This window comes from Microcystis aeruginosa LEGE 91341 (genome assembly GCF_015206885.1).
Lineage (GTDB): Bacteria > Cyanobacteriota > Cyanobacteriia > Cyanobacteriales > Microcystaceae > Microcystis > Microcystis aeruginosa_H.
This window is the reverse complement of sequence record NZ_JADEXY010000001.1, coordinates 1-57671: the sequence shown is the minus strand read 5'-3', so window position 1 is coordinate 57671 and position 57671 is coordinate 1. Positions and strand designations below refer to the sequence as shown.

General features: G+C 42.6%; 46 protein-coding genes and 4 pseudogenes (1 of these 50 running past the window's edge). 24 read left to right on the top strand and 26 right to left on the bottom strand.

What is annotated here, in order from left to right; all coding sequences use genetic code 11:
• A protein-coding gene (locus IQ234_RS00235) for a hypothetical protein (RefSeq protein ID WP_193955583.1) crosses the window boundary here: on the bottom strand, positions 1-335 show its 5' portion. 277 nt of this gene lie to the left of the window's left edge; only the first 335 of its 612 coding nucleotides appear in the window; it begins with the start codon at positions 333-335; the stop codon falls past the left edge of the window.
• A gap of 134 nt (positions 336-469) precedes the next feature.
• Here IQ234_RS00235 and IQ234_RS00230 point away from each other — a divergent pair, with 134 nt between their 5' ends.
• From IQ234_RS00230 to IQ234_RS20865, 6 genes and pseudogenes are all read left to right on the top strand, one after another.
• On the top strand, positions 470-1135 hold the full coding sequence (locus IQ234_RS00230; protein ID WP_193955582.1) for an urease accessory protein UreF: 666 nt from the start codon (positions 470-472) through the stop codon (positions 1133-1135).
• A gap of 149 nt (positions 1136-1284) precedes the next feature.
• The gene (locus IQ234_RS00225; protein WP_193955581.1) at positions 1285-2235 is read left to right on the top strand and encodes a glycosyltransferase family 2 protein; all 951 of its coding nucleotides are present in this window, start codon (positions 1285-1287) and stop codon (positions 2233-2235) included.
• Between the two features lie 5 nt (positions 2236-2240).
• Positions 2241-2831: a hormogonium polysaccharide biosynthesis acetyltransferase HpsU gene (gene hpsU / locus IQ234_RS00220; RefSeq protein WP_046661380.1), complete on the top strand. Its 591-nt coding sequence runs from the start codon at positions 2241-2243 to the stop codon at positions 2829-2831.
• A gap of 383 nt (positions 2832-3214) precedes the next feature.
• A pseudogene (locus IQ234_RS21865) lies at positions 3215-3472 on the top strand (ISNCY family transposase); the annotation flags it as partial.
• 141 nt (positions 3473-3613) lie between these two features.
• A pseudogene (locus IQ234_RS21860) lies at positions 3614-3966 on the top strand (IS1 family transposase); the annotation flags it as partial.
• 121 nt (positions 3967-4087) lie between these two features.
• Positions 4088-4200, top strand: a pseudogene (locus IQ234_RS20865) (IS1 family transposase); the annotation flags it as partial.
• Between the two features lie 32 nt (positions 4201-4232).
• Here the strand turns inward: IQ234_RS20865 and IQ234_RS00210 are convergent.
• Both IQ234_RS00210 and IQ234_RS00205 read right to left on the bottom strand, forming a co-directional pair.
• Entirely contained in the window at positions 4233-5468 is a 1236-nt protein-coding gene (locus IQ234_RS00210) for a glycoside hydrolase family 10 protein (RefSeq protein ID WP_193955580.1), read from the bottom strand.
• Between the two features lie 148 nt (positions 5469-5616).
• Positions 5617-6744: an ABC transporter permease gene (locus tag IQ234_RS00205; RefSeq protein ID WP_193955579.1), complete on the bottom strand. Its 1128-nt coding sequence runs from the start codon at positions 6742-6744 to the stop codon at positions 5617-5619.
• An 84-nt stretch (positions 6745-6828) separates the two neighbouring features.
• Between IQ234_RS00205 and IQ234_RS00200 the strand changes: the two genes are divergently transcribed.
• Entirely contained in the window at positions 6829-7764 is a 936-nt protein-coding gene (locus tag IQ234_RS00200; RefSeq protein WP_193955578.1) for a 2OG-Fe(II) oxygenase, read from the top strand.
• Positions 7765-7831: 67 nt separating this feature from the next.
• Here the strand turns inward: IQ234_RS00200 and IQ234_RS00195 are convergent, their stop codons facing one another.
• Positions 7832-10030, bottom strand: a complete 2199-nt coding sequence (locus tag IQ234_RS00195; RefSeq protein ID WP_193955577.1) for a phosphoketolase — start codon at positions 10028-10030, stop codon at positions 7832-7834.
• 136 nt (positions 10031-10166) lie between these two features.
• On the opposite strand from IQ234_RS00195, the gene IQ234_RS00190 reads away from it, so the two are divergent.
• The 4 genes from IQ234_RS00190 to IQ234_RS00175 all read left to right on the top strand — a co-directional run bounded on the left by IQ234_RS00190 (position 10167) and on the right by IQ234_RS00175 (position 13664).
• A complete protein-coding gene (locus IQ234_RS00190) occupies positions 10167-11660 on the top strand; it encodes a polysaccharide biosynthesis/export family protein (RefSeq protein WP_193955576.1) in 1494 nt (497 codons plus the stop codon).
• 120 nt (positions 11661-11780) lie between these two features.
• Positions 11781-11972, top strand: coding sequence for a hypothetical protein (locus IQ234_RS00185; protein WP_193955575.1), 192 nt, complete (start codon positions 11781-11783; stop codon positions 11970-11972).
• Positions 11973-12018: 46 nt separating this feature from the next.
• On the top strand, positions 12019-12978 hold the full coding sequence (locus IQ234_RS00180) for an aldo/keto reductase (protein ID WP_193955574.1): 960 nt from the start codon (positions 12019-12021) through the stop codon (positions 12976-12978).
• 110 nt (positions 12979-13088) lie between these two features.
• Positions 13089-13664: a hypothetical protein gene (locus IQ234_RS00175; protein ID WP_193955573.1), complete on the top strand. Its 576-nt coding sequence runs from the start codon at positions 13089-13091 to the stop codon at positions 13662-13664.
• Here IQ234_RS00175 and IQ234_RS00170 read toward each other — a convergent pair.
• Entirely contained in the window at positions 13647-15290 is a 1644-nt protein-coding gene (locus IQ234_RS00170) for a CocE/NonD family hydrolase (RefSeq protein WP_193955572.1), read from the bottom strand. The two genes, IQ234_RS00175 and IQ234_RS00170, sit on opposite strands and share 18 nt — an antisense overlap.
• 277 nt (positions 15291-15567) lie before the next feature.
• Here IQ234_RS00170 and IQ234_RS00165 point away from each other — a divergent pair, with 277 nt between their 5' ends.
• Together IQ234_RS00165 and IQ234_RS00160 are read left to right on the top strand one after the other, a co-directional pair.
• Positions 15568-17262, top strand: a complete 1695-nt coding sequence (locus tag IQ234_RS00165; protein ID WP_193955571.1) for an ABC-F family ATP-binding cassette domain-containing protein — start codon at positions 15568-15570, stop codon at positions 17260-17262.
• Between the two features lie 49 nt (positions 17263-17311).
• Entirely contained in the window at positions 17312-17767 is a 456-nt protein-coding gene (locus IQ234_RS00160; RefSeq protein WP_110577841.1) for a peroxiredoxin, read from the top strand.
• A gap of 322 nt (positions 17768-18089) precedes the next feature.
• Here IQ234_RS00160 and IQ234_RS00155 read toward each other — a convergent pair whose 3' ends face one another.
• The 3 genes from IQ234_RS00155 to der all read right to left on the bottom strand — a co-directional run bounded on the left by IQ234_RS00155 (position 18090) and on the right by der (position 23064).
• On the bottom strand, positions 18090-20372 hold the full coding sequence (locus IQ234_RS00155) for an Ig-like domain-containing protein (protein ID WP_193955570.1): 2283 nt from the start codon (positions 20370-20372) through the stop codon (positions 18090-18092).
• Positions 20373-20826: 454 nt separating this feature from the next.
• Positions 20827-21702 (bottom strand): energy-coupling factor transporter transmembrane component T family protein, encoded by an 876-nt coding sequence (locus IQ234_RS00150; protein ID WP_193955569.1) that lies wholly within the window; start codon positions 21700-21702, stop codon positions 20827-20829.
• Between the two features lie 3 nt (positions 21703-21705).
• Complete coding sequence (gene der / locus IQ234_RS00145; RefSeq protein WP_002766078.1) at positions 21706-23064, bottom strand: ribosome biogenesis GTPase Der; 1359 nt, start codon at positions 23062-23064, stop codon at positions 21706-21708.
• Positions 23065-23319: 255 nt separating this feature from the next.
• Between der and IQ234_RS00140 the strand changes: the two genes are divergently transcribed.
• Positions 23320-23790: a DUF4079 domain-containing protein gene (locus IQ234_RS00140; RefSeq protein ID WP_002741005.1), complete on the top strand. Its 471-nt coding sequence runs from the start codon at positions 23320-23322 to the stop codon at positions 23788-23790.
• 259 nt (positions 23791-24049) lie between these two features.
• On the opposite strand, the gene mutL is transcribed toward IQ234_RS00140, so the two are convergent.
• Positions 24050-25702, bottom strand: coding sequence for a DNA mismatch repair endonuclease MutL (gene mutL, locus IQ234_RS00135; protein WP_193955568.1), 1653 nt, complete (start codon positions 25700-25702; stop codon positions 24050-24052).
• A gap of 243 nt (positions 25703-25945) precedes the next feature.
• Between mutL and aroQ the strand changes: the two genes are divergently transcribed.
• A complete protein-coding gene (gene aroQ / locus IQ234_RS00130; RefSeq protein WP_110578339.1) occupies positions 25946-26401 on the top strand; it encodes a type II 3-dehydroquinate dehydratase in 456 nt (151 codons plus the stop codon).
• 24 nt (positions 26402-26425) lie between these two features.
• Here the strand turns inward: aroQ and IQ234_RS00125 are convergent, their stop codons facing one another.
• Genes IQ234_RS00125 through IQ234_RS00105 form a run of 5 tightly spaced genes read right to left on the bottom strand, consistent with a single transcriptional unit; the run spans position 26426 to position 31131 of the window.
• Entirely contained in the window at positions 26426-28225 is a 1800-nt protein-coding gene (locus IQ234_RS00125; protein ID WP_193955567.1) for an ABC transporter ATP-binding protein, read from the bottom strand.
• Positions 28226-28265: 40 nt separating this feature from the next.
• The gene (locus tag IQ234_RS00120; protein WP_193955566.1) at positions 28266-29342 is read right to left on the bottom strand and encodes a phosphotransacetylase family protein; all 1077 of its coding nucleotides are present in this window, start codon (positions 29340-29342) and stop codon (positions 28266-28268) included.
• A 37-nt stretch (positions 29343-29379) separates the two neighbouring features.
• Positions 29380-29754 (bottom strand): type IV pilus biogenesis protein EbsA, encoded by a 375-nt coding sequence (ebsA, locus tag IQ234_RS00115; RefSeq protein WP_193955565.1) that lies wholly within the window; start codon positions 29752-29754, stop codon positions 29380-29382.
• 2 nt (positions 29755-29756) lie between these two features.
• Entirely contained in the window at positions 29757-29900 is a 144-nt protein-coding gene (locus IQ234_RS00110) for a hypothetical protein (protein WP_193955564.1), read from the bottom strand.
• Positions 29875-31131, bottom strand: a complete 1257-nt coding sequence (locus IQ234_RS00105) for a GAF domain-containing sensor histidine kinase (RefSeq protein ID WP_193955563.1) — start codon at positions 31129-31131, stop codon at positions 29875-29877. Before IQ234_RS00105 ends, IQ234_RS00110 begins: the two co-directional genes overlap by 26 nt.
• Before the next feature lie 388 nt (positions 31132-31519).
• Here IQ234_RS00105 and IQ234_RS00100 point away from each other — a divergent pair, with 388 nt between their 5' ends.
• Positions 31520-31834, top strand: coding sequence for a DUF3155 domain-containing protein (locus IQ234_RS00100; protein WP_193955562.1), 315 nt, complete (start codon positions 31520-31522; stop codon positions 31832-31834).
• Positions 31835-32306: 472 nt separating this feature from the next.
• Complete coding sequence (locus IQ234_RS00095) at positions 32307-33323, top strand: type I glyceraldehyde-3-phosphate dehydrogenase (RefSeq protein WP_193955561.1); 1017 nt, start codon at positions 32307-32309, stop codon at positions 33321-33323.
• A gap of 87 nt (positions 33324-33410) precedes the next feature.
• Here IQ234_RS00095 and IQ234_RS00090 read toward each other — a convergent pair whose 3' ends face one another.
• Complete coding sequence (locus tag IQ234_RS00090) at positions 33411-34187, bottom strand: ABC transporter permease (protein ID WP_193955560.1); 777 nt, start codon at positions 34185-34187, stop codon at positions 33411-33413.
• A 127-nt stretch (positions 34188-34314) separates the two neighbouring features.
• Here IQ234_RS00090 and IQ234_RS00085 point away from each other — a divergent pair, with 127 nt between their 5' ends.
• Positions 34315-35427 (top strand): DegT/DnrJ/EryC1/StrS family aminotransferase, encoded by a 1113-nt coding sequence (locus IQ234_RS00085; protein ID WP_193955559.1) that lies wholly within the window; start codon positions 34315-34317, stop codon positions 35425-35427.
• Between the two features lie 628 nt (positions 35428-36055).
• Here IQ234_RS00085 and IQ234_RS00080 read toward each other — a convergent pair.
• The 5 genes from IQ234_RS00080 to IQ234_RS00060 all read right to left on the bottom strand — a co-directional run bounded on the left by IQ234_RS00080 (position 36056) and on the right by IQ234_RS00060 (position 43224).
• Complete coding sequence (locus IQ234_RS00080) at positions 36056-37003, bottom strand: NAD-dependent epimerase/dehydratase family protein (protein WP_193955558.1); 948 nt, start codon at positions 37001-37003, stop codon at positions 36056-36058.
• Positions 37004-37211: 208 nt separating this feature from the next.
• Positions 37212-38261 carry a uroporphyrinogen decarboxylase gene (hemE, locus tag IQ234_RS00075; RefSeq protein WP_002768397.1) on the bottom strand — a complete coding sequence of 350 codons (1050 nt, stop codon included), beginning with the start codon at positions 38259-38261 and terminating at the stop codon, positions 37212-37214.
• Positions 38262-38351: 90 nt separating this feature from the next.
• Positions 38352-40571 (bottom strand): heavy metal translocating P-type ATPase, encoded by a 2220-nt coding sequence (locus tag IQ234_RS00070; RefSeq protein WP_193955557.1) that lies wholly within the window; start codon positions 40569-40571, stop codon positions 38352-38354.
• Positions 40572-40755: 184 nt separating this feature from the next.
• On the bottom strand, positions 40756-41970 hold the full coding sequence (locus IQ234_RS00065) for an S-layer homology domain-containing protein (protein WP_193955556.1): 1215 nt from the start codon (positions 41968-41970) through the stop codon (positions 40756-40758).
• 30 nt (positions 41971-42000) lie between these two features.
• A complete protein-coding gene (locus IQ234_RS00060) occupies positions 42001-43224 on the bottom strand; it encodes an NAD(P)/FAD-dependent oxidoreductase (protein ID WP_193955555.1) in 1224 nt (407 codons plus the stop codon).
• Between the two features lie 130 nt (positions 43225-43354).
• On the opposite strand from IQ234_RS00060, the pseudogene IQ234_RS21675 reads away from it, so the two are divergent.
• Both IQ234_RS21675 and IQ234_RS00055 read left to right on the top strand, forming a co-directional pair.
• Positions 43355-43546: pseudogene (locus IQ234_RS21675) on the top strand (hypothetical protein).
• Between the two features lie 71 nt (positions 43547-43617).
• Positions 43618-44805, top strand: coding sequence for a glycosyltransferase (locus tag IQ234_RS00055; protein WP_193955554.1), 1188 nt, complete (start codon positions 43618-43620; stop codon positions 44803-44805).
• Positions 44806-44873: 68 nt separating this feature from the next.
• On the opposite strand, the gene IQ234_RS00050 is transcribed toward IQ234_RS00055, so the two are convergent.
• A complete protein-coding gene (locus tag IQ234_RS00050) occupies positions 44874-45755 on the bottom strand; it encodes a tetratricopeptide repeat protein (protein WP_193955553.1) in 882 nt (293 codons plus the stop codon).
• Between the two features lie 34 nt (positions 45756-45789).
• Complete coding sequence (locus IQ234_RS00045; RefSeq protein ID WP_002740204.1) at positions 45790-45936, bottom strand: hypothetical protein; 147 nt, start codon at positions 45934-45936, stop codon at positions 45790-45792.
• Here IQ234_RS00045 and IQ234_RS00040 point away from each other — a divergent pair.
• Positions 45878-47362, top strand: coding sequence for an efflux RND transporter periplasmic adaptor subunit (locus IQ234_RS00040; protein WP_193955552.1), 1485 nt, complete (start codon positions 45878-45880; stop codon positions 47360-47362). The genes IQ234_RS00045 and IQ234_RS00040 overlap by 59 nt on opposite strands.
• Positions 47363-47521: 159 nt before the next feature.
• Positions 47522-48739 carry an ABC transporter permease gene (locus IQ234_RS00035; protein WP_193955551.1) on the top strand — a complete coding sequence of 406 codons (1218 nt, stop codon included), beginning with the start codon at positions 47522-47524 and terminating at the stop codon, positions 48737-48739.
• A 61-nt stretch (positions 48740-48800) separates the two neighbouring features.
• On the opposite strand, the gene IQ234_RS00030 is transcribed toward IQ234_RS00035, so the two are convergent.
• Positions 48801-49232, bottom strand: coding sequence for an NUDIX domain-containing protein (locus IQ234_RS00030; RefSeq protein WP_008200727.1), 432 nt, complete (start codon positions 49230-49232; stop codon positions 48801-48803).
• A gap of 267 nt (positions 49233-49499) precedes the next feature.
• On the opposite strand from IQ234_RS00030, the gene IQ234_RS00025 reads away from it, so the two are divergent.
• Positions 49500-50429 (top strand): NAD(P)H-dependent glycerol-3-phosphate dehydrogenase, encoded by a 930-nt coding sequence (locus IQ234_RS00025; RefSeq protein ID WP_193955550.1) that lies wholly within the window; start codon positions 49500-49502, stop codon positions 50427-50429.
• A gap of 111 nt (positions 50430-50540) precedes the next feature.
• Here the strand turns inward: IQ234_RS00025 and IQ234_RS00020 are convergent, their stop codons facing one another.
• The 3 genes from IQ234_RS00020 to sir form a co-directional block, all read right to left on the bottom strand.
• Entirely contained in the window at positions 50541-51620 is a 1080-nt protein-coding gene (locus IQ234_RS00020) for an MAE_28990/MAE_18760 family HEPN-like nuclease (RefSeq protein WP_193955549.1), read from the bottom strand.
• Positions 51621-51622: 2 nt separating this feature from the next.
• Positions 51623-52834 carry a DUF262 domain-containing protein gene (locus IQ234_RS00015; protein WP_193955548.1) on the bottom strand — a complete coding sequence of 404 codons (1212 nt, stop codon included), beginning with the start codon at positions 52832-52834 and terminating at the stop codon, positions 51623-51625.
• A gap of 178 nt (positions 52835-53012) precedes the next feature.
• Positions 53013-54950, bottom strand: a complete 1938-nt coding sequence (gene sir, locus IQ234_RS00010; protein ID WP_193955547.1) for a sulfite reductase, ferredoxin dependent — start codon at positions 54948-54950, stop codon at positions 53013-53015.
• A 190-nt stretch (positions 54951-55140) separates the two neighbouring features.
• Between sir and IQ234_RS00005 the strand changes: the two genes are divergently transcribed.
• Positions 55141-57540, top strand: a complete 2400-nt coding sequence (locus tag IQ234_RS00005; protein WP_193955546.1) for an ATP-binding cassette domain-containing protein — start codon at positions 55141-55143, stop codon at positions 57538-57540.
• The last annotated feature ends 131 nt before the right edge of the window (positions 57541-57671 follow it).

Sequence of the window (57671 nt, the reverse complement as noted above, 5' to 3'; positions counted from 1 at the left end):
TTAAAATAGAGGAGAATGATATGAATTCTGAAGATTTCATTGATGGCAAAAAGTCCCGTTATTATACCAGAAAAAAGTAAAAAAATGTCAGAATTATTGAAACTTGTCTTGCGGGACAATAAAGCATAACTAAAAAGGCAAACAATCGGAGGTAAACAACAAAGCAATTGAAAAGAATGGGTTAATAAACCAGCAATCGGAGTTGGGGGAGTAGCGGGAGGATAAAATAAAAGACTAGAGGGTAATTCTGCCCGATCAACCCCAGCAATCAAAACTAAAATCAAGAGGAGAACGACAAGATTTATTTTCAGAAAATGCTGTTCTCGTGAGGACATAAGTATAACAGTTGATAATTGTGCCTATTAATCACGGTATAATTCACAAAGTGCCGCTTTCTACCCGCTCAATCTAAATAACGAAGCGCCAAGCATTTCCCCAGTTGTGTTAAGGACAATTTTCTCGGTTTTCTATGCTCGATCAAAAAGAACTTTTGTGTTTATTACAATTGGCTAGTCCCATTTTACCCGTGGGGGCCTATAGTTATTCCGAAGGGCTAGAAACCCTCGTCGAAAAGGGGATTATCTCCAATAGTGCCAGCTTAAATGATTGGTTAGAGCGATCGCTTTCTCAAGGCTCGATTCGCTTAGAAACGGCTGTTTTGCTGAGGGTATATCGTTGTTTTTGTCAAGAAGATTTTACAAAACTTAATTATTGGGATAATTGGTTATCGGCAACGCGAGAAACAGCCGAATTAAGACAACAAAGCTGGCAAATGGGGCGATCGCTGTTAAACTTATTACGGGAGTTAGCAGCGGACAGAGATAATCTACCGGAACAGGCCAATTATGCCACCGCCTTTGCGATCGGGGCAAGTCATTGGCAAATTGGGGAAGAATTAGCGGTTTTAGGCTATTTACACAGTTGGGCAAGTAATTTAATCAATGCGGGATTGCGTTTAATTCCCCTTGGACAAACCCTAGGACAAGCACTTCTGCTCGGTTTACAGCCCAGTTTATTAACGGCAACAGCAGATATTATCAGTTTAGCCGATGAAAACCTGAGCAGTTGGAGTTGGGGGCTAAGTTTTGCCAGTATAAACCACGAAACCCAGTATAGTCGTCTATTTCGCAGTTAGCAATTTAGGGAGAAGAGCAGAAGAATGACGGAAAAAACCGAATAAGGTATAGTATGATTGAAAAAAATCTTAAGTCTTAGTTCTCGCTTTCTGAGTAACTAAGGGTTTTAAGGAAAGGTGCGAACACTCTACCTAGCCACAGTGTACCAATGTTTAGTCAATCAGAAAAAATTCCCGTTTCGGTGTTAATTCCCGCCAAAAACGAGGAATCCAACCTTCCCGCTTGTTTAGAGAGTGTTGCTAGGGCTGATGAAGTGTTTGTCGTCGATTCCCAAAGCAGCGATCACTCGATCGAAATATCTACCAACTATGGTGCTAATGTAGTCCAATTTTATTTTAATGGTCGTTGGCCGAAAAAGAAAAACTGGTCCCTCGATAATCTGCCTTTTCGCAATGAATGGGTATTAATCGTCGATTGTGATGAGAGAATCACCCCCGAACTATGGGACGAAATCGCCACCGTGATCCAAGATCCCAACTATAACGGTTATTACCTCAATCGTCGCGTCTTCTTCCTCGGACAATGGATCCGTTATGGTGGCAAGTATCCCGACTGGAATCTGCGCTTATTTAAACATAAGTCCGGCAGATACGAGAATTTAAACACGGAAGATATCCCCAACACGGGAGATAACGAAGTTCACGAACACGTTATCCTTGATGGCAAGGTGGGCTATCTCAAAAATGATATGCTGCACATCGATTTCCGCGATATCTATCATTGGTTAGAAAGACATAATCGTTATTCCAACTGGGAAGCCCGGGTTTATTACAATATTCTCACGGGTAATGATGAAAGCGGCACGATCGGAGCGCACCTGTTCGGTGATGCAGTGCAGAGAAAACGTTTTTTAAAGAAAATATGGGTAAAACTGCCCTTTAAACCGCTGCTGCGCTTTATTCTCTTTTATTTTATCCGTCTCGGTTTCTTGGATGGCAAAGCTGGTTATATCTACGGTCGTCTTTTGAGTCAGTACGAATACCAAATAGGGGTTAAATTGTATGAATTACGGCAATTTGGCGGTAAATTAAACGTTAATACCCAGACTAATCCCCCGATTAAACCCTCGGAACCTCAACCCGCAGAAATGATTAAATAGGTCCTATGTCCCCAGAAATCCGCACCGATGAGGAAGCGTGGCTAGATCTGCGTACCTACGATCAATCTTGGTTTGATCGCGGTCGTTCTAATCCAATTATCCTACTTTGGTGGTTAGTACAGGGAATTCTTTTTCCCCTCAGTTTGCACCAGATGGACAGCTTTCGCTGTGCTGTTTTGCGGCTATTTGGGGCTAAAATCGGCCTTGGGGTGAAAATTCGCCCGACGGTAAGGGTGACTTATCCTTGGAAAGTAGCGATCGGCGATTATACTTGGATTGGCGATGATGTGGTGATTTATAGTTTAGATAACGTTACCATCGGCAGTCATTGTGTGATTTCTCAAAAATGCTATCTTTGCACTGGCAGTCACGATCCGGGCGATCGCTCTTTTGGCTTAAAAACCACTCCCATCCTCATCGGTAATGGTACATGGATCGCCGCCGATTGTTTTTTGGCTCCGGGGGTAAAAATTGGCTCTAATGTTGTTATTGGGGCAAGAAGTAGCGTATTTGCCGATATTCCCGCTCAAAAGGTCGCTTGGGGCAGCCCCTGTCGTCCTCAATACGATAGAAAGATGAATTCTTATAGTAGTTAAGCTAAGAGGCATTTTATCAGAGATTATTGTCGCAAACACGCACCATCCAAAATCAGCGATCGCAGTAATCTTGGTAATGATAATGACAGGAAATAACTGTTAGATAATCATCATCTGCCAATAGGTAATGATTCGGTAGTAGTGCCGTAGTCCTCTTGCTTACCTGGTATGAATTGTGTAGAATATTTATTAATAAAAATAATTGGCTAGAATCAGTTTTTAAACCTCTAGCTTGATCATGAATTTTCTGATAAATATCTTTTTCTGGCTCCTGTCTGGCTTACTCAAATATTATACTAAATTTGGTTATTAAAAACTGATTATTTATTCCCCCTTTTGCCTCTTGTCTCTCCTCATAAGTAGCCTATGCTCAACGGATTTAGTATCAGTCTAGCACCGAAAAAATACCCCCCCTAGTTCACCTCTATTCCCCTGTCAAGCGTTGTGGTTCTCACATACTATCAAGAATGCTTCTATTCATAATGGAAACCCCAAACGTCAATGTAAAGAATGTGGTCACTGAGCCTGTCGAAGTGTGGTCAACCGTTTGTGAGCAATCCCACTAATAAAACCGTCTCTGACGAAACTAAAAAATTAATTGATAAACTTTTGCTCGAACGAATTTTCTTACGAGAAATTGCTAGAGTAACAGGGGTAAGTTGGTCATGGTTACAAGATTATGTCAACGTCTCGACTTCGCGGTTCGGCTGAGCTCACCGTCGAAGCCTCGACGTTGACCCGTTCGGCTGAGCTCACGGCCGAAGCCTGAGCGAAGCCGAAGGGTCAACAATAAACTGGCGGCTGTCCCCCGTCAAATAAAGGTTTCGGACAAACCAAAAGGTAAATTGGTTATAGAATCTGATGAGATGTTGACCCTGAGAGAAGCCGAAGGGTGGTCTTTTGTTTTTTCTAAGATGATAAAGGTTTATATTTGGCGGTTAATTGATAGAAAAACAAGGGAAGTTATTGGTTGCTATTTAGGAGATAGAAGTCGTCAATCAGCCAAAAAACTTTGGGGACAGTTTACTAGGTGTTTACCGAGCGCTGTTGCTTACACAGACTTTTGGGAGTCCTATAAGACAGTAATTCCCAGTAAAAGTCATCGAACGGTCGGAAAAGAAACTGGTCAAACTAATCCTATTGAAAGATTAAATAAGTAGGTAGGCGTTAAAAATCATCAGACACCCCCCTTATCAAGGGGGGCAGGGGGGATCGAACCTAAAATCCATTTTTAATTTAATTATAACCAGCTACTTAATACCTTTCGACAAAGGATTTCTCGGTTGGTGAGAGAGAGTCTATCTTTCTCCAAAAAAATGGAGAATCACGTTGGGGAACCCTTTGGTATTTTATCCATGACTACAATGCACAGCAAAGCAAAGGATTAAGCCGCCATCACTACTACCGAATCACCACTGGATTAGCAGACTGGAGTATTTCCCTAAAAATCCTGCGTCGATAGGAAGGGGATTCATTGCTGATATTCCATAAGGTTTCGTAGAAAAAGAAAGAAACACCAAAATTTTCTTGTCTCGATTTTTCCACTTGTTGAGTAATATTAACCATCGGAATCGGACGACCTTTTAAACCAGATAAAATCCCAATAGCCACGGGGATAGATTCTCTAGCTTGCTGTAATTCTGGTTGGGATAATTCCCAGTCAAAGGCGTTCATATCAGTTCGATACACTTGTATTACTAACTCATCAATCAAGTTTTTTTGCTGCCATTTTTGCCAATCTAAAAGATAGGATTCTAGGGAGAAAGTGTAGGGATTAGGAGATAGGGAAATAATCGCTCTAGGTTGCTGCTTTTTAATCGTCTGGGCTAAACTATTCATATAGTCAGTAATTTTATCGGCCCGCCATTGAATCCATGCTTTATCTTGGTAATCTTGCGGTGGTAATTGTCCAGAATGTTCCCTTTGGTAGAGTTTAATCGTCATTTCATCATAGCCAAAATCGGCGGGATAACCAAAATGGTCATCAAACTGAATTCCTTCTATATCGTAGTTAGTAATAATCTCGCTGACTAAATCCGTAATAAAGTTTTGTACCTGCGGATGTAAGGGATTTAACCACACCCGTTGATGCACTTTTCCTTCCCACCAAATCACACTTTTATCCTGTCTTTGGGTTAACCAATCGGGATGTCGTTTGGCTAATTCTGAATCCGCAGGAGCCATAAAACCAAATTCAAACCAGGGAATAATTCTTAATTTTTTTCGATGACCTTGGCTAATCATTTCCTTTAAAAAGTCACGATTTTTTAAAGATTCATGGGGATCGATCGCTCGTCCCGTGACTTTTTCTGCTACCTTAGAAGGATAGAGTGTATAACCCCAATTCCAGACCGTGGGATAAATAGTGTTAAAGTTTAAATCAGCCAACCTATCAAGGGCATCTTTTAGGGTTTGCGGTTTAAATAATACCTCACTATCGATATTAGTTAACCAAACTCCACGAATTTCGGGTTTTTCTTGGGGTTGATTGGTCGATTGTGCCGGATCATTAAAGGTTATCGTCATGATACAAGCAAAGATAATTAAAAATATTAACCAGCTTATTTTTCCGTATCTTTGACTATAAATCACCAAACTATCGGCGAAATTATTAAAGGTTTTACTGATTTTATTCATAATGGGAAGTGAGGGAGTAAGAATTATGAATTATGAATTATGAATTATGAAGTGGTGAGAGGGGAGCAGGGAGCAGGGAGAAGGGAGAATAAATAAAAATAATCTCCTGACTCATGCCGATCGCCTCCTGACTGTTAAAATAACTAAATTATCTCTCTAAATTGCGAGGATCTAGAGAATCGCGTAAACCATCACCGAGTAAATTAAAAGCTAAAACGGTGAGAATAATTAACAACGCAGGTGGCCAAATTAACCAGGGTTGTAGAACAATAATTGAGGCATTGGTAGCCAAAGAAAGCATATTTCCCCAACTAGGATCAGGTTGTTGAATTCCCAAACCAATTAAACTTAAAACCGATTCGGCCACGATAAATCCCGGCACGGCTAACGTAGCAGAAATAATGATATAACTGGCAGTTTGGGGCAGCACATGACGCAGAATAATATAAAGTGGTTTTGCTCCCATAGCTTTAGCGGCCTGAATAAATTCCTGTTCTTTCAGGGATAAAACTTGACCGCGAATTACTCGCGCTAATCCCGACCAACTGATAAAAGAAGTAATCAGAACGATTAATAAAAAGCGCTGGGTGCTGGTTAATCCTGCGGGTAAAACGGCCGCCAGAGCCACGAGTAAATATATGCCGGGGATAGTCATTAAAACTTCCACAAAACGCATTAAAATCGCATCTAACCAACCACCAAAATAGCCAGAAACGCCACCAACAAATAAACCGATAGGGAAAGAAATTAAAATCCCCACCAAACCGATAAATAAACTAATTCTGCCCCCAAAAATCAGGCGACTAAAACTATCGCGTCCTGATTCGTCAGTTCCCAATATATTGATTCTACCATCGCCGATGACCCCGAACAGATGGCGATCAAAAGGGATACCAGGGAATAAAGTTACTTCCTGCCATTTTGGCGGCAAAGGTAGGCGAATTTGACCGAAATTATAGGGTTCACCCTTAACCAAGAGACGTAGCGGCAAGGGGTTGTTAAAATCTCTAATTAGCTTCCGCTCACCAGTTTCTATATTAATAGCACTTTGAGTAGTGGGATAGACGTGGGGGCCAATCCACTCACCCTTGTTACTTCCCGACTGCGAGCGCCAAAAGATTTGGGTGGGAGGGAGGAGAGACTGACCGGGTTGGGAGGAGTAGGGAGAGTAGGGAGCGACAAAATCCGCCGCTATTACGCTTAAATAGAAGATTAACAGTAAAACTGCTCCCCAACGGGCGAGAGGATTATCTTTGAGTTTGTGCCACCAGTCCATAGGCGATGAGGTCAATAGGAGAGTTAATCTTTATTTTGCTAGTTTGATTGCTACAATTTATCATACCAACAAAAAAGCTGTCTAATGTTTATCAATCCCCTTGTTTATGAGAAATCTTCTGTCTATCGTCAAGATTTTGAGACAGCGCAACCGTTTAAGCATTTGGTCATCGATAATTTTCTAGTTAGGGAGCAAGCGCAAATTTTGCTGGAAAATTTTCCCAGTTTTAATCCGCAAAAAGCCATTAGTGAGTTAGGAAAAGTTGGCGGGAAGGCGGTTAATGAGGATTTAATCGGTTTGGGGGGTGTTTATCAACAGTTTGGCCGCTACATTCAAGCTCAAGAGTTTCTCGAGTTAATTTCCCAATTAACTGGTATCGACAATTTAATTCCAGACCCTAGTTTTTATGGGGGTGGAACCCACGAAAATTTACACGGTCAAGAATTAGATCCTCACATTGATTTTAACCTCGATGAGCGTCACTGGTATCATCGCCGCTTGAATTTATTAATCTATTTAAATCCCCAATGGCAAGCAGATTGGGGAGGGAATCTAGAGTTACATTCCAATCCTCGCCAACCGGAAGAAAATAAGATTAAATCTTTTGTCCCTATCTTTAATCGTTGTCTTATTTTTGAAACCAATGAATATTCATGGCATGGATTTTCTCAGATTAATTTACCAGAAAATCAACGACATTTATCCCGGAAATCTCTTTCTATCTATCTCTATACCAAAGAACGTCCTATCGAAGAATTATCCCCATCTCATACAACTTTTTACATCCCGCGCCCGCTGCCAGAAAATATTCAACCCCATCAAGTTTTAAGCGCAGAAGATTACCAACAAATTAAAATTTTACTGAAAAGACGGGATGATTTAATTCGTTTTTATCAAGATAGAGAACTAAAAGAATCTCAGGATTTAGTTAGTTTAAAATCCCATATTAAACGCTATCTATCCCTCCAATATCCTCGCCTATGGAAAGTGATTAAAAGTTTACCCCGTTGGCAAAAGTGACCTGAAAAAAATCCCTACTTTCCAATCAGAGAGAGTAGGGAATAATCAAAAAAAACTAACTGGGAACTTAACCTAATAACTGGGTAGCACGCGCAGTTAAAGCATTGGCAGTTAAGCCATTATAGGCCATAATTTCCCCGGCACTGGCGGTGGTTTCTCCCCGTTTCCAAGCGAAGACATCCCGACGGGTGTTACTGCGTAACAGAATCGGTTCTAACATGGCGCTTGTACCACCGGTTACTCCGATTAAAGCATCACCAGCAAAGAGACTATCAAAACCAGCATCATCAAGGAAATTATTATCAGCTTGCGAGCTAGTTTCACTCATCACATCGCTAGGACGATAGAGACGACGAGGATTAATTACCGAGACGATTTTTACGCCGATTCCAGCTGCTTCTAACTGTTGTGCAGAATCAAAAACGGGTAATAAAGTCATATCACCAATGACGGCAAAAACGACTTTTTTACTGCCTTCCGATTCGTGGAGAATTATGCCGCCTTTTTCCAAAGCTTGACGGGTTTGCTCAAAGCTGGTTCGTACTGGTAAAGGCGATTTACTCGCGGTGATTGTAATGCCTTTATTGCTAGTTCCTAACGCCCATTCATAACAGACTTGAATACTGTTAGCATCGCAGGGAAAGAGCGGGAAAATATTACCATTTCGCATCATAGCGGCGAAATAATTTTCAATCTCTGGGCGTTGGTGTGTCCAACCATTACGCCCTTGTTCCAAGGCTCCGGCGGTGAATAAAGTAATAGTAGAAGGGGTGGGACGACGTAACTCGGCCATCGCTTGGGTTACAGTTTGCCAAATCGGTAAACCATTGATAGCAAAAGACTCGTAGGAACACCATAAAGTCCGCGCTCCTAAGAGAGATAAACCGACGGCTAATCCGGCACAGGCATCCTCGCTTAAAGGTTCATAAACTTGACCATTAGGTGCTTGGAAATAGGTATCATCGGTGGTGGGGTGAATAATCTTTAAACCGACGTTAATATTATTAATTCCTGAAGCGGCATTACCATCAGCATTAGTGACAACAAAATTAGGGTCAGCTTTACCCACAGCTACCACTAATTCCCCCATAGCAGTGGTGGCCACTTTTTTATCGCCACCCACAGTATATTCGGTCATCGGTAAGGTTCCTAAATCCGGCAGCGGTAAGACTTTTTCCGTCACCACTGTTTCCCCTGCTGAACCCCCTCCAGAGCGCTCGAAATTAGTACGAACAATTGCCCAAGCTTCTGGGGGTAAAGCGCGTTCTTGTAAGGCAGCAACGATATAATCTTTTTCTAAAGAATCTCCAGGATAAAGATTATGGGAAGCCGCTCCCCGTTTGTGAACTCCCGCCCCTTTCAGTTGTTTAATAATGATAACGGTTAGTTTACCACCTAGAGCTAATTGGGCGGCTTTATCCGTGGCCATTAACACCGCTTTCATGAACTCCAGACGCTGGTTAAAAGAGAATTTGGTGCTATCTACATATTCCCCATTTTGATTAGCATCATCGAAGTCTTTAGCATTAATAAGAATCACTTCCTCAAAACCATTACCGCGCCAATAGGCTTCCATTTCGGCGTTAGTTTTCAGGGACACCATGCTATGGTGTTCTTGAGAATAGCCATTCCAAACTAAAATCGGCAGAAAATTAGTAATTTCTGGATAAGCAGTGTGAAAATGACCAAAACTACTCATAATGTAGGGTTCTCCTAAACCACCATCCCCGATAGTCACAGGGAAAAGGGTATTAGGGTGTAATTTGGCCGCTGCCATGGCGAAATGTTGGCCTTGGCCCAAAGGACCAGCGGGCCCGAGCAGTCCGGGGATTTGTCCAGAAAGATGTCCTAAAAGTCCGTGTTTTTCCCGAAAACGTTCTCCCAATTGGCTGACGTTGCTGATGCCCATGGCTTCCAGAGAGCGATCGAGAAAGACGTTACTATAAAAACCGGGAGCATGATGGCCCACTTCGGTGAAAATATTTTTCTGGCCTAACATCATCAAAGAGGCAATCACGTCGGCAGCGCTGGCAAAACCGCCGGGGTGTCCCGATTCTTTGGTAGCGGTGATTTGTAGGGTGAGGTAACGCAAAGCATCGGCGGCTAGGAGAGTTTGATAGATAGCATTTGGGTCATTAGCGGCAATAATAGCGGTTTTTCCCTCAGCGATAGCGGCTTTTCCTGCATATTTATCAAATTCGGGTAAGGAACCCCCAAAATATTTTATTCCTTGACAAAAATCGGGAATTGTGCTAGTAGCTGTCATAAAATTAATATACCCCTTTACATTTACATACAGGCAATCATTAAAACTATCTTACAGTTAGCGGTAACTCTCGATAGATGCGATATTACAGGGGGTTTCCATAGGCGATCGACTATTTGTGCTACACTGATCGCCAATGTTAACGATAAAATTAATCCTATTAATCATGTTAAATAGCAGCCAATTACAGCATTTAATCAGCAAATCACTACGTTATCTATTAATTATCGGCACTATTGCCCCTCTAACTTCCTTAGAAGCTCGCCCAGTCCAAGCTAATCCTCCTAGTAGCGCTGCACCCCCTAAAGAAGCGATTGCCCCTATCCCCGCAGAAAGCAAAGATTACACCCTAGGAGAAGGGGATAAAGTGCGCGTCACCATCTACCAAGTCGCGGATTTAAGCGGTGATTTCCTTGTTTTAGCCGATGGAACCCTAACTTTACCTCTAATTGGTAGCGTCAAAGTGGAAGGAATGACCGTCACCGAAGCCGGCCAAACCCTGGCCAAACGTTACACCACCTATCTCAAACGTCCCGTGGTTACTGTTAGCGTTCTCACCCCCCGGCCCCTGCAAATCGCCATCGCGGGGGAAATCAATCGTCCGGGTACTTATACAATTAACCCCGAACAAAGCCAAAAAACGCCCCTATTGACCGAAATAATCCGGCAAGCGGGGGGAGTGACTATGGTGGCCGATATTGGTCAAGTTCAAATTCGACGCAATCTCAAGGGACAAGAACAGCTAATTCAAGCCAATCTCTGGCAATTAATCCAAAAAGGCGATAAAACCCAAGATATTAGCCTTAGAGATGGCGATAGCATCGTTATTCCCACTAAAACGACCCTTAGCGTCGGGGAAGTCAATCAATTAGCCGATGCCAATTTTGGACTAGATAGCGATCGAGAAATTAATGTTACTGTGGTGGGAGAAGTTTATCGCCCGGGGTCTCATCGTATTGTCCCCAATCAAGTTAACACCGTTACCACAGAGAATAATCGGGGAATTCGACGACAACCGGCCCGACTAACCCAAGCTATCCAACAAGCGGGAGGCATCAAACCCCTCGCCGATATCCGACAGGTGCAAGTGCTGCGTTATACTCGTGACGGTTCCCAGCAGAAAATCCCCGTAGATCTCTGGAGTTTGCTCGAAAAAGGTGATATAACTGGCGATATCTTTCTTCAAGAAGGAGATACGGTGATTATCCCCACCGCGACTGAAATCTCGGCCAAGGAATCGGAAACCCTTGCATCGGCTAGTTTTGCCCCTAAAACCATTAACGTGAAAGTGGTCGGGGAGGTGAAAAAACCGGGGATAATTGAAGTTCCTCCCAATACCCCTCTCAATCAGGCAATTTTAACCGCAGGAGACTTTGATAAGCGTCGCGCTAATCAGTCCACAGTGGAATTAATTCGTCTCAATCCTAACGGAACCGTCACCAAAACCTCAATTAACATCGATTTTTCCCAGGGTATCAACGAGAAAACTAACCCGATCCTCCGCAATAATGATGTGGTTGTGGTTCATCGTAGCAATCTGGCCTCTGCCACCGACACCCTCGGCACGGTTTTAAGTCCTTTTACTGGTCTGACAGGCCTCTTCAACGGATTTTTAAATCTTTTCCGTTAAAAAAGTTTACTTTAACCCGATGTCATTAGCTAAGTAATCGAGCTAATAATAGATATAGAAACGGCGAAAAGTCGTGAGCGGTCACGGCTTTTCTGCTCGATAGACTCAGGAAAGAAAACTATGATTTTTCTCCTTACCCTAGCCCTAATCTCCCTGTCGATTAGCTATAATGTTCACGGCGAAATAATTAGCCTCAGTACCCGCTTATTAGGTCTTTTTTGTGGCTTATTAAGTTTGTTCTTTACACCCCTACTGGTAAAAGTTTTTATCCTTGTCACTTTAGTCCTCTTCCAGTGGGATTTTCAGCCCTAAACTCGACTAAAACCCTAAGCATATCTCACCCATCAAAAAAACTGTTATGCAAAAACGCTATCTCGGTCAGACTAATATAGAAATTACTCCCCTTCTCGTGGGTACTTGGCAAGCAGGAAAAAAGATGTGGGCAGGTATTGAAGATGAGGAAAGTATTAGGGCTATTCGTGCCGCTTTTGAGGCAGGAATTACCACTGTAGATACAGCCGAAATCTACGGGGAAGGTCACTCGGAATCGATTGTCGCTCAAGCTTTGGCAGATGTGCGAGAACGGGTAATTTATGCCACGAAAGTCTTTGCTAATCACCTCAAATATGAGGAAGTGATCGCAGCTTGTGATCGCTCTTTAAAAAACCTCCAAACTGATTATATTGATCTTTACCAAATTCATTGGCCTAGTGGCTCATGGAACACGGAAATAGTGCCTATTTCTGAAACTATGGCCGCTCTTAATTATCTAAAAGCACAGGGAAAAATTCGCGCTATCGGGGTTTCCAATTTCTCCCGCTCTCAACTGGAAGAAGCCAGTCAATACGGTAGAATTGAGAGTATTCAACCTCCCTATTCTCTCTTTTGGCGCTCGGTAGAAAAGGAAATTACGCCCTATTGTATAGAAAATAATATTTCTATTTTGGCCTATTCTCCCCTTGCCCAAGGTTTATTAACAGGAAAATTTAGAAATGGTTATCAGTTAGCATCGGAGGATCATAGAATTAAAAATAAACTTTTTCATGGCGAAAACTTTCAGAGGGTACAAGCGGCTTTAACTCAATTAGAACCGATTGCTAAAGGCTATAATTGTTCCCTAGCTCAATTATCTCTTGCTTGGTTAATTAAACAACCACAAACTAATGCAATTGCTGGGGTAAGAAATGCCGCTCAAGCAGTTAATAACGCTCAAGCAATGACAATTAATTTAACCCCAGAAGACCTAAAATTAATTGATAATATTGGTAAACAGGTAACTGATTTCTTAGATGATAATCCTGTGCTGTGGGATTTTTAAAAATTATGCAGCAGTTATCCTAAGGGTGAGGATAGAAGTTTTGGTTAATTCTTAGGAAAAAGCCTGTATAATTATAGCTATAGTCCGATTCTTACCGCAGGATTATCCCTATGGCTAAATCGAAAAAACACAATCTGCAATGGATTAAAGAAACCCTCGACTTAAATCCAGATCATAACTGGAAATCTAGTCCGGGTAACAGTATTTTTGTAGCTGGTCGCGGTGCAGTTCGCTTTGAAGTTCCTCAAGATTGGCATTTTGAACCCGATGATAATTCCTTTCGTTTTTTGGATAGAAAACCCCCCGATGATGATTGTCGTTTAGAGGTTTCCTATAATTTACTTCCCCCCGGAGATTGGAAAGAATTACCCCTGAAAGGAATGGTCAAAAAGTTAGCTCGTGAAGATAGCCGCAATCCTCACGAAATCGGCGAAGTTATCCAAGAAAAACGCCAAACTGTCCGCATTGTTTGGGTGCAAATTCAATTCATCGACCCCCAAGAAAATCGGCCCGCTTATTCGCGCATTGCCGTGGGTATTGGTTCCGGGGTTCAATGTTTAATTACTATGGATTATTGGGTCGATGGTGCTCCCAAATTCACCCCCGTGTGGGATACGGTTATCTCCTCCTTGGTGTTAGGTTTATACATTCGCGATCCCCGCAGCGGTTTAGCTTTCCCCGACTAAAGGTAATAACAATTTTGCAGGAAAATTTCCTTGACAAAAAACCTTAATTGTGATACTAAAAAAATCAATCGCTCGACTTGCGTGGGGATAGCTGCCGGTTCCCGCGTTGACGGGATGTGCGGGAAAGCAAGAGGCACTGAGACTCAAACGCAAGCTATGACCTTGAGGAATAGTGATAAAAGTGGCTTGCAGGCCCATATTTAGGGGCAATTCGGGATTATTTACCCGTTTATAACCCTGAGTGATATTAAAAACTCGACCATCGGGGGTAACTTGAGAAACCACCGCGCAGATATCGAAACTAACCGCGTCTGCTTGACAATAACAATCCAGACGGGGACTACCCAAAATAGTTAAATCTTTCCCTAGGGGGGGAGAAGTGTAGGTAATCACATCACTGCGACAGTCTAGCATGGTGCGGTCGAATATTCCCCCCGGTAGGGCGCTATGACCTCCTAAAGATGGGACCGGTCGCCAAGGATCGTGAACGATGGTATCCTCGATCGCAGGTTCTAACAAAATCGCGCTTAATTTCCCCTCATCCTCGCGCAGATTGGCTAAACCTTGACTAGCAAGATAATAAATTTGCTGATTTTCTCTGGGAAAATTTTCCAGATATCGCCATTGATTAGACCCCATTTGAAATAGATACATAGGAGAATTTTTTAATAACTCCGTTTCCTGACCTTTTAAGAAATAATCAAACCATTGCAGCTGCATTTTATCCACAGGACTAATTGCCTGTTGACCATAATCTATCTCTCCTACTTTTCTCCCCCAGGGTAGATGAGTCCAAGCACCAATAATTAGTCGTTGGGGATAGATAGAACGCGCTTGCATTTCTTGGTATAAACTCAAAGTTCCCCGGAGATGAGGATCGAACCAACCTCCGATATGTAACATCGGTAAATCGATATTTTTTAAAAGGTTTTGCGGTGATAAATTTTGCCAATAGTCATCGGGAAGATAACGAGTAATCCAATCGTGATAAAAAGAATCGGCGGCTAAATCCTGTAAAATTTGGGGAGAGGCAGCAACAGGATCAAAAAGGGGCAAATTTCGGGAAGCTACCCAGAGTTTTTGATAGGCAGTTTCGTCCCCTTTTAATTTAGCTGTTTCCGATGCTAATTGTATTGCCCAAGCGAGATTATATTGTAAATTAAATGCTTCATTTTCATAGGCCCAATCTCGATATAAATCGTGAGCGATCATCGCTGGACAAATAGTTTTTAAAGCGCCGTGACCATTAGCAGCCGCGTATAATTGGGTCATTCCCTGATAGGAAAAACCATACATTCCCACCACACCCGTATTATTAGGAATAGTTAAAACCCATTCAATAGTTTCTAATCCATCGCTAATTTCATGGGCAAATAAATTAAAATTTCCCGTCGAGTTTCCCCGTCCCCGCACATCCTGAATTACTACAATATAACCCTGACGTGCATACCAGCTAGGATGGGCATAAACCACCGTGGAAGCGATCGTTTTTCCGTAGGGTTGTCGCATTAGTAAAATAGGAAAAGATTCCCTACTATCGGGACGATAAATATCGGCAGCTAAACTAATTCCATCTTTGGTGATCAAACTAGCTGTTTCTTTTTTTATGGGGTAGGGATTAAACATTATTAAGTAGGTAGGCGTTAAAAATTATCAGACACCCCCCTTATTAAGGGGGGACTAAGGGGGGATCGGCACCCCCCTTATTAAGGGGGGACTAAGGGGGGATCGAACCTAAAATCCATTTTTAATTTAATTATAAGCAGCTACTTATCTCTTTCAGATCAAAAATACTGTCAGGTGGCTCAATCAAGAAAACTTGACAAAGACCAGATAAAGCTTAACTAAATGTTACAATAAAGACGGACTGCCTCAACTGCCTAGGACTGGAGAAAAATCAGCGATGCTACGACTAGAGAAAATTAGTAAGATTTACCCGACGGGAGAAGTGTTAAAAGATGTCACTTGGGAAGTAAAAACTGGCGATCGCATCGGGTTGGTGGGAGTCAATGGGGCTGGAAAATCCACCCAACTGAAGATTATTATGGGGGAAGTGGAACCCACCGCCGGGGAGATCATCCGTCCTACCAGTCTCCATATCGGCTATCTTACCCAAGAATTTGAAGTGGATCCCCGTCGGACGGTACGCGAGGAATTTTGGACGGTGTTTCAAGAAGCGAATCAAGTCCACCATCAACTAATAGAAATTCCCCAGCAGATGGAAAAAGCTGATCCTGAAGAATTAGATCGCTTAATTCATCAATTGGATCGCCTACAAAGACAATTTGAAGGGTTAGATGGTTACGGATTAGAAGCACGCATCGAGAAAATTTTACCAGAAATGGGCTTTACTATTGATGACGGCGATCGCTTGGTAAGTTCCTTTAGTGGTGGCTGGCAAATGCGGATGAGTTTAGGCAAAATTCTCCTGCAAACTCCCGATATTTTACTCCTCGATGAACCAACTAACCATTTAGACTTAGAAACCATTGAATGGTTAGAAAAATTCCTCAAGGATTTAACCACTCCCATGGTCATAGTGTCCCACGACCGGGAATTTCTCGATCGCCTCTGTACCAAAATTGTCGAAACTGAAAGGGGAGTTTCTACTACTTATTTAGGTAATTATTCTGCCTACCTACAGCAAAAATACGAACAACAATCTGCTCAGTTAAGTGCCTACGAACGTCAACAAAAAGAACTAGAAAAACAGCAAACTTTCGTTGATCGGTTCCGGGCTAGTGCCACCCGCAGTACCCAAGCAAAAAGCCGGGAAAAACAATTAGAAAAGGTAGAAAAAATTGAAGCACCAATTGCGGATGTGCGTACCTTAAAATTCCAGTTTCCTCCAGCAGTGCGTAGTGGTAGAGAAGTGGTAACGATTAAAAATCTCGTTCACATCTATGATGATAAAATTCTCTTTTTGGGAGCAAATCTGGAAATAGAAAGGGGCGATCAAGTGGCGTTTTTAGGACCGAATGGTGCGGGAAAATCGACGCTTTTACGTTTAATCGTTGGGTTAGAAGCTCCCACAGAAGGCTCGATCGAAATCGGTAAACATAACGTTATTCCTAGTTATTTTGAGCAGAACCAAGCGGAAGCTTTAGACCTAACTAAAACTGTTTTAAATACCATTCATGATGAAGTTCCCGATTGGAAAGATGTGGAAGTTCGCAGTCTTTTAGGGCGATTTTTATTCAGTGGGGAAACGGTATTAAAAAAAGTAGAATCCTTGAGTGGTGGCGAAAAAGCGCGTCTTGCCTTAGCCAAGATGTTACTTGCTCCCGCTAACTTATTAATTCTCGATGAACCCACTAATCACCTCGATATTCCCGCCAAGGAAATGTTAGAATCGGCTTTAAAAGTTTATGAAGGCACGGTTTTAATTGTTTCCCATGATCGTTATTTTATCTCCCAGGTAGCTAACAAAATTGTCGAGATTCGGGATGGGGAATTAATTGTCTATGCGGGAGATTATCACTATTATCTAGAAAAACTAGACGAAGAAAAACAAAAAGCCGAACAAAAACGCATTGAAGCCGAAAAAGCGGCTAAAGCTGCCGCGAAACGGGCTAAACAAAAGGCCAAAAAAGGTTAGAATGTAAAGTATCACCCTATCCACAATTATCTATCGATTAATTAATCTTATGGCAGCTATAAAAGTAGGCGATCGAGTTCCTAATTTTTCTCTTCCTTCTCAAACAGGGGCAACGGTTAATATCGGCGATTTAATCGGTAAAAAATCCCTAGTAATTTATTTCTATCCCAAAGATGATACTCCGGGTTGTACCGCAGAATCCTGCGCTTTCCGCGATAGTTACGAAGTGTTTACCGATGCGGGTGCGGAAGTTATTGGGATTAGTGCCGATAGTCCCCAATCCCATCAACAATTTGCCCAAAAATATAATCTTCCCTTCACCCTTTTAAGTGATAGCGATAACCGAGTGCGGAAGTTATTCGGTGTTCCCTCTACTTTGTTCGTCCTCCCCGGACGAGTTACCTATATCATTGATAAAGAGGGAATCGTCAGACATATTTTTGATTCTATGTTAGATTTTAAAGCTCACGTTACCGAATCTTTAAACACAATTAAATCTTTTTAGGTTAATGATTATGAAAGAAATCCCGATCAGATAATTAGTTGGGAAGAAATTAAAACATCTATCCGTTAACGAAGGCAGGGGGCAGGCTTCGACGGTGAGTTCAGCCGAAAGCAAGCCGTTTTTGTAACGGGGATTTATGCCCCGCTCCAAAAACTTTCCGCCTTAAGGCGAGGTTTTAGACCCGATTTTTTCGATAAGCAACATCGCTCACCACTACTACCAAATCATTACCAGCAGGTGCGGAGCAGAAGAAGTTAAGAACATTCCCCGCAATAATGGCCAGCAGGGGCCGGAGAAATAAGACGGGGAATGCCTGCTTGAGCTAGAGCGCCTGGAACAGCACGTTGGTGTCGGAGAGGATGGGGGTGAGAGTTCCGGTCAACGTGATGATCGCCAACGGACTGAAGGTTGATCCCGCAGAGCCATCGGCATCGTAGGAGAGTACCCCGCCGCTGTAGGTGAGGTAACCGCCAGCAATTGCACCGGTGTAGGTTGTAGTTCCCAAAGCCCCGCTACCCAAGGCTGTGAAGGCGCTGGCACCGGTTATATCGAACACGATGGTGTCGTTGAAACCGGTGATCACATCCTGCTGGTCGTAGATGCTCAGAAACTGGAAGGTGTCGCCGCCGCCACCGATGAGGGAATCGTTGCCGAACCCGCCGACGATGGTGTCAATACCATTACCACCATTGATGGTATCATTGCCAGATCCGCCGTAGATCAGATCAAAGCCGCCGAGTCCGATGATGTTGTCGTTGCCGGTGCCGCCCCTGATAATGTCGGCGCCGGTGCCGCCGTTGATGGTGTCATTGCCGTCGCCGCCATTGATGGTGTCAGCGCCGTCGATGCCGCTAAGGTCGTCGTCACCGGTTGATCCGGTGATGAAATCCGCGCCAATTGTACCTGAGCCAATCACACTGTCGCCTCCAGACGGCCCATCATTCGGGTCAGAACCGCCGCCCACGGTCAGGGCGATGTTGGCCGAATTGGCAACACCCTGGTTGCCAAGGGTATCGAAATAGTCGTTGGACACTGCCACTGTTCCCGTTGGCGACTGGAAGTCAGTCGCGGTGAAGGTGGCGGTGTAGCTGCTGCCGCTGCCAGTGAAGTTGCTCAACACCCCGTTGGCTAGGGTGACATTACTGGCCGTGAAACTTACGGCTTCGCTGAACTGGAAGGTAACTGTAGTGCTAAAGTTCTGGCCGGTGAGTGGTGAGTTGTCGAAGGTGATGCCCACGGTCGGATTAAGTGTATCAATCGTCACCGTATCCGAGCCGGCTCCACCATTGTTACCGGCCGCGTCACTGTAGCTATCGGCTGCCACGGACACCGAGCCAGTGGTTTCCACAGCATCGTCGGCCGTGAAGATGGCCGTATAGCTGTTGCCATCCACCTGGGTGAAGTCGCTCAAGGTTCCGCCGCTGACGTTCACATCACTGTCGGCAAAACCGGTGACATCTTCGCTGAATTCAAAGCTGACTAGAGAACTGTTAGTTCCGTCGTTCAGGGAAGCATCAACTATATCGACTGCGAGGGTCGGATTAAGTGTATCAATCGTCACCGTATCCGAGCCAGCTCCACCATTGTTACCGACAAGATCACTGTAGCTATCGGCTGCCACGGACACCGAGCCAGTGGTTTCCACCCCATCGTCGGCCGTGAAGATGGCCGTATAGCTGTTGCCATCCACCTGGGTGAAGTCGCTCAGGGTTCCGCCGCTGACGTTCACATCACTGTCGGCAAAACCGGTGACATCTTCGCTGAATTCAAAGCTGACTAGAGAACTGTTAGTTCCGTCGTTCAGGGAAGCATCAACTATATCGACTGCGAGGGTCGGATTGAGCGTGTCAATCGTCACCGTATCCGAGCCGGCCCCACCATTGTTACCGGCCGCGTCACTGTAGCTATCGGCTGCCACGGACACCGAGCCAATGGTTTCCACAGCATCGTCGGCCGTGAAGATGGCCGTATAGCTGTTGCCATCCACCTGGGTGAAGTCGCTCAAGGTTCCGCCGCTGACGTTCACATCACTGTCGGCAAAACCGGTGACATCTTCGCTGAATTCAAAGCTGACTAGAGAACTGTTAGTTCCGTCGTTCAGGGAAGCATTAACGATATCGACTGTCACTGTGGGTGGGGTATTGTCGTAGGGAACGAAAACAAATTGCCCATCTACCGCCTTGATACCACCAGTGCCGTTGACGCTTGTGGCTCTGACACCAAGGGTGACAACACCCTGCGCCAATAACGATTCAATCTCTACCCCTTGATCCTTGCTGTAGCTGTAAGTGTAGGTATTACCCGCAGTCAGAAGATTGCTGCCATTATGCTCCGTTCCCGTTAACCCCGTATCGGAAATCTTGTCGTATCCATCCCAGACGATACCAGTCCCATTCATATTGAGACTGTTATCCTTTGATAACAACTTGATAGCGCCATCCGCGTTGCTATCGCCATTAGACCACCACAATGCGTTGAGGTCCATCGACCCGTTCTTCATATCAACAGTCCACTTATTTGTGACCGTGTTGTAAGAAGCGGTGAACCAGAGAGCCTGGGTGGTATCGCCGTATTCCCAGATGTAAGTGCCTTCCTGCAATGTCATAATAAAAATTCCCAATCAACAATTCTATACATACGGCGGATTCAGGCTCAGTCTGGTACATCTTGTAAGTGGAAATGCTTATCCAATAAGGAGTTATCGGTACAAAACGGACAGAAGAATCGCCGTATCTACATGATAACAGATTATGTATCGTATGTAACCATTTAGGGGGGGCAAGCAGCCAGTGGCATTGATTCTGTGGAAGGAGTCTCCTGGGGTGGCAGAAAGGGAGAATTATCCTAAATCCAGTTATTAAAAACTGATTATTTATTTCCCCTCTTGCCTTTTCCCTCTTGCCTTTTGCCTGTCTTCACTAGGAAATTTATTTTGCATGACTACTTATCTATCTGTAGTAGGAAATTGGCAAGTGGCGAGTTTTTTTAGTAAACAGTAAAGAGTAATCAGTGAAGTGATAACTGATAACTGCTAACTGCTAACTGATAACTGATAACTGCTATAACCCCCCCCAAACTAATCGGGCTGCCCAAAAGGGAATTAACAAAAATAAAGCAATAAAATCAGCCCATCTTAACTGTAATTGGTGCCAGCGTACTTGATGCTGATTGGGACTGGTAAAACCGCGAACCTCCATAGCGATCGCTATTTGTTCGGCGCGTAAAAGCAAATTATCTAGTAACTTTTCCACGACTGTTAACCAGACGTTTAAACTTCTTTTAATCCCTAATTTTTGCCAATCGATCGCCCTAGTTCGCACTGCCCTAGCTAGATTTTGCACTTCTTCTAAAACCAGAGGAATAAAGCGCAAAGAGAGGGTCAGAGTCAGAGAAATTTCCGTCACCGGCACATTAAATCGCCGTAAAGGACTGATTAAATTCTCTAAACCTTCGGTAATTTCTTCCGGGGCCGTCGTCAATAAAAAGAGATTAGTGCTATAAATCAAAGTAAAAATTAGGGTACTAATTCTCACTGCTAATTCCAAAGAACGTCGGGTAACAAATAAACGGCCTTTATCCCATAAAACATACTGATAATCACTTGCTGGCGGTAAATTCAGCCCTTCCTCCGGTAAACGAGGCTGAATACTCACCCCTAAACCATCGGGAGTGATGGCAGTAATCAGAAAGACGATAATCGCTAAAAATATCAGCCAGCCCATCTGTTGCCGCCAGACGCGGGGGGGAATAGGTGCAAGCAGGGTTAACAACATTAATAATCCCACCAAAGCTAAACGCCACCAAGCATTAGCCAATAAAGGTGCTGCTAAAAACGCCATTAACCAGATAAATTTTACCCTGGCATCTAGTTGATGTAGTCGGGTGATCGGTTGATCGAGATAAAGACCGATGGGCAAACTTCGCAATAAATCCATAAATTAGACCTTGGTGGCTCTATTAACCGTTTTTTCCACTTCTCGCGCCGGTTTGCCCCGCCAGATTAAGCGGATCGGGGTTCCTTTAAAGCCTAACTGTTGCCGGAATTGCCCTTCGATGTAACGGCGATAGTTATCATTAAAGCGCTGGGGATCGTTAACGAAAAGGGCGATCGTGGGGGGTTGACTCGATACTTGCGTGCCATAGTATAGTTTCCCCTGTTTTCCGCCCCGGGTGGTGGGGGGATTGTGCCATTTAACCGCATCTTCGATCACATCGTTGATTACCGAGGTACTGACGCGACGACGGTGAGATTCGGCGGCAATATCGACTAATTCGAGGATTTTGGTGACTCTTTGCCCCGTCATGGCGCTGACAAAGATCATTTCTGCCCAATCCATGAAATACAGCCGATCCTGGAGCATTTTGGTGTAAGTATTGATGGTATAGGTGTCTTTCTCCACCGCATCCCATTTATTGACCACTAACACCACCGCACGCCCTTCTTCAATGATTCGCCCCGCTAATTTTAAATCCTGTTCGGTGACACCATCTAGCACATCGATGACGAATAGCACCACGTCAGACCGGCGAATTGCCTTAAAAGCACGGTTAATACTGAAAAATTCGGCTCCATAGTCCACATTCTTCTTGCGGCGAATGCCGGCGGTGTCAATTAACCGATACACCTGTCCTTCTCGTTCAATTAAAGTATCGATCGAGTCTCTGGTGGTTCCCGAAATCGGACTAACGATCGCCCGTTGTTGTCCAGTTAAAGCATTGAGGAGACTGGATTTACCGACGTTAGGACGACCGATAATTGCCACTTTAATTTCTTCATTTTCGGGAATTGCCGCCCCGGGTGGCAAATATTTAATCAGCGCATCAAGTAGTTCTCCTGTACCAGAGCCGTGAATGGCCGAGATGGGGAAGGGTTCACCGATGGCTAATTCCCAGAATTCCGTCGCTTGCAGGATACCCTGTTCCACCGATTCACATTTATTAACTGCCAAAAGTATCGGGACATTTTGCTGTCGTAACCAAGCGGCAATTTCTCGATCGCCGGCGGTAATTCCTGCCTGGCCATCGACGACAAAAATCGCCACACTTGCCTCTGCTAGGGCGATTAAAGCCTGTTCGCGGATTAAAGGGAGAAATTCGCTGTCATCGTTAAAAACTAGCCCTCCTGTATCGACAATTTGAAAATCTCGATCGCACCAGAAAGCTGGTTGATAGGTGCGATCTCTGGTAATCCCGGGTTGATCGAAAACGATCGCCTGTTGATCTCCAGCGATACGATTGACGAGGGTAGATTTGCCCACATTGGGACGACCGATAATAGCGACGACAGGCAGTTTCATAAAGGGAGGAGGGGACGGAAATTAAAGACCCAATATTCTATCATAGCGATTTGCGATCGACCTTGGTTGATTTAAATGTTGGTTTGAACAAAGATAGTCAGGAGACTATTTTTATTTATTCTCCCCGCACCCCACTCTCCTATAGCTTTTAAACGGGATTTAGTATGACAGGTCTAGTGACCCAGAAAACAAGGAAGCGCGAGCGATTCATGTTAATTTTTATTAAGAAGCGATCTTTGATGAGAACAGACAACTATGAACTTCGAGATTCCCAGTGCCGTAAAAACTTGGTCACAATTTGGCCATCCCATTCTCATGTGGGTTTTATTAGGATTAACTATCTATGCGCTCTATTCGGGGCTACAATGGCGACGGACGCGGACAGCAGATAAAGATCTAAAAAAAGAATTATTGCCCAAAAATTTTCGCACTAAACACTATCAAATTGGCTCCCTCATCCTCGCTTTAATGGTGTTGGGGACGATCGGGGGTATGGCGGTGACTTATATTAATAACGGTAAATTATTTGTCGGTCCCCATCTGCTGGCCGGTTTAGGGATGGTGGGTTTAATCTCAATCAGTGCCGCTTTAGTACCTTTAATGCAAAAAGGCAACGAATTGGCTAGAATCACCCATATTACCCTTAATGCCGTCATTTTAGGTCTTTTTGGCTGGCAAGCCTTCACAGGAATGGATATAGTCCAGCGTATTCTCAGCAAAATGTAAGAAAACCTAAACAGAGAGGATGCGTCATCAGACGCATCTCACCCCATGGGAGAAGGGAGAGGGGAGCAAAAAACTGACACTAAATCCAGTTATTAAAACTGATTATCTATTGCTCCTTTTGCCTATTGCCTATTGCCTTTTGCCTGTCCTCATAAGTAGCCTATACTTAACGGATTTAGTATGAGATGCTCCCTAGCCATATCTGCCAATTTTCAGTGAACAGTTCACTAATAACTGATAACTGATCACTGATAACTGATTAAATGCCGTGACTTTTGCCGATTACCCAATGACGACGGAAGAAGCGAGCGAGCGAAGTTTCTTCTAAGGATAAGTAAATCGGTCTTCCATGCGGACAAGTGCGGGGATTACGGGTATTTTGCCAATCATCGAGTAAATTCTGCATTTCTTCTAAACTTAAAGCTGTACCGTTGCGGATCGCACTACGGCAAGCGGTGGCCACCTGAGCAGTTTGTAAATCCCCCCCTAAACTTAATTCTAGTAAAGCATCAGCCCGATCCTCCCGTTCTTTTAGTAGAACAGGAATACTACGAATTGCCCAAGAGCGATCGCCAAAACTAGCAACTTCTAATCCTAAACGTTGTAATTGTTCGATTTGTCGAGTAGTTAACTGATTTAAGATGATCGGATTGTCTAAAGGCACGATTTCCCAGTTATCCTCTAAACGTTCGTACAAAACCCGCTCATGGGCAATATGTTGTTCCACTAACCATAATCCGTTAGGATGTTCGGCAACTATATAAGTTTGATGAATTTGGGCTAATGCCTTTAATTCCAGCCGATTTTTCCTGGATTTCTCCCCTATTATATAAGTGCTTTTTTCTTCGGCAGCCTTGAGAATTTGACTGATGCGCTGATTTTGCGCTTTTTCGGGTATATGTTCGGGATTTAGTCCTAACGCCTTGTCTATGGCTGAAATTATCTGTTCTTGCCAAAAAACGAGGTTATGCAGGTATATTTCCGCTTTAGCTGGGTGACGATTCCAATCGATCGAACGAGGGTTAAGATGTAAATGGAGAAAACAAACGGGATAGCGATCTTTCGGGACTGTGCGAGCGAAAGCTTGAAATATTGCCTGTTCTAACTCCGATGAGCGCACCATTCGCCCATTAACAGCAATTTTAACCCAATCCGGTTGATGGCGAGAAATGCGATCGGGCAACCCAATGACTAATTCAATTTGAGCCAATTCTGCGTCAGGAGTCGTTAAGTCAAGTTTTAGGGCTGCTAAATCGTTAAAATGCAGAGATTTAACTAATTGCGGTAATATTTGACTGGCATCCTTACTCGGACTGATGCGTAACCAATCTTGATGATCTTGGAAAACCTGCCAAGTAATTTGGGGATGACAGAGAGCAAAATTATGAATTAAAGTCTGTATATCCTTTAATTGTTTGTTAATTGAAGGTAAAGCTTGACGACGCACGGGAAAGTTACCAAAGAGATTCTCTACCGTGACGATAGTGCCGATAGCTATAGGAATCGTTTCTAAATTATCCGGCTCACCCCGGTGATTGTAAAGACAATAACAACCTAAATCATCGTCATGACGACTGGCAACCCGCAGACGCGCCACCTGTGCGATACTGTGCAAAGCTTCACCACGGAATCCGAGACTGGTAATCTGCCAAAGATCGTCCCGTTGGCGGATTTTGCTGGTACTGTGGGCATAGCTACACAGTTGCAAATCTTCTCTAGACATTCCCCTACCGTTATCCGATACTTGTATTCGCCAATTTTGGGGAGATATATCAATGCTAATCCTATCTGCCCCCGCATCAATGGCATTTTCGACTAATTCCCGCACTACAGCGCCTAAAGAGTCGATTACCTCTCCTGCGGCAATTAAATCGATTACGTCTTGGGGTAAAACTTGTATGGGCAAGGTCATCAATTAATGGTTTTAGCCAAGGGCAAACTCGATATATTGTCGCACAGGGGGTGCATGATTAAGGACTCCCCTCCCTACCAATTTATCGGCGATCGCTGCTTCCTTGCTATCCCGCTCCACTGATCAAATATAGCGATATTCCTGGAGCAAGTCCAATGATACTAAATCGGCAAAAATGCTGTTGATAGGCAATAATCCCTGATCGAGATAAGATTAATTCTGGTGATGATAGGGAAGACAGTAGTGAATAAACTAAGCATTCTGGTTTTACACGGACCGAATTTAAACCTATTGGGGAAAAGAGAGCCGAATCTCTACGGTAACATCAATTTAGAGGCGATTAACCAGTTTTTAAGCGAAGAAGCTACCCGTTTAGGGGTGAATTTAACCGCGCACCAGTCCAATCAGGAAGGGCAATTAGTGGACTGGATTCAGCAAGCATGGGGTCAGCATGACGGTATTTTGATTAATGCAGGAGCTTATACTCATACCAGTATCGCCATCCGCGACGCACTCTTAGGCACAAAAATTGCCTGTGTGGAAGTACACTTAAGCAATATTTACAAACGCGAGTCTTTTCGTCATCATTCCTACATTGCCGATATAGCTATCGGACAGATTAGCGGTTTTGGGGCCGAAAGTTATCGCTTAGGATTATGGGCATTAGTCGATTATTTGCAAAAGAATGGGAAAATTTAATACAAATGCTCGAACTTCGGGGTTTTAAACCCAAATTTTCGATAAACTAGCGTAGAGGCCGTCTTTGGTTAATAAATCTTCATGGGTTCCCGATTCGACTAATTCCCCGCGTTTCAGCACAAGAATTCGATCGACATTGCGAATAGTGGAGAGACGATGGGCGATAATAATAGCAGTACGATCGACTAAAATCTGTTCTAAAGCTTCTTGAATTAATACTTCTGTCCCCACGTCTAAACTAGCGGTAGCTTCATCTAAAACTAGAATTTCGGGATTACGAATAGCGACTCTCGCAAAAGCGAGTAATTGTTTTTGTCCTCCCGATAAATTTGCGCCCCGTTCGCGTAAAAGAGTATGATAACCATCGGGTAACTCCTCGATAAAGTGATCGATATTAGTTAATTTAGCCGCTGCCTTCACCTGCTCAAAATCATAATTTTCTCCTAAAGTAATATTGCGAGTAACATCTCCAGCAAAGAGAAAAGTTTCTTGGAGAATCACACCGATATAACGTCTTAATTCCGCTTGGGGAAGATAACGGATATCGATACCATCCACTAGAATTCTGCCCTTACTTGGTTCATAAAGACGACAGAGAAGACGAATAATCGAACTTTTTCCCGCACCGGTGGGACCGACTAAAGCGACTTTTTCACCGGGATTAATGGTAAAATTAAGACCTTTAATAATATATTCATCAGGTTTATAACCAAACCAAACATTTTCAAAAATAATCTCGCCAGTTTGACGTTTTTCTGGGAAAGAAATCTCTTTATAATTGTTAGAATCTTTGATTTCAATGGGAATACTAATTAATTCCCCAATGCGCTCAATAGCAGTAAAACCCGATTGAAACATGGTAAATTTTTCGGCAAACTGACGCAGGGGATTAAAGAGACGTTGGGAGAATAAAATAAAAGCCGATAAAACCCCAAAATCAATAGTTTTTTGGAGAATCAAAATACCCCCTAACCATAATACTCCTGCCACGGCAATTAATCCGATCCATTCTAAAGTAGCTGAGACGGCCGAATCATAAAAAATTGTTTTATCTAGGGAGCGACGATACTGAGTATTGGTAGCGCGAAACATTTCAGCGTTAAAGCGTTCGCGGCGAAATAATTGAACAATATTAACTCCGACTACATTTTCCTGTAATTGAGCATTAAGTTTTGATAATTGCTCGCGTACTTGATAGTTAGCGCTGCGATATTGTTTTTGAAAAAAGATAATTAAAGCAGTGACAGGAAATAACATCAACACCAACAATAGAGCTAATTGCCATTGCAGGGTAAACATGGTGAGGATAATAACTAAAATATTAACCAGATCACTGACAACTCCGATCGCCCCACTAGCAAAAACTTCTCCTAATGCTTCCACATCGCTAGTTAAACGAGTGACTAAACGTCCCACGGGAGAGCGATCAAAAAAACTAGAGGAAAGGGAAGTAACATGGCTAAATAAATCTTCCCGGACATTAGCAGTAATTGACTGACCGACTTTCTGCACTAGATAACCTTGTGTTGTCCCTAAAATCAGTCGTAAAATAATCGCAGCCGATAGGATAATAATTAGGGTATTAATGGCTGCTGTTAAGGGTATTCGAGCCAAAAAATCCCAAGTTTGTTCCTTTTGCAAAAGGGAAACCGCTTGACCGATAATTAAGGGTTGGATCGCCCCCGTGAGAGATAGGGGAAAAAGAAGTATTAATGACCAAAATAGCAGGGCTTTTTGCTTTTTTGCGTAGGGAAGTAATCTTAATAATAAGCTCCAGTCATTTTCTTTGACCGGAGATGACACAGGGGAGGATGATAGACTCATGAAGTGATTTCCAGTGAAATTCTGGGCAGCTGGGGAGAAATTACGCCCCTATTGTTAACTTTTCTAACAGGCGATCAATTTGGAAATGTTCCTCCATTAATTCTCGAATACAAGCGACTTTTACCTGTTCCTGTAAGCGGATCTTCCCGAAAGCCTGATCGACGATTTCCACGGTACTGAGAGTATCTAAATTTACCGAGAGAATCGGTACTTCTAAATCCTCGGCCCTGCCCAAAATTAGGGGATCCGGAGAGATAGAACCAGTTAAGATTAAACAGGTGGTAGAAGTTTCTAGGGCAGCTAACTGGAGATCTGTGCGATCACCCCCCGTAATCACAGCCATATTTTCCCCCTTGCGAAAATATTCTAAAGCGGCGTTGACATTCATCGCCCCGATCGCTAAACTTTCTACCATCCAATCTAAACGATCGGGCCGACATAATACTTTTGCCCCCAAAAGATGGACAATTTCCCGAACACTAATACTACGCAATAATTTACTAGCAGGTAACAGTCCTAAAACTTCCACCCCTTGGCGGGACAAATAGGGTTTCAGGAGAGATTGTACTTCCTCCCAATCATCGGCCGGGATATCACTAATCACTACCCCCAGCAGCTGATTATTTAATTCCTCTCTTGCTTTCAGCAGACTCTCGGCAATTAGGGGAGAACTATAGCGGGCCACCAATAGGATTGGAGTGTGGAGAATTTTGGCCATCTCCCCCATCGATAACTGAAAAATACTGCCTTCCCAGAGAGTCCCCGGCCCTTCGAGGAGGATAATATCACTGTTAACTCGAGCGAGATAACCAGCAAGAATATTGCCGTAGTCCTGTTGATCTACACCTTGTAAACGTTTAGCAACGGAATCCGCATCAGTGTAGATCAGGGGTAAACGCAGCTGATCGGGGGATAATTCTAATAATTGCCGAATAAATTCTACATCCTCATCGACCAATTGCCCATCGACGTAGCCCGGACAATTGCCCACTGGTTTGCCGTAACTTATCTCTAGTCCTTTTTGTCGCAAGAGATGCGCTAAACCGACGACAGTTCCCGATTTACCACTGAGGGGTTCTAGGGAAGAGATAAGTATAGATTTGGCTGATTTGGCCACGATTTGCTCCTTTTAACCCGTAAAATCCCGACTTTTATCATTCAAATCGCAGCAGTTTCCGATAAAATCCCTGCGAAAAGTCGGCCGAACCTAGCTGCTTAAAGGTTTTAATTGCACCGATGAGATATTCGATCAACTCGGCGTTAATAATCGTCATCTCATAGCTTAGGTCGGCCTGTCCTTCAAATTGTAAACGACAACGGGTCAATTCCGAGGGCAATTTTGATACATACCAAGAGGCCACAAAGGGAATCCCTTCACTGTTTTCTATGTGACGACAACCTTCTAAAGATCCTCCTTGATACAAAGCGATCGCATAGGGCAGGATACTATGTTTGTCCTTGGCATAGTAGGGCATATATACTAACACATCAGCCTTATTAGCGGGTTCTAATTGTTCGATCGTCGGCATAATTAGTTAATTCTTTGCTTCACGGCCAAGTTACCAGTGACACTGATATTTTCCCTATATTTTAACCGATCGCCCCAGGCAATCTCCCGATCGAGAACATAGGCAGAATTGACGACCAGATCAACTTTCTCTACTGAGGTGATCATCGGCTATAACTGGCATGCTAACCCGAAAAACCGTGCCGGGGTAAGGGGAACTTGTTGGATCGGGATTAGGACTGATAAATTCAATCGTCCCCCCCATGCTGGTAATTAATTCTTTGGCGATCGCTAAACCCAATCCTGTACCAGGTATATCTCCCCCTGCTTGCACTCCCCGGTAGTGACGTTGAAAAATTCTTTCTTGATCACTCCTCGCTATACCATAACCTGTGTCTTTAAAAACAATTTCTACACTATTCTTAACATTTTTTACCTCGACGGTGACTTTTCCGCCAGCAGGAGTATATTTGAGAGCATTATCAATTAAATTGCTGAATACTTCCCGCAAACCGGGGATATTGGCCGGAATAAGTGCTATATCTTCCCCATAAATCGTTTCTAGACTGAGATTTCTCTCTTTGGCTACGGCCTGGGCCGAAAGGAGCAGCGGATCGAGAATATCATGGAGATCGATCAGAGTTAGTTGGCTGCTGCCAGCAGGCAAGAGAAAGGCGGTGGGGGAAGATTGAGCTTGCAGGAGAGGAATATCGACGGTGGGGTAGTTTTCCCTTTCTTGCTGAATTTGTGCCTCAAATTCGGCAATTAAGTCCCGAACTCGATCGCTTTCCCTCAATATACCAGTAATGGCAGGATCGTTACCTTCTTCGGCTAAAAGCCTTTTGAGTAGAAGTTTACCAAAGGTTTTTAAAGCGGTAAGGGGATTGCGGATTTGATGGAGAAAGGTATCGAGGCGCTGACGTTGCCATTGTCGATAATAACGTTCTTCTCCCAATTGGCGATCAAGTACACAGGCTAAAGCGAGAGTTTGGGTGATTTTTGCCATCCGGGTTAATTCCCAACTTTGCCAAGGTCGTTTTTCTCTGGTTGTCACCAATAATCCGATCATGCCCTCTTCGTACATTAAGGGTAAAAACAAGCGATGACCGCTGACGGTCTCCTGATTACTCCAGAGGTGGGATAAATCTTCTAACTTAACCGCAGTTAACAAGTCAGCCGCCGGTTGCCCTGGTTGTAAGGAAAGCCGCTTTTTTGGGTGAGAAGGGGGATTAAAAGGCGGATAAACAACAACTGGGATTAAATTACTCGATAAAGGTTCAGTTAAATAAACCGCACTTCTGTCCGCTTCCATTTGCTCCCGCAAAAGTTCCATCTGTGCCTGACACAGGGCAATAAAATCATCACTCAGGGGAGTCCGGGAGGGGAAGGAGAAGGGCATACTAAGAAAGTAAAAAGTAAAAAATCAGAAAACCTTGATAAAGCTAGGGTTGCGAGTTTTATTTCCCAGTTGACAGGGGAGAGAATGACTCTCTCCTTGGAGGGAGGGCAGCCAGTAAAAAGCAAGTAGGACAAGGGTTTGGTCAATATTTTCGGGGTGGCTCACGGTATATATTAAAAAAAGTTTAAGAATAATAAGTTTTGTATCGGGATTTGGGGCTGTGTTTTTGTCAGAAAAACTTAAACATAGTCCCAGTCTAGCTTCCAGTCAAACTTGTTTGTAATTGGCTTTGTGAGGGACACTTGATTTCTTGGTCTAGAAGGGATATAATCGCTACGGCTTTTGTAACTATCATTACAACGATTAGCCAGAACAGGAGGTAATTGGGTTGGCCAGAAAACGGAAACGTAAAAGTCGCCGTCGTCAAGAAGGACGTAAGATACTTGAACTTGTACCCCAGTATAGTATTGAAAGTGGCGAGGATAAACCCGTAACTGCGGCGCGTAAGTATATTCAAGCTATAGGCATTAGCCCACCAGCTTTATTGATTGTTAAGCGTAACGAGCATACAACCGATCGCTATTTCTGGGCTGAAAAAGGACTGTTTGGAGCGCAATATGTGGAGGAAAACCACTTCCTTTTCCCAAGTTTGCGCGACCTACAGCCTCAGCCCCTCAAGGTAGCAGTAGCAGTTGCTAAATAAATCACAGGACTATTAATCTTATCATGGAAAGTGAACTCGTTTACAGAAAAGTAAACGAGTTTTTTTTGAGGATAAGAGGAGCGGGGATCTTTGAGTGATCAGTAATCAGTGAACTGGAAACTCATACTAAATCCGTTAAATATAGGTAACATATCAGGATAGGCAAAAGGCAAGAGGCACAAGGGGGAATAGATAATCAGTTTTTAATAACTGGATTTAGTATCACATCCGATCGCCGAAAAGGCGAACAGCTAAGGAGGGAATGGGGTTATGAGAATTTTTTAGCGGTTATTTAGGCTAATTTTAGCTTTAAATCGCTTTAATCAATGAAATTTCCTCATTTAAACCCGATAGGATTGGTGAGCTAATAAATTATTTTCGATCAGGATCGTAAAGTTCAACCTTTAAGGTATGATTGGGAACATTAATTATTTTTTTATGTATTGCACTAAAACGTAGAGGGCAAGCAGCAGTGATTAGAGTAGCGATCAATGGTTTCGGACGGATTGGACGTAATTTCCTAAGATGTTGGTTAGGACGGACTAATAGTGGCTTAGAGGTAGTGGGGATCAATGATACATCCGATCCCCGGAGTAACGCTCACCTGCTCAAATATGACTCGATGTTAGGCAAACTTAACGCTAATATCGATGCCGATGATAATTCTTTAATTGTTAACGGTAAAACCATTAAATGTTATTCCGATCGCAATCCCCTCAATCTGCCCTGGGCAGAATGGGGTGTAGATTTAGTGATCGAAGCTACCGGTGTTTTCGTCGATGAAGAGGGCGCTTCTAAGCATATTGTCGCAGGAGCTAAAAAAGTCCTCATCACCGCACCGGGTAAAGGTTCGGGTGTGGGAACCTATGTAGTTGGTGTCAACGCTCACGAATACGAACACGATAAATACAACGTCATCAGTAATGCCAGTTGTACCACCAACTGTCTGGCTCCTGTCGTTAAAGTGATTCACGAAAACTTCGGCATCATCAAAGGGACAATGACCACCACCCACAGTTACACTGGTGATCAACGGATTCTAGATGCTAGTCACCGAGATCTGCGTCGCGCTCGCGCCGCCGCCGTTAACATCGTTCCCACCTCCACCGGTGCCGCTAAAGCTGTAGCCTTAGTTATCCCCGCAATGAAAGGGAAACTTAACGGTATCGCTCTGCGCGTACCCACTCCTAACGTTTCTGTGGTGGATTTAGTGGCGCAAGTAGAAAAAAGCACGATCGCAGAACAGGTAAACGAAGTCCTCAAAGAAGCTTCGGAAAATTCTTTGAAAGGAATTCTCGAATATAATGATTTGCCTCTCGTTTCCTCTGATTATCGTGGTGTTGATGCCTCCTCGATCATTGATGCCAGTCTCACCATGGTGATGGGTGGCGATATGGTGAAAGTTATCGCTTGGTACGATAACGAATGGGGTTACTCCCAACGGGTGGTTGATCTCGCTGAAGTCGTTGCCAGCAAGTGGAAGGCCTAATTTTTGGCCGTTAGGGGATAGGGGAATGGGGGAATTCAACTAAAACCCTAAAACCCTAAAACCCTAACCCCCGCCCCCCGATTCCTTTCAACTAATAAGTGATAAATTCTCACTAAAAAAGCGCCGATAGATTCCCTCTGTCACCAATTGAGCGGTGATTAGGTTAGCTAGGGCAATCATAAACAGGATCAGTATCTGGTAGGAAGCGGCGTTTAAAGGTTCACTTCCTGCCAATACCTGTCCAGTGAACATTCCGGGTAAACTGACTAAACCCACTACCATCATCTGATTGAGGGTGGGTATTAAACTAGCTCGAATCGCTGCTTTTTGGTAAGATGAGATCGCTTGTTGAGGAGTTGCCCCCAAACAAAGATGGGTTTCGATTTCCAAACGGTGACTTTTAATGGCACTGCTTAATCTCTCCCCGGCTAAAGAGGCACTATTCATGGCATTGCCTAACACCATCCCCGTCAAGGGAATTAAGTATTGGGGTGAGTACCATTGTTCTGGTTGAATGATTAAAGCGATTGCATAACCTAGAGTTAGACAGCTACTAATCAATAAAGAGCCGAAAACTAGGGGTAATAAGCCTTTATCTCGGCTATCAATGCGATTTTTAGCAACAATAGTCGCGATGGTCATCATTACTGCCAAAATCCCCAGCACGGCTAGAGGATTATCCAGGGAAAAAATAACGGCGATAACGTAGCCTACCACTAATAATTGCAGGATCGATCGAGCAGTCGCCAATAATAATTGTCCCTCTAGGGCTAAATTTGACCAACGGGAGAGGATTAAACAAATACCCATCATCCCCAAAGCCCAACCCAAATCCACCAGATTTAGTTCTACTAATCCATCCATAAAAATAAAAGAAACAAATTAAAAGGACACTTCATCTATAAATAGCAAGTTTATAATTATTTTTGACTAATTATTCCTTCTTTTCGCCGACAAATCCCGATTAGTCTCTAATTTTGAGTGAAAGCGCGTGAGTAAAATTCCCCCCGTCGATTTATCCCGTCAATACCAAGTCATCAGCGAAGAGGCTAATCATGCCGTTTTAGAAATCCTCCGTTCTGGGCGCTATATTGGCGGTGAAGCTGTGAGCGAATTAGAACGACAATTTGCCCTCTATCACGGTGTTAGCGATTGTGTTGCCTGTAATTCGGGAACCGATGCCCTTTATCTGGCACTGCGCTCCCTCGGTATTCAAGCGGGGGATGAAGTAATTACTTCCACTTTTTCGTTTATTGCCACCGCCGAAGCGATTAATTTAGTCGGGGCAGTGCCGGTTTTTGTCGATATCGATATTAATACTTTTAACCTCGATGTGGCACTGTTGGAAAAAGCGATTACTCCCCAGACGAAAGCGATTATCCCAGTACACCTTTTTGGGCAATCTGTCAATATGTCTGAGGTGGTAAATTTGGCTCGTTCCCATAATTTATTGGTGATTGAGGATTGCGCGCAGGCAACAGGAGCAGAATGGCATGGGCAGAAAGTGGGGAGTATCGGCGATATTGGCTGTTTTAGCTTCTTTCCCACCAAAAATTTAGGCGGTTGTGGCGATGGTGGCGCAATTACCACCAATAACCCCGAGTTAGCGGCACAAATTCGCATGGTTAAAGAACACGGTAGCAAGGTGCGTTATCTCCACGAGGTAATCGGTGTCAATAGCCGCTTAGATGCCATTCAAGCGGTTATTTTGCAAATTAAGCTAAAATATCTCGATTTTTGGAATAATCAACGGATCGAGATTGCCCAACGTTATCGAGAATTACTGCAACCTTTGCCTAATATCACTTTACCTGCCGCTTTAGCTGGGGGTAAGCACGTTTGGAATCAGTACACAATCCTAACGGAAAATCGTGACCAAATTCGGGCAGCTTTGCAGGAAAAAGATGTCCTATCCATGGTTTATTATCCGATTCCCCTACATTTACAGCCAGTTTATCAGTATTTAGGCTATAAAAAAGGTGATTTACCCATGGCTGAATTGGCCAGTGAAAAAGTGTTATCTTTACCTATGTTCCCCGATTTGAGCTTTGAGGAACAACAACAGGTAGCCTATGCGCTGAAAGATTGTTTGCATAGTTCCTGAGTTATCAGTGGGAATTAGGAATTAGGAATTAGGAATTATGAATTATGAATTATGAATTATGAATTATGAATTATGAATTATGTAGGTAGGTGTTAAAAATTGTGGCTCTACCGAACCTGTAATGTAAAACTACAGCGTTTTTCAGTCTGCTGAGGTACAAAAGTTATGGGTTTTAGGCAAAAGGCAAGAGACAAAAGCCAAAAAGGAAGCAAAATAGGCGTACCTCACTAGCTTAGGAAACGCTATATCAACAACTCATGCTTGTAAAGCTTGTATACTAGGGCTTTTAGTTTTTGTTAGATTGATATTTAGGGCTTGCTGAATAATGGTAAAACCCTTTTAAAATAAGGCTTTTGACCTGTTAAAGTCCGATGTTCATGCTGCGAAAATAGGATTGGGACTTTCAAAAACCTTGCATTATCCTTCTTGTAGTACATCGCTTGGTACAAAAAACAAGGGCAACAAAGCCTGAAACTCCTGACTCCTGACTCCTGACTCCTGACTCCTACCCCCAGGAAAAACTTTTTCAGCAGACCCTATTTATCAACTTTAAAGCATTGCTGGACAGAGAGGGAGCTTGGGGAATTTTCTACAGTGTAAGTTCGGAAGAACCATTTTGTCCAACTACTTAGGGTTTTTTTCGGGGAATTCCTCGCAAGGTTAAAACATCATCGAGGGTGGAACAATAGTTTTTTAAACCAAAATCAGCAGGAGTATAGGTTTTAATGTGGGTGAAGTGGCGATAATTCATCGCAAAACGGTCCCATGCTTCCATCTGCAAGTTAAAAACTTTGATAAAAAAGTTAGCAATGGTTAAAGATAAAGGAATCCGAAAATAGATTTTTTTGTTTAAATAAGTGCAGATTTCCTCCACTGCTTGGTTAGCTGTTGTGCGTTGATTGCCTAGAACAATTTTGCTTTCTGGCGCAGGATTTTCGATTAAATAATTCACCACTTGAGCTATATCTTGAGCATGGATAAAATGAAAACTGCCATCAGCTTGAAACCAACGCACTAAACCGATATATTTCAACACATCTGGTAAACCACCATAGATATGAGAATAGGGTTTATTTTCATCACCACCTAAGACAAAAGTGGGGTATAAAGTGATAATTTTATCGGCGATTTCTAGGTCAGCAAATTTACTATAACAAGTGTATTTAGTGCGGATATAATTAGTTCCTATCTCCCCAGCTTCCGGTAAAGGTTGATTATTTTGATTGAGAATGCTGGCGGTAGAAAAGTAGAGGACTTTCTCGCAGATTTGAGCATCTAAATAACTAATTAATTCTAGGGTTTTTACCACATTAATCTGATAACTTTCCTCCTCTCCTCCCCAACTGGTAGCGATTAAAACCGCTATATTCATTGTTTTTAAAAGCTCGCCATATACCCCAATATTTTCCATATCGCCTAAAAGTATATGAACATTTGATCGCCCTTGGTAAGTAAATTTTAACTTCTCTGGATTACGCACTAAAAAATATAATTCATAGTCGGGATTTTCCAGTAAAATCTCAGCGATATAATGTCCAATACAGCCACTCACACCTGTTAGAAATATTTTTTTCATTATTTTAATTTATCCAGCAGAATTTAGGGGACAGTTTGAAAGTAAAAGTAAAAAGTCAAAAAGGGTGTTGTGTGTTGGGGTTTTAGGGTTTTGGGGTTTTGGGGTTTTAGGGTTTTGGGGTTTTAGGGTTTTGGGGTTTTAGGGTTTTAGTTAAATTCCCCCATTTCCCCATTTCCCCATTTCCCCATTTCCTGTTCCCTGAGTAACTTTATTGATAACTAAATCCTTTAGCAGTTTCAAAGAAGAAACGCACGTTATCTTCAGGAGTTCCCACCAAAACACCATGACCTAAATTAAGAATATGGCCTTGATTACCCGCTTTACGAATAGTATCAAGAATCCGCTCGCGAATAAAAGACTGGGAACCGAATAAAACCCCCGGATCGATATTACCTTGAACCATCATCGCTTTACCTAAACGCTGTCTCGCTTCCGCCATATCGACAGTCCAATCGACGCTAATAATATCAACCCCCGATTTAGCCATTCTTTCCAAAACGCCAGCGCTGCCACTAATGTAGAGAATTAAAGGTGTATCGGGATGGGTTTCTTTCACCAAACGAACTACTTTTTGTTGATAGGGTAAGGCAAAAACATCGTAATCTTGGGGAGTTAATTGACCCGCCCAAGAATCGAACATTTGTACCACTTGCGCCCCACAATCGATTTGATAACGGACATAGGTGGCAATCATATCCGCTAATTTATCTAAAAATTGGTGCAGTACCGAGGGTTCCGAAAAAGCCATCCCTTTAATCACAGAATAACTTTTAGAACCTTTCCCTTCCACTGCGTATGCTGCTAAAGTCCAAGGCGCTCCGACAAAACCTAGTACAGTGGATTTATTTCCCACCTCTTGACGCAGGGTTTTTAAAATCGTTTTGATAAAAGGTAAAGACTGATCGGGATCGAGGGGATTAAGTTGGTCCACCTGCGCTTGAGTACGAATGGGAGAATCGATAATCGGCCCCTTACTTTCGATAATATCAAAGGGAATACCGATTCCCGCTAGGGGAGTAAGGATATCGGAGAACATGATCACCCCATCCGGTTGAAAAGCACGCCAAGGTTGCAGGGAGATTTCGATCGCTAAATCGGCATTTTCTGATCTTTCCCGAAAACTGGGGTATTTATCCCGCAATTCTCGATAAATCTGCATATAACGTCCTGCTTGTCTCATCATCCACACGGGAGGACGGGGTAAGATTTCTCCTTTGGCAGCGCGTAATAAATAAGGTATTTCAGGGGAGTCAGTCATATCACGGTGATTATTCTATTGCCTTTTCTACGGTATCATCCCCCGTACAGCTAATTTTTCTGGTTTTTCCTTAAGAATTGTTAACGAAAATTATCCCCCCACCCTGGGATGAACTCGACGCAATCGCAAGGCATTTGTCACCACGGAAAGGGAACTTAAAGCCATGGCAGCACCGGCAATAATCGGATTGAGCAGAAAAGGATAGAGGACTCCGGCAGCGATGGGAATGGCAATCAGGTTATAAATAAAAGCAAAAAAGAGATTTTCTTTGATATTTGCCATTGTTGCTCGACTTAACTCAATAGCGGTCACAATTCCCTGTAAATCTCCCGAAATTAAGGTTATATCACTGGCGGCGATCGCTATATCGGTCCCCGTGCCAATAGCAATACCTAAGTCCGCTTGTGCCAATGCGATCGCATCATTGATACCATCTCCAACCATGGCGACTATTTTCCCTTTTTTCTGCAAATATTCGATTTTTTCGGCTTTTTGTTGGGGACGGAGTGCGGCAAAAAAGCGCCGGATACCCAACTCACTGGCGATCGCCTCTGCAGTTTCGAGGTTGTCCCCCGTCATCATCATCACTTCTAAGCCCATTTTTTTGAGCTTGGCGACCACTGAGGAAGAAAAAGGTTTTAAAACGTCGGAAATGGCAATCACCCCCTCTAAACTTCCGTTAACCGCTATCCAGACCACGGTTTTTTTCTGCCATTCCCAATCGTGGGCGACTTTTTTAAGAACTTTTGTTTCGATCCCTTGACTTTCTAACCATTGTTGTGTACCGATTTGCACGAAATCTGACCCGACTTTTCCCTGCACTCCTGACCCAGTTATTGAGTCAAATTCGCTTACTTCTAGGGTTTTAATCTGGTTTAACTGCCCATATTTAACTATTGCTTCTCCTAACGGGTGTTCAGAATGATTCTCCACCGACACGACTAACTGCAGCAGCGACAATTCCCGTCCATCCCTCACCCCCTCGCGAGTCAAGAAGTCCGTCACCGTTGGTTTACCCTGGGTGAGAGTTCCCGTTTTATCGAGGACAATAGTAGTAATACCATGGGCTAATTCTAAACTTTCGGCATTTTTAATTAAAATTCCCTGTTTTGCTCCCTGTCCTGTTCCCACCATAATCGAGGTGGGTGTAGCTAATCCTAGCGCACAGGGACAAGCGATAATTAGGACTTCCACCATTGTAATCAAAGCGAGGGTGAGATTACCCGTGCGGAGAATCCAAAATAAGAAAGTTATTACCGCAATAATCATCACCACCGGCACAAAATAAGCAGTCACTCGATCGACTAATCTTTGTATAGGTGCTTTTGATGTTTGCGCGGTTTGCACTAATCGGACAATCTGAGCTAAAACCGTATCTTTTCCCACCCGTAACGCTTGCATTTGTAGGCTACCGGTTTTATTAATTGTCGCACCTATTACCTGTTGATTGACGGTTTTTCGCACGGGTAAACTTTCCCCCGTCACCATCGATTCATCAATGCTAGAACTGCCTTGGATAATTATGCCATCGACGGGAATTTTTTCCCCCGGACGCACTAAAATTATATCTCCTACTTTCACCTCTTCTATTGGTAGATCTAGCGTCTGTTCTTCCCTAATCACCCTAGCAGTTTTGGCCTGTAATCCCATTAATTGTTTAATCGCGGCAGCTGTTTCTTTTCTGGCCCGTTTTTCGAGGAAACGACCAAGTAAAATCAGAGTAATGACGATAGCTGATGCTTCGTAATAGACATGGGAAGGAAACCCCTGTTTTTCGATAAAATCACTCTCGAAGGTTAAAAATAGGGAATAAAAATAGGCGGCACTGGTTCCCAAAACCACTAAAGTGTCCATGGTGGCAGTGCGATTTTTAAAAGCTTTCCAAGCATTTTTATAAAAACTTTGACCACACCAAAATTGGACGGGAGTAGCGAGAATTAATTGTAGTAAAGGATCGTGTAACCAATGGGGAATAAAAGATAGAGATAAACCCGTCATCATCGGTAAAGAACCGATCAAAAGTATAATACTAATAACAATAGCGATCAATAGTTTAGGGAGAAGTTCTTTTTCTGGCCTGGATTCGAGATTAATTTCTGTTATCGGTGTGGTCTGGAAACCAGCATCCCTAACTTTTGCTTGAATAGTGTTAAGATCGGTACGCTTGGGGTCATAGTCCACATCCACCTGTTCCATGCCAAAATTAACTTGACATCGAATCACTCCGGGGATAGATTTAATTATCCGCTCGATCGAATTAGCACAACCAGCGCAACTCATCCCGGCGAGTTTGAGAGTTTGATGGGTCATAATGTTAATAGCAGCGGAAGTCAGCAACAAAATCCCCTGCAGCAGAGTTATATCTTTAGGATAAAATATTCCCCTAGCTGCAGGGTCAAGAATCCTCTGTTAATTTTTCTGAATAGATATGAAGAAATGTAAAAAAGAATGGCTTGTATTTTCCTAACACACCCTTAGTTTTTATGGACAAATTTCAATTAACCCCACTCTGTTGCGTATCTTGACCCTGCACAGCGTCGGCAGCGGAAACACCATCACCCTGAAAACCAAAATACCATAAAGCAGCGGCAGCTTCAGCGCGAGTTACTGGCCTTTTTGGCTGAAATAGGGTAGTAAAACCAAAAACTCGCCGAATATTAGCTTGTTCAGCATTTTGAAAATCGGCATAAAGAGCGCGCACCAGCTGCGGGTTAATTTTATTAGTATCCTGAAAACCCCAAGTATTTTTAATCGTATCAAGATTGGCACTCGGTAAAGCTTTTCTGACATCTAATGGCACTTTCCAAGCGATTAAATCTTCCCGGGTTAAAGGAGCATTGGGACGGAATAAAATGGCGCTACTATCTCCCGTTAAAGGAGAGGGAATTAACCCCGCTTCTGCTAATCCTTGAATATAAATATAATCGGGATCGTTATTTTTAACATCACTAAAAGTCGGGGAACTATTGGCAGTAGCTAAACGGATTTGTTTACCCGCTACATTAGCATAAATGGCATTATTAGCCTGCAACAACCAGCGAGCAAATTCTCGGCGCGTTATGGTATTATTAGGGTTAAACTGATTGTTATTACCTGTTAATACTCCTAATCTAGCTAAGTCTTGAATGTGGCTTTTTAAGGGATTAGGTAAGGATTCTAGATCGTTAAAACTGGTGGGATTAAGATTGGGTAACGGGGAGGGACTAAGGGAAGGACTAGGGGAGGGACTAGGGGAAGCAATCGGGGTTCCTATTGGACGATAATCGAGGCTATATTCAGTATTGGGAGAAGTGGCAGTTATGGTGATAGTTAACTCTAAATTATCTCGACGGGCCGTTAGGGTACTATTAACTCCTTCCCCAGAAAATGGAGTAATAATTTCCCAATTATTATTAACTAATTCCTGTTGATAAAAAGCCTCGATCGCATTGCTGGGATCGTTGGATTGCCAACGGGTTTGTCCACCAGTATTATCAGGATTTGTCTGCACGGATAATAATTCTGATTGACTATATCGAGGAATTTCTGCGGGAAAATTTGCGGGTAATTGCCTGTTATTAGGAGAGTTTTCTGGTATGGGATTTGTTTGTAGATTAGGATCGGCAGCCAGACGATTTTCTAGGTCAGGATTGCCACTACAGGCTGCTAAAATGCCCAGCAGGGTGATAATTGTACTGTAGCGAATAAACTTACTCACGGTCTTTACCAATATTGTTTCCTTAGCTTTATCCTAGCTTATTTACTCAGGTTTTTGACTAGGAAAAATTTTGCGCCACCATTGACGTAATTTCCCCAGCAGAAATCCTCCTAACCCTTTTGTGTATTTTTCAAATTTGTAGTAAAATAAAACGTCGATTATATCCTGAGTAGAAAGATACTTGAGATAGGATACTCCTTGATCAATACGCGCATCACTATATTCTAAATAAACTTTGCGACTGAGGCGATCGGATAAATTCCATTTGGGTTGAAAATATTCTTGCATCCGCTGTTGATAAGCAGCAAAATTACTCGATTTTCCCTGTAAATATTCTTCCATGTATTGACAGGCAATTTCGGCTCCTTTCATAGCATGGCGAATGCCTTCCCCTCCTAAAGCATTGATAGTTGAAACTGCATCACCTATGGCGATAATATTTGGTTTTTTATAGTAAATATCTTGCAGTCCAGAGGAATATTCCACGATGGAACCGTGTTGCTCTACTAGCTCGTAATTATCTAAGTTCATGTAGTCTTTTATTATCTCGATAATATAACTTTTTAAAGGCTTAACTTCAGAAATATAAGGATGTTCTCCCTCTAACCAAGCGGCTCCTATTTTTAATTGCCGATTATCCATAGGAAAAATCCAGCCATAACCTTTAGGACTCCATTTATGACCGAGAAAAAATACTAAACTATCTTGATATTTTTGATAATCGCCTTCTGGCACAGCAATTAAATATTCAATACCTACCCCCTTTAAAAAATTAGGTTTTTCTCGTCTATGTTTATACATAACTGCTCTAGCGTATCCGGTAGCATCAACCAATAAACGAGTAGTAACTGTCTCGATTTCCTCGCCTTTTGATTTCAAGAAAACAGTTAGCTGATTCTCCGTTTGTTGATATTTCAGATAACGACAACCTAAACGAACTTCTCCCCCCCAACGCAGCACTTCTGCGGCTAAAAACTCTCGCAATTTAGCAAAATCAAAAACTACCCCTAAAGGTTGCGCTGATGACCAAAAATGATGTATGCTAGTGGAGATAATTTCGAGATTTTTCCAAAACCTAGCCACTACGGTTTCGGGGAGATTGAATTGTTCTAAAATTTCTAGGGGAGAAGCGGCACTAGAAAAGTTATTATCTTGCCAACTAGAATGTTGTTCCACTAAAAGAACACGATAACCTTTTTCACTTAATAATCTACCACAGTGACCTCCCGCCGGTCCACCCCCAATAATTACGACATCATAATCCATGATTTACTCCCTCATCTAATCTTGCTAACTTGCTTCTATTTTACCCTAAATTGTCTCCTGTTAAACCCCAAACTGGTTAAGCTGTTGTCCATCTAAATTTGATAAGTAGCTGATTATAATTAAATTAAAAATGGATTTTAGGTTCGATCCCCGGCTCTTCTCGACTTTGTGTGATAATTTTTGCTTATGGAATCGTAAAATGTTGACCAAGAAAGACTTTTAGGACTATTTTGCCGAAGAAACTATCAGTATAGACCTCGTTTCCACACAGAAACCAGAAGAGCCGATCCCCCCTGCCCCCCTTATTAAGGGGGGTGTCTGACAACTTTTAACACCTACCTACTTACTCTTTTTAACCTGTTCCCTATTCCCTCATCGAAAGGCCACCAGCTTATGACATTTTTCTTATTATTAGTTACTTTCCTATCGCTGATAATTTGGTTATATTTAATCTTAGCTAGGGGACAATTTTGGCTATCTAACCAAAAAATTAATCCTGTCACTTCTCCCTTAACAAATTATCCAAAAGTCTCGGCAATTATCCCCGCGCGAAACGAAGCCGACGTTTTACCTATCAGTTTAACTTCCCTCTTTAACCAAGATTATCAAGGCGAATTTTCCATTATTTTAATTGACGATCAAAGCAGTGATGACACGGGAAAAGTTGCCCAAGAAATTGCTAAACAATCTCATAAATCTGACCAGATAACTATTATTTCTGGACAACCTTTAGAGATAGGATGGACAGGTAAATTATGGGCAATGAAACAGGGAATAACAGAGGCTACCGAGAAATTCGCACCCGATTATTTTCTCTTTACCGATGCCGATATTGCCCACGCACCAGATAATTTAACCCAATTAGTCACCAAAGCAATACAAGAAAAACAAGCTTTAGTTTCCCTGATGGTGTTGCTACGCTGTCACAGTTTTTTGGAAAAATTCCTCATTCCTGCCTTTGTTTTTTTCTTCGAGAAACTCTATCCTTTTGCCTTAGTTAATAATCCTAATTCCCCGATAGCAGCCGCTGCCGGAGGTTGCATTTTAATTCGCCGAGATATTCTAGAAAAAATTGGCGGTATTGAGATTCTTAAACAAGCTTTAATTGATGATTGTTCTTTGGCGATTGCGGTTAAAAAATATCTGCAAAATCACCCCGAAAATACCGAAAAATCCATCTGGTTAGGATTAACAGAAACCACCTATAGTCTCCGTCCCTATCCCGATTTAGCCAGCATTTGGAATATGGTAGCCCGCACCGCCTTTACGCAACTAAATTACTCAACACTTTGGTTAATCGGGACAATTTTCGGGATGTTTTTAACCTATTTAGCCGCCCCCTTCGGCTTAATCTGGGGATTGGTCTTAAAAGAAACATCAATTATCATAATTAGCACCATCACCTTATTACTAATTGCCCTCTCCTATAGCCCGACTTTAAGACTATATAAACTATCCCCCCTGCGGGCTTTAACTTTACCCCTAATTGCCCTCTTTTATAGTTTAATGACCGTCGATTCTGCCCTGCGTTATTGGCGCGGTCAAGGAGGGGGATGGAAAGGGCGAGTTTATCCTAATTAGCTAGAGCAAGCCTCTAGAATTCCTAGCCAATTCACCAAGGGGTTATCTTAATGCTTGCGGCTATCAGCTTAATTTTCTTCGTCGGCTTCTGGGGTTGGTTGTGGTAAACGAGCGATAAAATCTTTCATTTTGGGATGATTAAACATTTTCTCCGTGTCTTGCAGAAGACGTTGACCCCAGAGATTTTCCCCTAAAAATTCTAGACTGACATAACGACTATCGCTAGTGAGAGCTGCCTGAGCTAATTTGATGCCCTCCTCAGTTTTTCCTTGACTATAAATAGCCACCGCAATAGCTAACTGAGGTTCTGGCTGTTTAGGATCGATTTTCAAAGCAGCCCGCCAATCTTTAAGAGCCGCTTCCTTGTCACCCTGTTCGTATTTAACTAAACCAATATTATTAATAGCGGGCCAAAAATCTTTATCTTGACTAACAGCCTTTTCGTAAGATGCGATCGCTTGGGTATATTGTGCTAACTTGAGATAGGAATTACCGAGATCAAAAAGAGCGGGGGAGACATCGGGTTTAATTTGCAAACCCGCTTCAATCTGGGCAATAGCAGACTGGTAATCTTGATTCTGAAAATAAGCACTACCGAGGGAAAATTTAATATTAGCGTGGGCATCGGCGGGAGCAAGGGACAAAGATTGATTTAATGCCTCGATACCGAGTTGCACCTGATCGTCTTGCAGATATAAACTACCGAGAATAAACCAAGTTTGATAGAGATGGGGGGCCAACTGCACCGCTAACTTAGCCCGTCCGAGGGCTGCGTCGGTACGACGAAAACGAGCCAATTGGATGGCTTCCTCGGCGATTTCAATTCCCGCTTGTTCCATCTGTTCTAACTCCGGTTCGATGGCGTAGGGGAGTAGTGCTTGGGAAAAAGCTGGCGGGCTGCCAGCGACGAAAAAAATGAGCAAAGAAATGATTAATCGAAGTTTTGGCACAGTTTACCCCTGCGATAAGCCTTTTTTAATCAGTCTATCTCGCTTGGGAGTTGTTGGCTAAAGAAACAACAAAGGCAACTCTAGAGACGTTAGTATATAACCAATTAACTTTTGGCTGATCGATGGCAATAACCGTGTTGGGAAAATCAAATCGCCCCCTATTTTGGATATTCGGACTCATGGCTAGTGGTTTTCTGGCGGTGGGAGTGGTTTCTTATCGCTTGCTGCAAACTCCTCCTCCTGGCGTAGAATTGGCGAAAATGACCGTTCCTGCTCAACGGGAAACCCTCGCTGTGGAAATTAAAGCTAGTGGTAGGGTGGAACCAATCCAAAGTGTCAACATTAGCCCGAAAAACCCCGGCCGATTAGTGCGATTATTGGTAGATCAGGGCATGGTGGTTAAAAAGGGACAAACCCTCGCCGTCATGGATAATTTAGAGGTGTATGCCCGAGGAATGCAGTCAGAAGCGCGACTGCGGGAAGCTCTAGCCAGTCTGGAACAGGCTAAACGCAGTATTCCCGAAGATATCCGGCAATTACAAGCCCGATTTTATCAGGCCCAGGCCAGTTATAAGCAATTAGAAGCCCGTTTAGCTCAGGCCAAAGAAAGAATTCCCAAAGATTTAGACCAGCTGCAAGCTCAGGTACAGGCGGCCCAATCCCGTTTTCGACTAGCAGAAAACCGGATTAAACGCAATGAAAATTTAGTCCGGGAAGGGGCGATCGCTCAAGACCAATTTGATGCCGTCCTCAATGAATATCTCAATGCTAAAGCCAACTTAGACGAATCGATCCGCCGTTTGGAACAAGCGGATAAAACCGCTTCCCCAGAAGTAGCGGGAATTGAGCAGGAAATGATCCGAGCGGCAGCAGCGATCGCTGAAGCGAAATTTGCCCTCGAACAACGCCAAAAAACCCAAGAAACGGAGCTTGCTCGACTAGAATCATCTGTAGCGGCTGCTAGGGCCGATTTAGAGCAAATCAAGATTCAATACCGCGATACGGTCATTACTGCTCCCTTTGATGGCATCGTCACCCAAAAATATGCCACCGAGGGTTCTTTTGTCACTCCCACCACTTCGGCCTCTAGTACCGCTTCCGCCACTTCCACCTCGATTATCGCCCTAGCATCGGGATTGGAAGTAATTGCGAAAGTGCCAGAAGTAGATGTGGGTTTATTACAGCGCGGCCAACCCGTGCGCATTGTCGCTGATGCTTTTCCTGAAGAAGTCTTTGAAGGTCGAGTTATTCTTGTGGCTCCCGAAGCAATTATCGAGAATAATGTTACTTCTTTTGAGGTCAGAATCGGTTTGGTGACGGGACGGGACAAACTCAAATCGAAAATGAATGTGGATGTAACTTTTGTCGGCCAGCAGTTAGATAATGCCCTGGTCGTGCCTACTGTAGCCATTGTCACCCGGGAAGGCAGGTCAGGAGTTTTAGTTCCCGATGCCGAAAATAAACCCAGTTTTAAACCCGTTTCGATCGGTTTGGTTCTAGACGATAAAACCCAAATTTTATCAGGTTTGGAAGCCGGAGAAAAGGTCTTTATCGATCTCCCCGAAGGATCTGAAGATACCTCAAAAACTAATAAAAAATCTCAATAATTTTCTTTAACAAGTATCTCCAAATTGTCTTTTTTATGATCGGGCAGCAGTCGGTCGTCGGTCGTCAGGAGATAGGAGACAGGAGATTATTTTATTTATTCTCCCCACACCCCACACCCCACTTCCTAATTCATAATTCATAATTCATAATTCCCCTATATGTTTATCATCGAAAGTTTAAAAATGGCCGTCTCCACCCTAAGGGCCAATAAAGTGCGTAGCGGCCTGACCATGCTAGGAATTATCATCGGTAATGCTTCGGTGGTGGCCATGATCGGTATTGGCCAGGGGGCGCAAACCTTAGCCAATGACCAGTTTGCTAACTTGGGACCTAATACTCTTTTTGTGGTGCCGGGGTCGCGACAAGCACGCAATACCACCGTTGATTTACCGAAAACCTTGGTTTTAGCCGATGCTCAGGCGATCGCCGAACAGGTGGCCACCGTCGCCGAAGTCGCCCCAGAAATAAACGCTCGTTTCTTGATTTCCTATCGTAATCGCAACATGACGGCTTTAGTGACGGGAAGCACCCCAGAATACGCTTCTGTCCGCAATTTTACCCTAGAAAAAGGTCGTTTTATCAATAAAATCGATCTAGCTCGCAACAAACGAGTAACGGTAATCGGCCGTGAAGTGGTAGCGCAACTTTTCCCCACCCAAAATCCCCTCGGTCAACAGCTGCGGATCAAAAATCTCAGTTTTGAGGTGATCGGGATTTTAGAGGCGAAAGGCTCCTTTTTTGGCAATAATCAGGATGAAATGCTGATTATTCCCCTCAGCACCATGAACTCGCAACTGGTGGGCAAAACCTCTCCCTACGGTGTCGAGTTGAGTTGGATTAGTCTCACCGCGCGATCTGGGGAGGAAATCCGCGCCGCTAAGTTCCAAATCCAGAATCTTCTGCGTTTACGCCATAAAATTGTCGCTGAGGATGATTTTCGCGTCGAAACTGCTAAACAGATGATCGAAATCTTCGGCACGATTACCAAGGGTCTAACCCTACTTTTGGCTCTAATCGCTGGTATTTCCCTAATTGTCGGTGGTATCGGGGTGATGAATATTATGCTCGTTTCGGTTTCGGAAAGAACTGGGGAAATCGGACTAAGAAAAGCGATCGGAGCCAGAGAACAGGATATTCTCTTACAATTTCTGATTGAATCAACTCTCGTTTCCATCGCCGGTGGTGCGCTTGGTATTCTCGTCGGTGCAGGAGCGATCGTTCTCGTCTCCAGTTTCTCTCCCTTATCCGCCACTGTTTCCGCCACCGCCGTCATCCTGTCTTTGAGCGTTTCCACGGGTATTGGTCTCTTTTTTGGCGTTTTTCCCGCCTATCGTGCCTCTAAATTGGAGCCGATTGTCGCCCTCAGAAGTGTATAACTTTTTAAGGTTTTTTCGGGGAGGTTTTGGGCAAGGATTGCTTTTATGGCCAGGTTGGGGTCTAATGTGTGGGACGGATTTGATAATCCCGATAACGACGATAATCATTGAGAATGCGATCATGATCAAAGCATAAGGGTTGGGGGAATTCCCAGAGATGAAAAATCCCCACTTTTTTGGCATCATCGGCAGCGATCGGTTTTCCTTTTGCCGTGGCGATAAAAACGATACTAATGGTGTGTTGACGTGGATCGCGGTTAGGATCGGAATAGACGTGAAATTGCTCGATTAACTGCACCTCTAAACTGATTTCCTCGTAAGCTTCCCGAATGGCCGCCGTTTCCACCGATTCGCCGTAGTCCACGAATCCCCCCGGAATTGCCCAACCAAAAGGCGGATTTTTTCTCTCAATTAGTACGATCGGACGGTGGGGCGAGTCGATCAGTTCGATGATAATATCAACAGTGGGGGCAGGATTGCGATAGGTTGTCATTTTTTTCAGTTGTCAGTGAACAGTTAAGTAAGTAGTTATAATTAAATTGAAGATAGATTTTGCCTCTGATCCCCCCTGCCCCCCTTGATAAGGGGGGTGCCGATCCCCCCTTAGTCCCCCCTTGATAAGGGGGGATCAGACAACTTTTAACACCTACCTACTTATCAGTAATCGGTGAATAATTTCATTTAACACTCATAACCTTAAAATCGAATGCTTTCTAACCAGTCACTGATCAGGGATCACTAATAAGGAGGAGAATAAAAGTTGTTAGAAAATGCCAAGAAAATTACGGTAATAGGTGGGGGAATTTGGGGACAAACTCTCGCTAATTTGGCTAGACGTAATCACTTAACTGTTAGGGTTTGGTCGCGTCATAGTGGGGAAGATTTGGGAGCCATTATAGCAGATACTGACGTAATTATTTCGGCCGTTTCGATTAAAGGAGTTGCTCCAACGATCGAAAAATTACAGCAATTACTATTAAATTGTCGCATAATTATCGTCACCGCTACCAAGGGTTTAGATCCAATCACCACTCGTACACCTTTTCATCTGTGGAATCAAGCTTTTCCCGCTAATCCCCTTGTGGTTCTTTCCGGTCCCAATTTAGCTAAAGAAATTAATCAAGGTTTACCCGCTGCGACGGTGGTAGCAAGTTATCAGCAAAAAGCGGCAATATTGTTACAAAAATTATTATCTGGGGAATCTTTTCGGGTTTATCTGAATAGCGATCCCTTGGGGACTGAGTTAGGTGGCACTCTCAAAAATGTCATGGCGATCGCTTCTGGGGTTTGTGATGGTTTACAGTTAGGTACTAATGCCAAATCTGCCCTATTAACTCGCGCTTTACCGGAAATAATTCGGGTGGGAACTTGTCTAGGAGGTTGTCAAGAAACTTTCTTCGGTTTATCAGGTTTAGGGGATTTATTAGCTACCTGTAATAGTCCTTTATCCCGCAATTATCAAGTGGGTTATCAATTAGCTTTAGGTTTATCTTTGCCAGAAGTTTTAGCGAAATTAGAGGGAACTGCCGAGGGAATAAATACCACAGAAGTTTTGATGAGAATTGCCCAAGAAAAAAATTTATATGTACCGATTACCTGTCAAGTTGATCGTCTTTTGCGCGGGGAAATTTCTCCCCAAGTTGCCGTTTATGAATTAATGCGTCGGGATCTAAAAGCAGAATTTGATTAAGAGACAAGAGATTTTTCATTAAACAGTAATCCGTGAAGGGTTAGGGAGTAGGGAAATGATGCCAAATCTAGTTATAATTCACATTTACCAGAAACGCTATATTCATTTCAATCATTCCGAAATAACTAAATAAACTTCTAATCCTTTTTGACCTTCTTTGTCAAATTTTAAGCCTATTTCAGAATCTTTTATCTCTCTTATTGGAATTCTTCGGCGAGGGGTATTTTTGCCATTTTTATTAATTTGAATACTTTCAATAATAGCATTTTGACATATTTTTTTATTTTCACTGACTAAAAAAACTTTTTTACCAACTTCTAGTCTTTTATTGGGTTCCTGTGGCTCATCTGATATTTTGATAGCGCAAGCTTGTTGCTGTTGATACCAATTGACAACTTTACCGATCTTTTGAAGCTTTCCTATCTTTTTCTTCCTATCAACAAAGCAATAAAGAACTAATTCACTCATAGCTTGACATATAGCTTCGACAAAATCACATAATTGTAGTAACTCATTGGCATTAAGAACGGTATCTATTTCTTTACCATGAGCAGAATTATTACGAAGTTCTATAAAATTCTTTAATTCATTTTCCACACTACCCCTACTATTATTGTCAATAAAATTCTTAACTTTTTTATGATTTTCTATCCATTGCCAAGAATCAGTTGCAGATATGCCAGCATCGACTAAAAGTCTGGTTAATTGATCTTTTCTCAGATTAGCTTCATGTAACAAAAAAGCAGCTGATGTGAGATTATATTTAGTTGTATTTTTGTATTCAGTATCAAATAAATTTTTGATAATGTCCCTCTCTGAAAGAGAATCGAAGCAATTTCTTTTATTTTCATTGCCTAGTAATGTAGCACAACCAGTCTGATGCTTATTTCTTACAGATTCAGGTAAATCTTGATAGCAACTATATAATTGAGGCAGCAAAATAATCCAATCTCCCACTAGATTTTCGACAAAATTTTCGTAAAGAGCATATAACCTTGTGATAGATGAACAATGATCGTTAACTAGCCACTTGTCTCCTAAAGGAGCATTTGCTTGAAGATATTTTAAGTCTTCTGTGTTGAGTTGTGAAGGATTATCCGCAATAATTTCTCTAAGTTTTTCACTGATATTAATTATTGATCGAATGGTATTTATATCATCTTTTAGGTTATTTAAAAGTCCTTCAAACATTCTCAAATACTCTGCTTAAGAACTCGTTGAATCAGAGAATCAAAAATTTGAATACGAGCTTTAAAATCATCTTTGGTATCCCCTTCTCCGGTGAAAAGTCCTTTTTTAAATTTTTTATCTTGATGAGTAATTCCCTGGGAATCTTGAGTAAATAAGCTGATAGTTTCATCAATTATCGCTGATTTTCTAGTAATTAATTCTTGATAATCAGATAAATGGTTGCTGAAACTGATCATCACTGCATCATAGTAAACTTTATAAGCTTTCGATTTATGTGTTTTGGTTTTACTATCGAAAGGCTTAAATAACTGATCCTGATAAATGTTAGATACTAACTCTATAGTTTGGTTAAATACTTGCTCGAACTCTTGGATATTCTCGTCGGAAAAATTAAGACTTTTTTTCATCATATAATTATCCAGATATTTAGATAAATTACCAGTATATTGATCAATATCCCTCAGGGCAAAAAAACGGAGGATTAATTCTACATCTTCCATCTTTTTATAAAATCCATTTTCTTTAAGTTCTTCTTTATCATCAATAGGAATATCCCAAGCTTTAGCAAAAATAGTATTCTCAGAAAGCTTTAATAAAAGTTCATTGAATTTCCCAGAGTAAAGACAGTTTCTTATTTCTTGGCGACTCAAACGTACACCTCCTGTATTGAGGCGTTCAAAAACCAGTTGTTTTAAAGATAAAGCTTCCTCTATATCCGATAGAGACTCGGTAATAACAACTATAGTTGAAATGGCGCGTCGATTGATACCATCTTTGATTTTTGCAGGAAGACTTTCATAGGTTCTTCCTTCTAATTCAGGCCAGATATCCAACCCTGTTAATTTTAATTTGTTATTATAAAAATTATCAATTGCTGTGATTCTTTGTTGACCATCCATTACTTCATAGGAGTTATAGGAAGTTTCATAGAGAATCAGAGGAGGTACGGGAATATTCATCAAAAAAGATTCAATCAGTCTCGATTGTTTTTGTGCGTCCCAGCGATCCCGTCTCTGATAGAAAGGACGCTTTTTCACATAGTTAGGTTTATTTAAAGACTCAGCAAAACTAGGCAACTTTTCTCGATTCATTTCTAATAGTATTCTTCGTTCACCTTGTTCATATTTTTCATTAATTTCATTATCTGATAATTTTTTAACATCCTTTCGGGAACGTTTTTGCCAAGGATTTGTTTTAGTTTGTGAGATTGTCATAATTTCCCACCAGAGGGGTACAAATTGATATGACCGGAACTTCCCTCATTCATTTTTAAGCATAGACTGAGGATATATACGAGAATTAAGAGTTATTGGTAATCTTCCCAGATAACTCCCAAAAGTTAATTCTCTTAAATTGACAACTGGTCACTGATAACTGTTAACTGATAACTGATTAGGATTTTTGGCTGAAATAGGCCTCTAGCGCCTCATTGATGATTTGATTCATCGGCCGTTTTTCCGTTTCCGAAGCTTCCTTGAGACGGACAAACATATCATCGGGGACGCTGACACGGTTTTGATTTTTACGCACGCGTTTGGGTTTTGATTCAGTGGTAGTAGTTTCGGTCATTTTAGGTGTGTAGGTGGCTGAAAATGCTTGTAAAGCAGGGAAATTGACTCGATGACAGAATTCTCCGAAGGTTTCGTTATTTTGTTGCTCCTGTTGGAAGTAAACGAAAATCGGTTCTAAGACCTTTTCTAGATCATCGATCGCCATTTTATCCAAATAGGGGCGCGCTAGTCGAGTTTGATCGGCTGTTCCCCCTAACCAGAGTTGGTAGGAATTGGGAGCGCTACCCACAAATCCTAATTCTGCCATATAGGGACGCGCGCAGCCATTGGGACATCCTGTCATGCGGATGACAAATTCCTCTTTGGATAATCCTAAGCGATTAAGCAGGGTGCGAATGCGTTCAATCACGCTGGGTAAAATTCTTTCTGACTCGGTAATCGCTAATCCACAGGTGGGCCAAGCGGGACAGGCCATGGAATAACGGGTTAAAGGGTCAATTTCGGCGGGATTGGTGATAATTCCGTGTTCTTTCAGGATCGCCTCGATCGCTTGCTGATCTTTGGGTTCAATTTCGTAGAGAATGATATTATGGTTAGCCGTCAAGCGCATGGGCAACTGAAAACGCTCGATAATCACTTTTAAGGCGGTTTTTAGCTGAAAACTGCCTTCATTTTTGACCCGGCCATTTTCTACGTGAAGACCAAAAAATAATTTTCCGTCTCCCTGTTCATTCCATCCCAAAAAGTCTTGATATTCCCAATCGGGGAGGGGTTGGTAGGGGGCAATTTTTTGGCCGAAATAACCCTCAACAGTGCTGCGGAATTTTTCTACTCCCCATTCTTCGAGGATATATTTCATTCTCGCATGACGACGATCGCCGCGATCTCCGTAATCCCTTTGGGTTGCCACGATCGCTTTTACTAGATCATATACCTCCTCTTTACTCACATAACCGATCGCATCGGCCATTCTGGGGAAAGTTTCTTCCTTATTGTGGGTTCTTCCCAGTCCACCCCCCGCAAGGACGTTAAAACCCTGTAATTGACCGTTTGCGTCGGTAATCACCACTAAACCGATGTCATTGGTGTAGATATCGATGGAGTTGTCTCCCGGCACGGTGACACCCATCTTGAACTTACGGGGCATATAATGTTGACCGTAGATCGGTTCGATCGGATCGTTTTTGTTAATGCCATTTGTATCTTTTTGTCTCGATGCCTTGACTTCTGGCGCTTCTTCTGCACTGATCACTTTTTCGCCATCGAGCCAAATTTCGTAGTAAGCTCCAGTTTGGGGAGTGAGCAAATCGGCGATATTATTGGCATATTCCCAAGCATAGCCGTATTCGGGGCGATTTTTGTAGGGGGCTGGCGGTGCGGTGACATTGCGGTTAACATCACCACAGGCCGCTAAAGTGGATCCCATACTGCGGATAATTTCCCCGAGGGTTGCTTTGAGATTTTTCTTTAAAATGCCGTGTAATTGGAAGCCTTGGCGGGTTGTCACGCGTAAAGTGCCGTTACCGTAGCGATCGGACAAACTATCGAGGGTAAGATATAGTTGCGCGGGAATAAACCCCCCCGGACTGCGGGTACGCAACATCATTTGATAGTCTTTTTCTTGACCTTTGGCTCTATTGTCGCGATTATCCTGTTGATAGGAACCGTGAAATTTGAGGATCTGCACCGCCGCATCGGTAAAATGGGTTGTATCTTCGAGGAGTTCACTGGCCAAAGGTTCTCGTAGATAATTACTGCGTTCTTTGATACCTTCGACTTTAGAAACCTTGGCGGTAGGAGAAATAGGAGTTGTAACCATCGTCTAACAGCACGATAACCTGTGGATAGGTCTTAGGAATTTAGACAAGCTCGATCGATCCTAAGAAGTTTTACTAACATGATCTCTAGAGTTCGTTCCAGACTCTGAGGTTTACAGTAGCGATCGAGACATTAATTCTATCTTAACTTCTTACTGTCCCCCGCGAACGCCATCTACCGATCGAATTTTTATGACCAATTCTCCTAACATTAAAACGGTTATTAGCCAAGAACCCTACATTATTCTTAACAATCAGGGAGAAATTCTCCCTTCTATTAATCTAAGTCGTCCTAATTATAAATTGGGTCGGGATGGTCAACAGGTGGATTTAGTTGTTCCCCAACACTGGACAGTGGTGAGTCGAGTCCAAGCTTGTTTTCGTCGTCAGGGAGATGATTACTATATCTACGATGGAGACGGGACTAATCCTAGTTCCAATCAACTTTTTATCAACAATCGCGTCATTACTCCCAAAGAGGGCTATCTTTTACGAAATGGGGATGAGATTAATATCGGTCAAGATGTCAAAAATTGCGTCAAGATTACCTATTATCATCCTAACCAACAGGTAAAAAGCCCACCTTTAGCTTTTAAATCGGTTTCCCTAAGCAATCGCAGTGTAGTTTTAGGACGAGATAATGCTGCCACTGTGGTTTTAGACGCACCGACAATTTCCCGACAACACGCGATTATCGACAGCGATAACCAAAATCGTTATATTCTCCACGACAAAAGCACCAATGGAGTCTTTATCGACAGACAAAAAGTATCGGGTAGTGCCATTTTAACTAATGGTTGTACGGTGAGAATCGGACCCTATAGTTTTCGTTTGCAGGGAGATGACTTAGTTTTATTGGATACAGGGGATAATATCCGTCTGGATGCCGAAAATATCGTCAGGATGGTGCGGGATAAAAAGAAACGACCTTTGATAATTCTCAATCATATCTCCCTACCGATCGAACCGAGTCAATTAGTGGCGATTGTCGGGGGAAGTGGTGCGGGAAAATCGACTTTATTAAAGACTTTATTAGGAATTGAACCCACCACCTCGGGAACTGTTTATCTGAATGGGGAAGAGCTGCGCCAGAATTTTAATATCTATCGCACCCAAATCGGTTATGTTCCCCAATACGATATCGTCCACAGGGATTTAACCGTGGGAGAAGTGTTATATTACGCTTCTAAATTAAGGCTACCTCCGGATATTAATTGCCAAGAAGTGATCGAGAAAACCCTGCAGCAGGTGGAATTGTTAGAAAGAAGAAATACTTTAGTCAAAGACTTAAGCGGTGGTCAATTAAAAAGGGTAAGTATTGCGGTAGAATTATTAGCCAATCCCAAATTATTCTTTTTAGATGAACCCACCTCGGGATTAGACCCCGGTTTAGATAAAAAGATGATGGAATTGCTGGCAAAATTGGCCAAAGAAGGCAGAACAATTCTCCTAGTCACCCATGCTACTAATAATATCAATCTCTGCGATCGATTAGTTTTTCTTGGTCAAGGAGGCAATTTATGTTACTTTGGTTCTCCGGGGGAGGCCTTAAATTTTTTCTCTTTACCTCATGGAGATTTTGCTGATGTTTATATTCATCTGGAAACTAGGGAAAAAGTTGAGCAAGAATGCCAACGTTTCCAACAATCCGACTACTACAAAAATAATATTGAAGCAAGAATCGCTAAAATATTTCAGCAAAATCATAGTAAACCGCAACAGGTTCAACAATCTTTCTGGCCACAACTACAGGTTTTATGTCAACGCTATAGCCAATTAATTATCCGTGATCAGGTTAGTTTAATTTTATACCTATTAACCGCCCCGATCGGAATTTTCTTAATGGCTATGGTTTTAGGTGGCAAAAATCCTTTATTTTTGGGAGATAATCCCAGTTTTGATCAGGTTATCCAATCGGCACCTTTAGCATTAAAAACTCTCTTTGTTTTTACCTGCGCGCAATTGTGGGTAGGTTTTGCCTGTTCCCTACAGGAAATTGTCAAAGAATCAGCCATTTATCAGCGAGAAAGATTAGTTAATCTGGGATTATTATCCTATTTATTCTCAAAAATTCTGGTTTTAGCAGCCTTAGCTTTTCTGCAAACAATTGTAATTACCTGCGTGATATTTTGGGGATTTACTGACCCGCAGCCGGAATTAATGACTTGGTTAATTGGCTGTTTTGTTACCACATTTTTAACTATATTTGCGGCAATTAATCTCGGTTTGTTAATTTCTGCTGGCGTTAATAATATCACCCAAGCAAATAGTGCCTTACCTTTAATTTTAATCCCTCAGATTATCTTTGCTGGGGTATTATTTAACTTAGAAGGTCTAGGAAAATATCTATCATGGTTGATGATTAGTCGCTGGTCGATTGCTGCCTACGGGGTATTAGTAGAGGTGGAAACTATGATTGCAGAAGCGAAAGAACAAAATACTTTTAATTTCCCTTTACCCTTTGAGGATAGCAATCAGGTTTATCAATTATCTATCAATAATTTGTTATTGAATTGGGGAGTTTTAATTCTTCATTCCCTTATTTATTTTCTCCTTACCTATTGGTTGCAAAAAAGAAAAGATATTTTGTGATCTAAATTATGAATTATGAATTATGAATTATGAATTATGAATTATGAATTATGAATTATGAATTATGAATTATGAATTATGAATTATGAATTATGAATTATGAATTATGAATTATGAATTATGAATTATGA

Bases quoted from the DNA above. Each gene is read 5' to 3' on its own strand.
- IQ234_RS00195 (WP_193955577.1), bottom strand. From the start codon at position 10,030: ATGACAGCTACTAGCACAATTCCCGATTTTTGTCAAGGAATAAAATAT.
- IQ234_RS00020 (WP_193955549.1), bottom strand. From the start codon at position 51,620: ATGTTTGAAGGACTTTTAAATAACCTAAAAGATGATATAAATACCATT.
- hemE (WP_002768397.1), bottom strand. From the start codon at position 38,261: ATGACTGACTCCCCTGAAATACCTTATTTATTACGCGCTGCCAAAGGA.
- IQ234_RS00040 (WP_193955552.1), top strand. From the start codon at position 45,878: ATGGCAATAACCGTGTTGGGAAAATCAAATCGCCCCCTATTTTGGATA.
- IQ234_RS00045 (WP_002740204.1), bottom strand. From the start codon at position 45,936: ATGAGTCCGAATATCCAAAATAGGGGGCGATTTGATTTTCCCAACACG.
- IQ234_RS00070 (WP_193955557.1), bottom strand. From the start codon at position 40,571: ATGACCCATCAAACTCTCAAACTCGCCGGGATGAGTTGCGCTGGTTGT.
- IQ234_RS00035 (WP_193955551.1), top strand. From the start codon at position 47,522: ATGTTTATCATCGAAAGTTTAAAAATGGCCGTCTCCACCCTAAGGGCC.
- IQ234_RS00165 (WP_193955571.1), top strand. From the start codon at position 15,568: ATGCTACGACTAGAGAAAATTAGTAAGATTTACCCGACGGGAGAAGTG.
- IQ234_RS00125 (WP_193955567.1), bottom strand. From the start codon at position 28,225: ATGAGTCTATCATCCTCCCCTGTGTCATCTCCGGTCAAAGAAAATGAC.
- IQ234_RS00105 (WP_193955563.1), bottom strand. From the start codon at position 31,131: ATGCCCTTCTCCTTCCCCTCCCGGACTCCCCTGAGTGATGATTTTATT.
- IQ234_RS00015 (WP_193955548.1), bottom strand. From the start codon at position 52,834: ATGACAATCTCACAAACTAAAACAAATCCTTGGCAAAAACGTTCCCGA.
- IQ234_RS00180 (WP_193955574.1), top strand. From the start codon at position 12,019: ATGCAAAAACGCTATCTCGGTCAGACTAATATAGAAATTACTCCCCTT.
- mutL (WP_193955568.1), bottom strand. From the start codon at position 25,702: ATGACCTTGCCCATACAAGTTTTACCCCAAGACGTAATCGATTTAATT.
- IQ234_RS00210 (WP_193955580.1), bottom strand. From the start codon at position 5,468: ATGAATAAAATCAGTAAAACCTTTAATAATTTCGCCGATAGTTTGGTG.
- IQ234_RS00190 (WP_193955576.1), top strand. From the start codon at position 10,167: ATGTTAACGATAAAATTAATCCTATTAATCATGTTAAATAGCAGCCAA.
- IQ234_RS00090 (WP_193955560.1), bottom strand. From the start codon at position 34,187: ATGGATGGATTAGTAGAACTAAATCTGGTGGATTTGGGTTGGGCTTTG.
- IQ234_RS00005 (WP_193955546.1), top strand. From the start codon at position 55,141: ATGACCAATTCTCCTAACATTAAAACGGTTATTAGCCAAGAACCCTAC.
- IQ234_RS00205 (WP_193955579.1), bottom strand. From the start codon at position 6,744: ATGGACTGGTGGCACAAACTCAAAGATAATCCTCTCGCCCGTTGGGGA.
- IQ234_RS00225 (WP_193955581.1), top strand. From the start codon at position 1,285: ATGTTTAGTCAATCAGAAAAAATTCCCGTTTCGGTGTTAATTCCCGCC.
- hpsU (WP_046661380.1), top strand. From the start codon at position 2,241: ATGTCCCCAGAAATCCGCACCGATGAGGAAGCGTGGCTAGATCTGCGT.
- IQ234_RS00175 (WP_193955573.1), top strand. From the start codon at position 13,089: ATGGCTAAATCGAAAAAACACAATCTGCAATGGATTAAAGAAACCCTC.
- IQ234_RS00060 (WP_193955555.1), bottom strand. From the start codon at position 43,224: ATGGATTATGATGTCGTAATTATTGGGGGTGGACCGGCGGGAGGTCAC.
- sir (WP_193955547.1), bottom strand. From the start codon at position 54,950: ATGGTTACAACTCCTATTTCTCCTACCGCCAAGGTTTCTAAAGTCGAA.
- IQ234_RS00140 (WP_002741005.1), top strand. From the start codon at position 23,320: ATGAACTTCGAGATTCCCAGTGCCGTAAAAACTTGGTCACAATTTGGC.
- IQ234_RS00155 (WP_193955570.1), bottom strand. From the start codon at position 20,372: ATGACATTGCAGGAAGGCACTTACATCTGGGAATACGGCGATACCACC.
- ebsA (WP_193955565.1), bottom strand. From the start codon at position 29,754: ATGCCGACGATCGAACAATTAGAACCCGCTAATAAGGCTGATGTGTTA.
- IQ234_RS00230 (WP_193955582.1), top strand. From the start codon at position 470: ATGCTCGATCAAAAAGAACTTTTGTGTTTATTACAATTGGCTAGTCCC.
- der (WP_002766078.1), bottom strand. From the start codon at position 23,064: ATGAAACTGCCTGTCGTCGCTATTATCGGTCGTCCCAATGTGGGCAAA.
- IQ234_RS00185 (WP_193955575.1), top strand. From the start codon at position 11,781: ATGATTTTTCTCCTTACCCTAGCCCTAATCTCCCTGTCGATTAGCTAT.
- IQ234_RS00170 (WP_193955572.1), bottom strand. From the start codon at position 15,290: ATGTTTAATCCCTACCCCATAAAAAAAGAAACAGCTAGTTTGATCACC.
- IQ234_RS00055 (WP_193955554.1), top strand. From the start codon at position 43,618: ATGACATTTTTCTTATTATTAGTTACTTTCCTATCGCTGATAATTTGG.
- IQ234_RS00030 (WP_008200727.1), bottom strand. From the start codon at position 49,232: ATGACAACCTATCGCAATCCTGCCCCCACTGTTGATATTATCATCGAA.
- IQ234_RS00110 (WP_193955564.1), bottom strand. From the start codon at position 29,900: ATGATCACCTCAGTAGAGAAAGTTGATCTGGTCGTCAATTCTGCCTAT.
- IQ234_RS00160 (WP_110577841.1), top strand. From the start codon at position 17,312: ATGGCAGCTATAAAAGTAGGCGATCGAGTTCCTAATTTTTCTCTTCCT.
- IQ234_RS00200 (WP_193955578.1), top strand. From the start codon at position 6,829: ATGTTTATCAATCCCCTTGTTTATGAGAAATCTTCTGTCTATCGTCAA.
- IQ234_RS00080 (WP_193955558.1), bottom strand. From the start codon at position 37,003: ATGAAAAAAATATTTCTAACAGGTGTGAGTGGCTGTATTGGACATTAT.
- IQ234_RS00150 (WP_193955569.1), bottom strand. From the start codon at position 21,702: ATGGATTTATTGCGAAGTTTGCCCATCGGTCTTTATCTCGATCAACCG.